The sequence below is a fragment of the Caulobacter sp. DWR2-3-1b2 genome, from assembly GCF_049896345.1.
Lineage (GTDB): Bacteria > Pseudomonadota > Alphaproteobacteria > Caulobacterales > Caulobacteraceae > Caulobacter.
On record NZ_JAFCUC010000002.1, the window covers coordinates 469,146 to 526,816 of the forward strand.

Here is a 57,671-nt window from a genome sequence, read left to right on the forward strand (position 1 = left end):
GCGTCCTGGGCGCTCTGGGTGGCAAAGCCGATGATGCCGTTGCGCTTGCGGATAGTCTTTTCCCAGTCCTTGATCCGCGCCACGAACACATCGTCGTCCAAGGCTTTCCAGCCCTCGTCGATGACGATGATCGACGGGCTGCCGTCCAGACGCTGCTCGACCCGGTGGAACAGGTACATCATGGCCGGAGTGCGGGCGGCTGGATCGTCGAGGATCTGGGTCATGTCGAACCCGATGGTCCGCGCCTCCAGGTCCAGGCCATCCTCGGCATTGTCGAACAGCCAGGCGTAGTCGCCCGACCCGTGCCAGGGGGCCAGGCGCGAGGCCAGGTCGCTGACCGTCGGCCGGCGCCCGCCGCGGAACAGTTCGGCGAAGTGGCGCAGGCGACGATATTGCGCGGGCTGCTCGAAATTGGCGTCGACCGCCTCGGCGATGCGGGCGACATCCTCGGCGTCGAGAAGCTCGCCGCGCGAGGTCAGCAGCTTGGCGGTCCAGTCGGCCAGGAACTTGCGATTGATCGGGTCGTCGGCCAGCAGCAGCGGGTTCAGCCCCGTCGGCTGGCCCGGACGCAGCACGTCATAGCGGCCGCCGATGGCCCGCAGGAAGATCTCGGCCCCGCGGTCCTTGTCGAAATAGATGGTGCGCGGCGAGACCTTCTGGGCCTGGGCCAGCAGGAAGGCCATGACCACGGTCTTACCCGAGCCCGACGGGCCAATGACAGTGAAATTGCCCAGGTCGCCCTTGTGGAAGTTGAAATAGTAGGGCCCGGCCGAGGTGGTCTCCAAGGCGGTGATCGCCGGACCCCAGTGGTTGCCGTCGGCCTGGCCCACCGGGAAGTTGTGGCAGCTGGCCAGGCCGGCGAAATTGCCACTGGAGATCAGGGCGCGCCGAGCAATGTCCTTGAAGTTGCCGGGGAACTGCGCCCAGAAGGCCGGCTCCAGATTGACGTCTTCGCGGACAGCGATGATCCCTAGCTCGGTGAAGGCCGATTGCACGTCGGCGGCGGCCTCGTTCAACGCCGTCAAGCCGTCTGCCTTGACCATCACGGTCAGGTGATGCTCGCCGAAGGCCGAGCGGCCAGCCGAGACGTCGTCCTTGGCGGTGATCAGGTCGCGGCGCAGGCTGAGGGCTTCGTCGTCGGCGGCCCGCATGCGACGCAGCGCCAGGTTCATGCGGTCCAGGGTCATCTGCCGGTCGACGAAGCCAAAGCTTTCGGTCAGCACCATCTCGTGGGGCAGCCGCAAAAGATCGTCGAGCATGCCCGGCGCGGTCTGGCCGGGATAATCCTTCACGGAGACCATGGCCGCGAAGCTGGCGCCCATAGGGCCGGCAGGCGCCATCTCGATGGCGTCGGCCCCGAAACTGATCCGCCGATAGGGCAGGTAGAGGCCCAGGTCGGCGTTGGGAATTCGCACCGGCCGGGTCTCGCCGTTGAACAGCAGCGACAGGAATTCCAACGGCTCCGAGCACAGGCCCTGTGGCCCGTCATAGGCCGTCAGCAGCCGCGCGCCATAGGGGGACAGGGCCGCCAGCAGCGTGTCGCGCGCCGCGTTCAGGGCGCCCAGGTCGCGGGCCGCCGAGGCGACGGCCTCGGTCTTGTCGCCTGCCCCGCGCAAACCCGAGAACAACTCCTGCAGCCAACCGACCTTGCCTTGCAAGGGCCGGCGCACCAGGGTCAGGAACAGCTCGTTGACATAGAGCTTGCGGCTGTCGAGCTTGGCCCGCCAGGCCTCGTCCAACGACCGCGTGAACGGGTCTTCGAACACCCCGTCGATCTGCGCGTCCACCTGTCGGCGGATGATGTGGTGGTAGAGGGCGAAGCGGGAATTGGCGACGCCGCGCAGCATCGTCTCGCGCACCGTCTTGCGATAGTTCAGCTCGTCAGTGTCGGCGGTCTCGAAGGAAAAGCCTTTCAGGTGCAACACCTGGATCAGCCGCCCGTCTCGGGTCTCGATCGTGGAGTCGTCGACGTGGCGGGCATAGGGCAGGCGCGCCCCCGCCGCCTGTTCGCGTTTGGGGTCAGGCTTGCCGGTCAGGCGATTGAGTGCGACGGTCATCGGCTCAGGCCGAATAGGAATTGCAGCGCCAGAAGGCGTGGTTGCGCACCCGAGGACAGCGGCTGAGCTTGATCAGCCACAAGTCGAAGAAGCGTGGCTCCTTCAGGCAGCCGACATAGCCGATCGCGTGGATGACCAAGGCCGCCAAAAGCACCCAGAACGACTTGGTGATCAGGAACAGCTCCATCGTCACCACGGCGTTGAGCACGAAATAGCTGTAGGTGACGCCGGCGAACATCTGCGGCCGGGTCAGGGCGCCGAACACCGGCTCGCGTTCGAGCTGCGCCATGACCTAGCCGACGCCGCTGGAGACGGACTGGATACCGGCGACGATGGCCGCCGCTCCGAACACGATGAAACAGCCCAGGATCACCGTGGCGCCGCGCTTCCAGTCGATGCGGCCGGTCAGCATCATCAGGCCGGTCGCCCCGACTGCCAAGACCGCCAGGGCCGTGGCGACATTACCGAGCAAGGTGCCTTGCAGCCAATTGACCGCCGACAGGATCGGGCTGGACCCGGCCGGGTCAAGCTGCATCGACTGCGCATGGGCGACGCTGGCCACGCTGGTCGCGACCATCGCCAAGGCCGCCATGGCTGCAGAACGCGCCGCATGTCTGTGGTCACCCGCCATGAATCTCATCTTCCATCGTCGGCTTCAGCCCGTTGGCTGAGCCAGTCCATGATCGCCGCAACATAGGCGCGGGTTTCCTTGAAGGGCGGCAAACCGCCGTAGCGATCGACCGCGCCGGGGCCAGCGTTGTAGGCGGCCAGCGCCCTGACGATGTCGCCGTCGTAACGCTGGAGCATCTGGTTGAGGTACTTCGCGCCGCCGAAATAGTTTTGCGCCGTGTCATAGGGATCCACGCCTAGAGCGCGCGCGGTTCCCGGCATCAGCTGCATCTCGCCCACGGCCCCGGCGCTTGACACGACGCGAGGCCGCAGCCGGGACTCCCGCCAGGCCACCGCCTCCACAAGATCCGCGCTCAGGCCAGCCGCGTCGGCCGCCCCGGTCAGGGCGGTCACCGACGACTTGGCGCCAGAGGTTGTCGCCGTCTGCCGGTTCAGGGGCGTCGCCCCTTCGCTGAGAAATTGCGACGGCCGATCATAGGTGGTCACGGCGCCGTCGGCGCCGATCTCCAGGACCTGGGCCTTGGCGGCTTGAGCTGACATAGTCAGAGCCGTCACGACGATCACGGCGCTCATCCGACGCCATCGCCGCGTCTGGCCGCTCGCCGATGGTCCCGCCATAGATCCCTCACAGCCCCGCTCATTCGAGATACGGCGACGAAGGCCTAGAGTTTCAGCCCTCGAAAAATAAGTCCGTAGCGGGTGTCTAGCGCGGGAAGCCAAAGCTGAGGCTGGAGAAGGTGGTGTCGAAATCGCCGCGCGGATCCTTGATCGGCTTGGTCCAGATCACGTTGAGTAGCCACAGTCCCCTCAGCGGCACGTCGAAGGCGGCGCGGCCGGCGCTGTCGGTCTGCTTGACCGCCAGAGGCCGCATGTCAAAATCGAGATTGGTGAGCTTCACCGTGGCGCCCGCCAACGGTCGGCCCTCGTAAAGGACCCGAACAGGCAGGGGCTCGCCGGGTTTCAGCGCGTAGGGATTGCGCTCGGGCACGATTTCCAGCGTCAGTCCCAGGGGCTTGGTGACCCGGGCGTCGTCGCCGGGCAGAGGCGCGCCGACCAGCACCAGAGCCTTGGCGCGGCGGCTGTAGATCTCGCGGCCTGGCGCGTCGGTCTTGCCTTGAGCCTGTCGCGTTTGAAGAGCCGCGGTCAGTCCCTCGGCCTTGGCGTAGTCGTTGAACCGGATGGCCGGCAGATCGCTGTCGGCGTGGTTGGTCTCCAGGGCGAGAATGTGTAGGCCGGGCGCAGCGAAGGCCAGCGACATGTCTTGCGCGCCGGCTCGGATCAATTCGGGACGTCGATCGGCGATCCCTTTTGGTCCGATGTCGCGCAACGTCACCACCCGGTCGCTGCTGACCCAGCGCTGGCGCGCCTGACCGTGGCCGACCTGGATCGAGACCGGGGTCAATTGCCCCGCCGCCACCCGGAAGTTGGTCGGTTGCAGCCAAAAGTCGTGCGCCAGCGCCACGCCGCCAGAGCCCCACGCCAAGGCCACCACCAAGGCCGCGCCGGAAAAGCGCATGCTTGAACGCGGCTTGGCATCCGATCGCACCCTGCGGCCGTAGTTGGGTGCAGGCGACGAGACCGTCGAATTCGGCATGGGCGTTTCCGAACGTCATTGGGGAACAACAGATGTACGGCGCGCCTCCCATAAAGGTTGCAGTGGCCACGACGATCTTCGTCGGCGCCCTGTTTTTCGCCCAGCCGGCCCTGGCCCATAGCGGCACGGGCCTGGCCGGCGGCTTCCTGTCGGGCTTCTTGCATCCGCTCAGCGGCTTCGATCACATGCTGGCCATGGTGGCCGTCGGCCTCTGGGGCGCGTTTCTGGGGCGACCGCTGATCGTCGCCCTGCCGGTGATCTTCCCGACCGTGATGGCGTTCGGCGCGATGCTGGGGATGGCCAATGTACCGATCCCGCGGGTGGAGTTCGGCATCGCGCTCTCCGTCGTGACCCTGGGCGTACTCATCGCGGGCGGGATCCGTGCGCCGGTTTGGGCCGCCGCGCTCATCGTCGCGGTATTCGCGATCTTCCATGGCTACGCGCACGGCAAGGAGCTGCCTTCGGCCGCCGACCCGATCGGCTACAGCGTGGGCTTCGTGCTGTCCACGGGCTTGCTGCACGTGGTCGGCATCGGCCTGGGCATGCTGCACAAGGTTCGCGGCGGTGTCGTGGTCACCCGGGCCGTGGGCGGGCTGATCGGCCTGGCCGGCCTGGGCTTTCTCTATGCGGCGATCATGTCGTGAGGGGCGGCGCGCTTCCTCCAGCCCTGCTCTGCGCGGCCCTCGCCTTTGCCCTCTCCTTCGCACCGGCGCGCGCGCGGTGGTCGGCCATCGTCGCTCTGATCGTCGTGGCGGCGCTGGCCAGCCTGGCCACCCAGGCGGTCGCGTGGCGAGAGGCGGTGTTTCTGGGCTGCTGGATCAGCGTGGTAATCGCCGCCGCGGCCGTGCATCTGCCCGCAGGCGTCGGACCACGGCTGGCCCTGGCGCTGGGGATCAATAGCGGTTTGTGGGCCGGGTTGGTCATCGCGGTCGCCGGCTCGCGCCTAGACCTGATCAAGGCGCTGCCGGTCGTCCTGCTGTGCGTGCCGGGCGCGTGGTTGGTTCGGAGCGGGCGGCGGATCGTGCTCAAGGTCGTCGCAAGCTGGCTGATCGCCGTGTCGGTTCTCGCCGCCAGCCTACCGCTTGTGCCCACGCCAGGCTACCAGGCCGACCACATGGAATAGCCGCCGCCCCCGTTCCGGAGGCGGCGGTCATCTCAGGCCTAGAAGGCGTATTTCACCGTCATCGCCAGGCCATGTTGCGTCGTCTCTTCGCTGAACCGACCGCTGTAGTCGACGCGCACCGCAAAGCGATCCGAGGACAGCACGCTAAGCCCCGCCCCGACGAGCGCGGCGTCGGCGTCATCCACAGCGGTCGAGCGGAAGGCGAAGGGCGCCAGGCCCGGCTGCTGCACCGTGGCGTAGAGGGTCTCGCCGAAATCGTCATCGTTGAAGTCGTGGACCCAGGCGATGCGGAACTCAGGCTTCAGCGTCGCGCCGCCCGCCTCGAACACGCTTGCAAGCTTGACGCCCAGCTGGCTTTCGAAGGCCTCTCCGGCGAACTCGCCGACCGCCAAGGCGCTGCTGCTGCCCTGTTCATTGAAGTCGTCGACCTTACTGCGCGAATAGTGCAGGCCAACGAAGGGCTCAACCTGGAAACCCATCATGTCGTAGGTTGCGCCGGCCGTCAGGGCGGCCGCTGTCGTCTTCAGCTTGGTGCTCGCCGTATTCACGCCCGCATAGCCGGGTCCGATCAGCACTTGCCGGCGAAGGTCCAGGTCCGCGTCGGTGTAGCTGGCGAAACCGTCGACATAGAAGCGGCTGGCGAAACCGAACGAGCCGTAGACGCCGCCGAATGCGCCTTCGCTGTCGGCGTGACCGCCCTGGGCGTCGAGCTTGGCGGATCCGTCGGTGTAGCCGCCAAACGCGCCGATCACGAGGGCGGGGGTAAGGGCGTAGTCAACGCCCAGCACGAAATTGGCCGAGTTGAGCTTGGCCTGCGACCGCTCGAAGGCGGCGTCATACTCCGTCGTGCTGACGCGCGCGTCAAAGAACATGCCCAGCTTGCCGCCGTCGCTCGTGGTCATGCCACCGGCGCCGAGGTTATCGCCCCCCCGGACATTGCGCAGATGGTTCGAGACGGCGGTGTCCTGGGCCTGGGCCGACACGCGTCCGATTTCGGGAAGATTGACATAGCTGGCCGGAGTGAGGGCGGCCAAACCGGCCGAGGTCCCGGTGGGGCTAGGGTCAAGGGCGTTGAACAGCTCGACCAGACCCGCTGTGGGCGCGGCGGCGAAATTGTCCAGGGTGGCGCCGACGGCGCTCTGGTTGGCCGTCACGCCCAACTGAGCAAACGGCGTCGGGGCGAAGGTCAGGCCGCCATAGGTCGTCGCGCCCGACAAGGCGCCCACGGGCGTGGCGACGCCGGTGGCCAGATTGATGCTGTAGAGGCTGGTGACCCCCGAGGCGGGGTTGGTCAGGGTGGCCAGCGCCTGGCCGGTCGAGGAGATGTCGAAGCCCACTGACGAGTTGGTCGTATAGCCCAAGGCGCCGACCGCGATCAGGGTTCCGCTATTGGGCGACACCGGCGCGCCGCCAGGGCTGCCCTGGGTGGCCAAGAGGCCGTCCGGCGTGATCACATAGAGCGTGGTCGGCGTGCCGCCGGCGATGTTGTTGCTGTAGGCCGCGCCGAGCACGCCGCCGGCCACCGTCGCGTCCGTGGCGGCGATGGCGCCGGTGTCGGGATTGAGCCGCAGGTTCTGACCCAGGTTGGTCACGACCCGGATGCGATCGACCGAGGGGTTGAAGTCGAAGCCGACCGCCGTTCCGGTCAAGGTGATCGGCGCGCCGACGGCGAAAGCCTGGGCGGTGTTGCGATTGATCACATAAAGCTGGCCGCCGCTGCCCAGGCCAAACAACATGCGCGGCGAGGCAGGGCGCGCGTCGATGCCGATCAGGGTTTCGCCGGCGCGCAGGCCCGTCAGGGCGCGGCTGTTGCGAAAGGTCCCAGGCGTGGCGCTGTCGAAGGTGATCAGCGTGCTTCCGGCGCCGATGACATTGAGGTCCGCCGCGCGGGCGGCTCCCGAACAAAGCGACGTGGTGGCGAGAAGCGCCGCGGCGAGGCGGCCGAAGTTGATTTTCATGATGGGCTCCCTGTCCCCGGGCGGAGCTGGACCGCCCATCCTGAACCCCGCCCCAGGGGCCGCGGTCCTTAGGGGCTACGGGGGCGCCTCGCCTGCGGACGACGGACGCAGCCACGAATACTGATCTGTGCCATTCGCGCCACAGCGCGAAAGGCACAGATCAGAAGCGATAACGGAGGCTGGCCCGCACGCTGCGAGGCTGGAACACGTGGTAATGGACGTCCTCGACGCCCTCGGTAGGTTCGCCGGCCAGCCGTGAGGCGTGATAGTAGTCGACATCGTGATCGTTGCTGTCGAGCACATTGAGCACGTCAACATACAGTCCGACGCGCTTGAGATCGCGCCCCACTCGGACATTGACCAAGCCCGAGCCGGTGGACTTGACGCTCTCGTCCTCGATCAGCGGATAGGGGCTGAAATAGCGGACCTGGGCGCTGGCCAGCCAGCCCGTTCCCGACTTTGCCGAGACCCCGGCGCTGACGACCAAGGGAATGGATCCGGGAATCTTGTCCCCGACCGGGTCGCTATCGCGAAACCTGGCTCCCGAATATGAAACTTCAAGATTGGCGTTCACCGCCTTGGCGGGGAAATAGTAGAGACCGAGCTCGACACCGCCGCGACGGCTGGGCCGGCTGACCTCGGTATTGCCAGCGTCCCCGACAAAGAGCAGCTCGGAATCCAGCTGCAGGGTCCAGACCGCCGCGGTGGCTTGCAGGCGGTCGCCCAGATAGACCCGCGCACCGACCTCGCCGCCAACCGAGCGAACCAGCGGTGTGACGGGCTGGGCCGGATCGCCGCTGACGGGATCGACGGTGATGGTGACGCCCCGCGCGTCGTTGGAAGGGAAGCCTTGGCCATAGCTGGCATAAAGCTCCAGCGGCGCGACCGGCTTGTAGACCAGGCTGGCCTTGATTGACGCCTTGCCGTCTTTAGCTTGGCCGGAATTGGCCGCAAGGGGCTCGGACCCGACGTCGAAGTTATAGTGGTCGTAGCGCAGTCCGACATAGCTGCGTAGCTTGTCGTTGAACCGGTGATCGTTGGCTACAAACAGGCCGACGCTGCCTTCCTTGACGCGGTCGTCGCGAACCAGATTGAGACGCTGGCGCGCGCGGGCGTGAAAAAGGCCCACTTGGCGGATGTCGTCGTAGCGCCCATCGACCCCGGCCCGCCAGCGATCGGCGCCAAGCTCCCACTGCTGCGAAACCTCGAACCCGTAGATGCGGCGATCGTCGACCTGTTCAAACTGACTGCCGCCGCGGCCGGCCCCACACCGGGCGGCGCCGGTTCACTGGCGGCCACCCAGGTTGGGGCCGCAGCGAGAACCGCCGTCATCAGCGCGAGGCGCATTAGCATCAGAGGTCCCACCGCGTTCGCATGAACTCCTGGACCTACGTTCACAACGGCGCTGGGACGCGTCGGCGCGGCTTTATTCGTGAACCGTCCTGTCATAGGCTTTGGTGGAGGGAGTGCCCATGGACCAGCGCAAGGCCTTGAAATCTGCGGGCTTGGCTCTGCTCCTCGTGCTCGTCACGCTTCCGCCGGCCGCCGGCCGCCGGCACGAGCGAGGGCGAGGCCAGCGTCTTGGCGCGAAAGGTCCTCGACTCCACGACGATCGAATGGTCTCAACCCTTCAGCGCTAGGGGAAGCGCCTACCGCGCGCCCAAGGTGATGTTCAACCGCCTTCCTCGCCTCCACCCCGCGCGCGCGGGCCGGCTATTCGCCGGGCGAGCTCGTGACCCTGGATCTCGGCGAACTGGAGGAAACTCGCGCGATCTTCCCAAGAGATGGCAACGCCTTGGCAGCCCTGATGATTGCCCATGAAGTTGCCCACCACGTCCAGTTCCTGGAGATGCGCGAGGGTCGCTAGATCCGTCCTGCAGATCCGGCCTACGAACTTTAGGCCGATTGCGCTGCAGGCTGGTGGCTGCGTCGCGCCAATGCACGGCAAGGCGCCGCTCAGGGCGCGCCACTATTCGCGACGCCCAATCTCGACCTACAGCTTCCTCGACTTTTCCAGACGCTCTACACGCTCAAGCATCGCCGGCTGTCGACACCATCGCTTGCGGCCGCGCGACGCCATGGCTCCGACGCCGACCGGATCGTCGCCTTCAAGCGGGGCTTGGCCGCGGTCAACGCGTCCACGTGTTGGCCGAGCGCCAAGACTTGAGGCGATCACTCATATAGCCGCCGTGAGGCGATGATCGCCGGCGGCTCAGACCGCGCCCGGGCGCCGCAAGATCGATCAGTTGCGACTTTGGCCCGCATCGGCGGCAGATCAAAGCGGAGGCGATCGCGCTACGCTCGGCCCACCTCTGGAACAGCCGCTCAACTATCGAGACGAGCAATCGCTCAGCGCAAGACGCAAGAAAAAGCGCCTTGACGGAATGGCTTCTGAACCCCCTCGAAGCCGTGACTTCCCTCGTCAACGAGCAGGTGACTAGCACTCAGGTCGCAACGTCAGGCGAGCGCATCCTTGGCAGTGGCTGTCGTCAGAGCATGGGCGTCACGTGTCGGACGACGGCGCAGGAAGTAGACGCCGGCCAGGCCCGTGCAAACGGCGCCGACGACGCTGGTGGCATAGGCGCTGGCGATGAAGAAGCCGAGCCAGTCCAACCGTACCATGGCGAAGTTGCGCCAGACCAGCAGGGCGACGCTGCCGAGATAACCCGAGGCGTCGGCCACGTAGATCAGAAAGCCCGCCGTGCCGATTTGGCCGCTGAAGGCGATCATCCTGTCGAACAGCATGGCGTTGAACGGCGTGTAGGCCATGTAGAGGCCCGCGCCCGTCAGGATCATCCAGGCCAGGGGCGACAGCAGGTGAGCCTGGAAGGCCAGGGTCGAGACGCCCAGCAGAACAAAGCCCGCGAGGATGACGCCGTGCATCACCAGCAAGGCTCTCAGATTGTCGCGCACCAGGATCACGGCGGCCATGACGCCCAGGGTGATGACCGCGACCGGCAACTCGCTGGCCGTGAACACGTCCGAGGCCTGACCAAAGCCCATCGCGGCCCAGATCTCGGCGGCGAAATTGTCGCGGAAGTCGCGGAACGCAGTCAGCAGCACATAGGCCAGGACCAGCAGCACCAGGCCCGGCGCGTAGGTGGCGAAGAACGCCCGGCGCTGCGCCCCGTCCATCGGCTGGCGGCGGACCCGGGCGGCCTCGTCGGCGGCGTTGGGCGGCGGCAGTTGGGTCAGGGCCCACACCGACACGGCCAGTAACGGCATGAACAGCAGGCCGGTGGCGGCCGGCATCCAGAAGGGGCTGACATGCTCCACGACCAGGAGCCATTTGCCGACCGACTTCACCACACCCGAGGACAGAATGAAGCTGGCGCAGAGGATCGCGCCCAGCACTTCGGAGACCCGCCGACCTTCCATGTAGCCGAACACCAGGCCCCAGATCAGGCCCAGCGGCAGGCCGTTGAGGAACAGGGCCGCAACGTTCCACGGGGCGGGCAGGATCGCGAACAGCACCAGGGCCAGCCAGGAAAAGGCGATCAGGCCCAGGATCGCCACGCCGCGCCGGGCTGGGGCGATCTCGGAGATCAGCTTGACGCCGATCATCTTCGATATGGCGTAGCCGGCGACCTGGGCCAGGACGAGGGCGATCTTGTAGTCGAGGACGAAGGCCCAGCCATCGACCGCGCCGAAGGTCGCCGCCGCGAACGGCTTTCGAAAAGCGTACATCGAGAAATAGGCGCAGAAGCCCGCCAAGCCGGCGAACAGGGTGAACGCCAGCGGGTTGGCTCGCTCCAGCCAGCGTCGAGGACCTGAAATCATGAAACGTCCCTTGATCGAGCGTTTTGGTCTATACCAAATCAGCGACAGCCAGATGACGCAGTCGCGGGCGCGAAACCACCCTTTTCACAGCCTACCGCACGCGGATATCGACGCTGACCTTCAAGGCGTCGTGACGCCAGTATTCGCGGTCGAACTCGACCACGCGACCTTGGGCGTCGTAGCAGGTTCGGATCACGCTGAGGCCCGGCAAACCCGACTTGACCCGCAGGGCCTCGGCCTCGTCGCGGGTCAGGGCGCAGGGCTGCATGTCGACCTTGTTGCGCGCCACGCCTATGCCATAGACCGATTTCAGGACGCTGGTCAGCGAGCCGTCTAAATCGTGTTCCACCAGGCCCGGCGCCAGGGACGCATCGACGATGATGCTCTCGATCAGCACAGCCCGGCCGTCGATCGAGCGCCGCCGGCGGATCCAGTACATCGGCGCACCCACGGGGCGTGAAAAGATCTGGGCCAGCATGTCGTCGCAAGCGATCTCAACCTTGCTCAGCGTCTCCGTCTCAGGCCGCCGCCCCTGCGCCTCGACATAGGACATGAAGCCTTCCCAGCGGGTCGGGTCGTAGACGACCGGTGGCGGCGAGACATACCAGCCGCTGCGGTCCTTGCGGTAGATGACCCCCTCAGCCTCCAGTTGGAACAACGCCTCGCGGATGGTGCCGCGCGCCACACCGCCGCCGATCTGCATCTGGCGCTCGGACGGCAGGCGCTCACCCGGCTTGAACTCGCTACCGGCGATGCGCGCGGCGATGTCGTCACGCACGCCGATATACTGGAGATCGGGCTGTTGCATGGGACGACCTGGCCAGCGGTCGAATCCCGCCACGGCCGATGATGGGAGGGCGCCCCTCCGGGGTCAAGGAACTGGATCAGACCACTGACGAGCCAGCTTGGCGCAAGGTCAAGCTTTCACGAAAGTTTCGTCCCCATCTACATCTGTCTGGTCTATACCAAATCGAATTAGGAGAAGAGCCATGACGACCGACCGCCGCTCTTTCCTGCGTTCTGCGGTGGGCGCCGCCGCCGCAGGAACCGCTGGCCTGCTGCCGGCCACGGTCGCCAGGGCCATGGCTATCCCCGCGCGCCACCGCACCGGCACGATCATGGACGTCGAGCACGTGGTGATCTTCATGCAGGAGAACCGGGCGTTCGATCACTATTTCGGGGCGCTGAACGGCGTGCGCGGCCTGGGCGATCCGCGCCCGCAACGGCTGCCCGGCGGTGCCTCGGTCTGGCGCCAACCTAGCCGCGAACATCCGGACGGCTTCGTCGCTCCATTCCATGGCGACGCCTCGATCACCGACGCCTACACGGTCGACGGCGCGGATCAGGGCCACCAGGCGGCGACCGCCATCGTCAACGGCGGCCGCTACGACCAGTGGGGTCACTCGGGCGAGTTGCACAAGCGGATGGTCTACTACAAGGCCTCGGACCTGCCGTTTTACCACGCTCTGGCCAGCGCCTTTACGATCTGCGACGCCTATCACTGCTCGACCCTGACCCAGACCTATCCCAACCGCCTGCACCTGTGGACGGGCTGCAACGGCGGTGGCAAGGTCGGCGGCGATCCGCAGATGAGCAACTACGGCGAGGACGAGACGCCCAGCGCCGACATGGCCACAGACAAGGTCATGGCCCGGGGACCGCACGACTGGACGACCTATGCAGAGCGCCTGCAAGCGGCCGGGGTCAGTTGGAAGGTCTATCAAGAGTACGACAATTTCGGCGACAACATCCTGTCGGTGTTCAAGCCGTTCCGCCCCTGCGCCAAAAACTCGCCGCTCTATGAACGCGGCCGCTCGTGGGTTAGCGAGGGCAAGACCGGCGCCGATCGCACGCGTTCGGACGGGGAGCAACTGGTCGAGGCGTTTCGCGCCGACGTCGCTGCAGACCGCCTTCCGCAAGTGTCGTGGATCGTCACCGCGGCCGACCTGTCCGAACACCCGCAGGCCGAGCCCTCAAAGGGCGAACATGTCTGCGCCAAGTTGATCAAGGCGCTGGTGGACCATCCGGAGGTGTTCGCCAAGACCGTGTTCATCGTCAATTATGACGAGGCCGGCGGGTTCTACGATCACATGCAGCCGCCCATGCCGCCGCTGACGCCCGAGCAGGGCTGGAGCAGCGTGTCGGTGGCCGGCGAGAGCAAAACCTATAACCCGCAGGACAAGGGCGTCAACAAGGGCGCCCATCCGCTGGGCCTGGGCGTCCGCGTGCCGGCGATCGTGGTCTCGCCGTGGAGCCGGGGCGGTTTCGTCTGCTCCGAAGTCTTCGACCACACCTCGACGCTGCAGTTCCTGGAGAAGCGCTTCGGGGTTCGCGAGGACAACATCAGCGACTGGCGCCGAACGGTGTGCGGCGACCTGACCTCGGCCTTCGACTTCGCCACGCCGAACCAGGATTGGACGGCCCTGACCCTACCGCAGACCGCTGACTACATGGCGCGCGTGGCCCGGTCCAAGACCGCCCCCACCCTGAAGATCCCCGACACGCAAACGGCCTCGACCCAGGGGGGGCCACAGCGCGGCGCGCGTCCCCTGCCCTATGCGCTGTCGGCCGACGCCCGGGTTCGCGACGGCGGCGTCTGGATCGACCTCGTCAATAAGGGACGCACGGGCGCGGTCTTCCAAGTGTTCGACAACACCGATCGGGATGGTCCCTGGCGCTTTACCCTGGCGGCCGGCGAAACCTATGCGGCTGGACATTGGAACAGCACGAGCCGCCCGCCGGGGCCCTACGACCTGACCGTCCATGGCCCTCAGGGCTTCTATCGGCGGTTCGCTGGCGACGCCTCGCGATCGCAGCCGAGCGTATCGGTCGCCGCCGACGCTCGTTCCCGCCTGGTCTTGCGCCTCGCCGGCGGCGGAGGCGGCTCGGCCAGTGTCACGGCGCTCATGAACGATGCCTATCCGCTTGCCGAAGGTGAAGCTAGTCAGAGCTTGGTTCTGCCCCCCAAAGGCGTGGTCCGCTCGGTCTGGGACCTGCGCGGCAGCGACCACTGGTACGACCTGACCCTGACCCTGGCGGACGATCCGGCGTTCATCCAGCGCCTGGCCGGCCATTTCGAGACGGGACGCGCCAGCCGAACCGATCCGGGCATCGGCCGCATGCGCCTGTGAGCCACGCGCCCAAGCCCTGAGCCAGTCCAACACCTAGTACGGATATTCGATGACCTCTCCTATCGCGGCCGATGCTTTCGTGGCCGAACTTGCCGACCTCTTCACCCAACTCGGCGGCCTCCGTTATGGCGAAGACGTCAGCCAGTTGGAACATGCGCTGCAGACAGCCCATCACGCCAAGGCCGACGACGCGCCGCTGGCCCTGGTCGCCGCCGCCCTGCTGCATGACGTCGGCCACATGATGCAAAAGGCCGGCGAGGACGCCGCCGACCGCGGCGTCGATACGCGCCATGAACACATTAGCGCCGGCTATCTGGCGCGGGCGTTCGGCCCCGAAGTGACCGAGCCGATCCGCCTGCACGTGGCGGCTAAGCGCTACCGGGTGGCCGTCGACCCCGCCTATCATGAGCGCCTCAGCACGGCCTCCTTGCAGAGCCTGGCCCTGCAAGGCGGCCCGATGAGCGAAGGCGAGCTCGAGGCGTTCCTGGCCGATCCTGCGGCGCAGACCGCCCTGCGGCTGCGCGGCTACGACGAAGCCGGCAAGGCGCCCGAGGCCGAGGTGGCCGGCTTCGAGACCTATCACGACCTTCTTCGCGATCTGATCGAGCGGGCGAACAGGGTGGGCTAGCGAGGCGCCTCGCCCCGACGGATTCGCGCCTCGATATCCGCCAGCACGGGCCCGAGGTCGGCTACGCTTTCGACCACATAGTGCGCGCCGGCGTCACCCAGCGCCTTCGCGGACTCCGCGATCCGCGCTGTGCGTTCGGGGTCCGGCAGGATCGCCAACGCGCCCTGCTCCAGGCCAACACCATTGCCCGAGGCCGACAGGCCGACCGTCCAGGCGCCGACCTCCAGCCCCTCGCCGATGCCGACGACCGCGTCATCGACCTTGACGCAGGCTCGCCCCGGCCAGGCGCCGAGTTCGACCAGGGCCTTCCACATCATCAACGGCGAGGGCCGACCCTGCGCCGTTTCGCCTGCGCAAACCACCACGTCGGGCGCGTAACCCTGCTCGGCGGCCAGCGGCAGGATGTCGGCCATCATCGGGCGCGTGTAGCCGGTAGTCGAGCCGATCTTCGCACCCCGCGCGCGCAGATCGGCCGCGATCTCGGCCGCGCCAGGGATCAGCCTGGCGCAGTCGCGAGCCGCCGCGCGCATCTTCGGCTCCACCGCGTCATGCAGACGCGTGACGTCGTCCTCGGCGGACGCCGCGCCGTGGCGTTCTGTCCAGAGCGCCGCGATGCGCGGCATGGCGAGCAGCGCCCTCACATGGTCGCGCTTGGCCCGGCCCATGTCGGTCCGCGCCTCGGCCTCGGAAATCTCGACCCCCGCCTGGCCGAATACCTCACGCAAGGCCATGACCGGCGCGCGACACCCAAAGTCGATCATCGTGCCGGCCCAGTCAAAGACGACGGCCTGGATGGGACTGCGTATCATGCCATGACTCCTTGGGGACGTGCGTACAGGTCGGCGATAACCTCCTCGCCCAGCCCGAAGGCGGTCGAAGCGCCCGTGCCGCTGGTCACGGTCACCAGGCGCACGCAAGGCAGCGGCGCTTCGACCAGACTGTGGCCGGCGGCCGAGGCATAGGTGCCGGTCCAGCGCTCCAGGACCGGCGGCGACGCCTGGCCGAACACCTGGGCGAACTCGTCCAGGATCAGGGCGTCGACATCGTCGCGGGCGAAGGGGTCGGGCGTGGCGGCATAGTGGTGGCTGTCGCCGACCACCAGCGAGCCGTCGGCGCTCTGCACCACGATCAGGTGGACGCCGTGCTGCAGGTGCGCGCCTTGCTCGGCTTCCAGTCGCGCACGCAGGGCGTCCGCCTGCGGCAGGGCGGCGTAGCCTAGATAGCGGACGAGGCCGAGGTCGGACATCACCGGCGCGGGCAGGCGCCAGCCGGGATCGGCCAGGCGCAACATCTGTAGCTTGCACCGCGTCACCTCGGCGCGGGAGAAGCGCTCGGGAAACAGGGTGACCAGGTCATCGCCCGGGCAAACAACGATGGCGTCGGCATGGACCACGCCGACCGAGGTTTCCAGACGCCCGGTCTCGACGCCGCGCACGGCGGCGCCGCGCAGGAAAGTCACGGCGTGTGCGGCCTCCAGCCAGGCCGCCAGGCGGGGGATGGCGGTGCGGGACTCGACGCGCAGATCGACCTGGCTGGTCAAGGCGCCCAGCACCTTGCCCTGCCCCGGCAGGCGGTCGCCGAGGTCGGCGGCCTCGCGCCAGCCGCAGCCCTCGGCCATCTCGGTTTCGAGGAAGGCCTCCAGCACGGCCATGGCCTCGGGACGGCGGGCGACCATGGTAAGCCCCCTTTGCAGCACGTCGATTTCGGCGGGGCCGGCGATCTCGCTCCAGACCTCGGCCGACCGACGGGCGCGTCTCCAGACCTCGCCCCGCGCCTGGCCCGTGACCGTCACGAAGCCGAAGTTGCGCACCGAGGCGCCGTTGGCCTGGGCGTCGCGATCGATGACCACAACCCGCTTGCCAAGCCGCACGGCGGCCAGGGCGTGCGCCAGCCCCACCACGCCGGCGCCGACCACCGCGAGATCGAAATGCTGTTCCAAGTTCGTCACCCTTCGTCCGCGACCAGGTGCTGCAGCACGCGCTTTTCTAGCACCAGCAGCGCGCTGGCCTTGTTGGAGCGCATGACCAGCCCGGCGGCGAGCGGCTTGGCGGCCTGATGCAAGGCGCCCGCCAGGCGCAGGAACTCCGCTCGTCCTCGGCCGCCGGCGCCATGCAGCGCGCAGAGCTGGCGCCAGTCGAGCACGAAGCTCTCCAGCAGCAGGCTCAGCCGCGCGGCGCGGGCCTTGGCCTCGACGGTGTCGGTGGCGACCGTCAGCTCCGCGCGCAGGTCGTCGATCAACAGCTGTACCTCGGCGGAGGGCATCACCGGCGAGCGATGGTCGCCCTCGGTGAGCAGGTTTGAACTGTTCGCGGGGTCCCAGGTCACCGTCCGCCATTGCGCGCGCGGCGGCGCCTGGCCGCAGGCGAATTGCCAAAAGGCCGCCGTGCCGGTGGTGTCCGCAACGAGATGGATTCGCTCGACGCTGGCCCTGTTCTCGACATGGTGCGGACGCCAGTTGTCGAAGATCCACGCTTCGCCGGCAGCCATGTGTACGTCTTGCCCGTCGCAGTGAAAGCGCACAAGCGGCGAGGTGATGATGGGGATGTGCACCCGCACCCGCGTATGCCAGTGGTAGTTGATATCGGCATGCTCGGGCACGCCCGAACCCGGCGCGAGGCGCATCAACCGCGAGCGGCTCCAGACCACGCCAAAGCCCGCGAGGACCTGGCGCAGATAGGGCATGCCCGCCAGCCAGGGCGTCGACAACATCTGTCCGTACACGGAATCGGTCTCCCCGCCGCCGGCGCTGATCAGCAGCGCCGCGCTGTTGCCGGGCAGGCGGTCGGGGTGCGGGGCCCACGCCTGGTCCGGCAAGGCCGCGACCTCGGCCTGCAGGCGCGCCACGTCAAAGAGCACCGGGAGCTGAAAGAAGGGTTGGGACAGCCGCATGCGTCAGTCCCTGTAGCGGGTCAAGGCGTCGCCCAGCGCGTCTCGCAGCGGGGAGAGCCAGGGGGCATAATGCCGCCATTGGTCCAGCCCCTCCCGGCCGATGGGCTGGCGCACCTGCTCGGAACTGGGCGTGCGCACGCTGCGCCGAGTCTTGTGGAACGCCAGGCAGGCCGGCTCGAACGGCAGCCCGCAATGGTCGAGCATACGCCGCACGCCGCCTTCAAGATCCTCGACCAGGTCCTCGTATCGCACCCTCAGCACGCGCCCGGGCAGCACGTCGTCCCAATGCCGCATGAGGTCGAGATAGGCGCGGTAGTGGCGGGCGATGTCCTCGACGCCATAGCTGAACTCTTGATTGGTGGTCCCGAACAGCTGCTTGAGGTTGCTGAAGCCGCAGGCCATCGGTTCACGCCGCACATCGATGATCGTGGCGCGTGGAAACATCAGATGGATCAGGCCGATGTGCCAGAAATTGTTCGGCATCTTGTCGATGAAGAACGGCCGGCCCAGCCCGCGATAGGTGCGGGTCTCGGCCAGGAAGCGCTCTCCGAACAAGCGGACATCCCCGGCGGTCAGGCTTAGCAACGCCTCGGGGCGTAGCGGCAGGCGGCAATCAGGATCGCGACCGCAAAGTTCGCCGACATAGCGGTCGATCTCTGTCAGTTCGTGCGTACCCTCCACACAGGAATGGGAGGCCAGGATCTGTTCAATCAGGGTCGAGCCAGAACGGGGCAGACCCAGGATGAAGATAGGCGTGGCATCGTCCACGCCCCAGCCAGCGCGCGCGGCGAAGACATCGGCTGTGAACACCTGCTTCAAGCGGAGGGCGCAGGCTTCCGCGACGTCGGGGCGATAGCGGCCGGCGGTGCGCCGCATCGCATTGCCGCGCTCGTAGTATCGCCAAGCGGCGGCGTGGTCTCCCCGGTCCTCCAGCGCCTTGCCCAGTGCGAAACACAGATAGATGCGGTCCATGTTCTGGACGGCAGGCTGGGATTCCGCATCGACCATGCGCGCGATGTCGTCGTCGATGAAGCGATAGGTCTTTAGATTGGCGAGGCTGAACCAGGCCACGCCGTTGTCCGGCCGCGCCGCCAGGGAGGCGCGATAGTCCGCGATGGCTTCCTCCCGCCGGCCCGTGATCTTCAGGGCGTTGGCTCGCCACAGGCGCAGGTCGGCGACTTCCGCTCCCGATTGAACCGGCCCGGCCAGCAGCGTCCCATAGAGATCGATCACCGGCTCGTGGTCGCCCAGGCCCACACACGCCGCGCCGTACTGCTTGAGGTAGTCGCGGTTATCCGGGTCGTGCCCGAGCAGGATTTCGGCCTCCTGCCGCGCCCGCAGGTGCTTCTGCCGCTGCAAGAGCACCATGGCGTAGTCGAGACGCGCGGCGTTGTAGTCGGGCGCGCGCTCGAGCGCCGCTTCCAGCATCGCCTCGGCCTCGTCGAGATCGCCACGTTCTTGGCGTATCCGTGCGAGCAGGCGCAGAGCGCCGACGTTGAGATGATCGTCGGACAAGTAACGGCGGATAACTTCCTCGGCCAGTTCGAGATCGCCATCGGCGAACAGGCTGTTGGCGGCGACCACTGCGGAAGGCAGCTGGCGCAGCGCGGCCAGATGCCCCGCCGCCGTAGCCGTCTGGGCGGCGTCGCCGTGCATGCGATAGAGTTGCTCCAGCATGTCCCAGCTGGCCGGCAGCGTCGGGTTGACGCGCACGGCCTCTCGCAACGCCTCGATGGCCGCCGGCGCATTCCCAAGGACGACGTGGCAGTGGCCGCGCTCCTGATACAGGCGGCTAAAGCGAGGGTGCAGCGCCTGCAGGCGTGCGAGCGCGGCCAGCGCTTGCGGGACGCATTGCCGAACGCGCAGGTCCCTGGCCTCCCGCAGCAAGGCGTCGCGGTCACTGGAACTCATCGCGCCGCACCGGCCAGCAGGAACGGCTCCAGCCAGCTCGGTTCCGGCTGGTCGGCGTCATAATACTCGAAGATCAGATGGACGCGGTCGGTCTCGCCGTCGTTGCGCACCCAATGCGGGCCAAGGTTGTTGACCTCCACCGCCTCGCCCGCCGGAAAATGGTGTTCGCCGCCGCCGAAGAACGACACCACCCCAGGGTTGGTCGATAGCGGCACGTGGATCTTGTGCGGCCACTTCGCCGCCGGATTGGCGTCGATGTGCGGGTGGATCACCCCGCCCGGGGGCATGCTGGCCAGCATCACTCGCGGGAACACCCCGCGCGCATAGCCGTAGTCGCGGACGGCCCGCGCCAGCACGGGCTCCAGCAGGCCGCGCCACTCTGGCCAGGCTGCTCGATCGTGGGACCCGCGCCAGTCGCGGGGGCTGTCGATGAAGCGCAAGACGATATGGCGCGTCACGTCCAGCACCTGGAACCTGTTAGGCTTGCCAGCGTCCTCAGCGTCCCAGACCGCCTCGGGGATCTCCAGCACGGCCGCCCGCAGCGCGGTGATGTCGACCGGGCCAAGCTTGCGGACGCCCGTCGTCTTGCGCGGGTTGGCGGCGGGCGCGAGCGGAATGGCGTTCATCGCAGGCCTTCGAACGAGTAGCCGAACAGATCCAGGTCCTGAGCATAGCGCGCGGCGACGCCGTCGATCAGGGTCTGGTCATAATAGGGCCGATAGTCGCCGCGCTGGCTGCCGTTGACGCGGTCGAGGGGCCGGTTGGCGATGCCGAGGCGCGCGCAGATCGCGTCATACGCCCCCTGCATGTTCTCGACGCGACCGACCATGTCGGTCAGCAAGGTCTCGCCGTCCTCGCCCACCAGCAGCGAAGCCTGTGGCTGGAACAGGACATGGCCCTCCGGAGCTTCTTCGAAAAGAAAGTGGCGCATCATGTCGCGCGGTCGACGCTGGAAGTCATCGCCGCCCCGCAGCATGAAGGCGCAGTACGAGACGAAACGATCGAACGGGTTGCGCACGAAGGCGAACTTGAAATAGCCGCTGAAGACCTCCTCGCCGAGATACGGGCGCACCTGCCGCAGCGACAGGTGACCATGCCGGATCGCCGCCAGGTCCTCCCAAGGGAACCGCTTGTCGACGAACAGCCCCACCTGCTCGACGTCCTCGTCGCCCAGTTGCTCGCGCAAGGCTTGCCGCACGGAGTGGGTGCCGGTCTTGGGTACGGCGGCGAAGATGAAACGGTGGCGGTGAGAAATGATCATGTTTCTGGACACACGGAAAAACGCCCCCTCCCTGGAGAGGGGGCGCTGGGTCTAGGTCGTCTTAGAACTTGTAGCTGAGCCCCATCATGTAGGTCCGACCGCTCTGGTTCTGGTTATAGAGATAGCGGTTCTGCCCCCAGAACTGGGTGTCCTTCTCATTGGTCAGATTGACGGCGTCCAACGACACCTGGAGCTTGTCGTTGATGTTGAAGAAGGCCGAGGCGTCCACATAGGTAGACCCCTCGAAGCCTCGCGTGTCGGCGCTCATGACATCGCTGTTATAGCCGGTGTACCAGCGGGTGCGGTGGCTCAATGAACCGCGGGCGCCCCAACGATCGGTTTCATAATAGAGGGTAATATTGTAGTTGGACTTGGAAATACCGGTGAGATCCGTGTTGGAATTCACATAGGTATAGTTCGCCACACCGCCTAGTTTATCGAAGGGCTCAGGCAGGAACGAGAACTGACCTTGCGCCACGAATTCGACGCCGGTCAGCTTCACTTTGTCCGAACTGTTGGTTGGAACGTCGAAATCGGTGACGATGGTGCTGCCCGTTGCACCCGGGATCGTGCTGTAGGGTACCCCCGTCTCGCTAAAGGGGACGTTGTGCAGGGTATTGGACGTGATGAAGTTCGTGATGTCCTTGCGGAACACACCCGCTGAAAGCAGGCCTGACTTGCCGAAATAGTATTCCACCGACAGGTCCAGCGTGGTGTCTTTGAAGGGCTTGAGGTCGGGATTGCCGCGCGACGCGGTGATCTCGCCGTTATCCTCATCCTGGAACGCGCTGCCCTTGGCCGCCATCGAGCCCAGGCTCGGACGGTTCAGATTCTGGGTGGCCGAGAAGCGCACCAGCACTTCGGGCGTCAGGTCCAGCACCGTGTTCAGGGCCGGCAGAACGCCTTCATAGCTGCCTTTCACGTCCGTCGTGCCGAGATAGGCGTAGCTGTCGCCCTGGATCCAGCCGGTGCTGTGGGTGTCGGTGCTGTAGCCGCGCAGGCCGATATTGCCGCGGAAGCGCTTGCCGAACAGTTCGCTGTCCCAGTCGGCCTGCACGTATTCGGAGATGGTTTCCTCGCTGGTTTCGTAGACATTCTCGATGTCCTGCAACGCGCCGCCTGTCCCATCGGTATTGGGTCCGAAGCGGTGGTATTCCTTGTACTTGGCGAAGGCCTTGGCGTAGTCGCCCACCAGCCACGACCCGGCGTTGTTGGTGAACACCGAGCTGATATCGGCCACGGACGTGCCGCGCGTCTTGGACCGCGTTCCGTTGACGTTGTCGTCATAGAAGAGGTCCCGGCCGCCCTGGGTGAACTTGTGGTAGGCGATCCCCGCGCGCACCGTCAGCGCGTCGGTCAGTTCATAGCGTGCGTTCAGCACGCCCTCGCGCAATTCCGAGTGGTTATTGAAACCGCGATAATAGAACGAATCCATCGCGTAATTGGCTGGGTTGGTCGGATCCCAGCCCGGATAGCTGAACGACGCCGATTGGCCGTCGGCGCCATAGTTGGCGATCAGGTTGCCCTTGGCCCGCATGTAGAGTTTGTCGTCATAGGGGGTCTTGTAGGTGGACTTCTCGTAGCCGACATGGCCGTCGATCGACAGGCGATCGGACGCATCCCACTTGCCGGTCAAGGCCAGCTGGTTGAAGCGGTTCTCGTTCAGCGACCGGCGGTGCTCGCTGCCGAAGGTCGTGCCGGTGACGTCGGTCTTGGTGACGTAGCCATTGCTGTCGACATCAAAGTCGTTGAGCACCGACCCCTTCTGGAAGGCGGCGGGCCAGACCGTGCCGCCGGCCGGGGTGTCCAGGGTGGTTGAGCTGAACCCTTTGATCGGCCGGGTGGCCAGGTGGTACTCGTCGCGGTGGGTGGTGAACTCGCCGTGCAGCGCATCTAGGGTGAACAGCAGATTGTCCATCGGGCGCCATTGCACGGCGGCGGTCAGGCCGAGACGTTCCTGCTTGGCGTCCCAGGAGGAGATGCGGTTGCCGTTGGCGAAATAGAGGTCGCCGGCCATGAACCGGGCCTGTTTGGCGGCGCTCAGATGCGAGATGTCCAGGCCGCCCTTCACCAGGTCCACCGCGTCGCCCTCCGCGACGCCCTTGACGATTTCCGTCTTGCCCAGGTGAGCGGGAGTATAGGTGTTGTGGCCCTGTTCCGAGGTTTCGCGCTTGGAATAGGCGACCGAGACCGCCACGCCGAACTTGTTGTCCCAGTTACGGCTGAACAGCGCGGCGACGCGGGGTTGCGTATCCTTGGTATATTCGTTGGTGCCCAGCTTCAGCGACACCGCGCCCTTGGTCCCCGACGCGTAGTCGAAGGGCTTGCCGGTGAACAGGCCCACCGTGCCGGCCATGCCGCCCTCGTTCTGGGCCGCCTCGAAGGTCTTCTCGACCTCCACCTTCGAGAACAGTTCCGAGGCGAAGATGTTGAAGTCGAAGGCCCGGTCGCGCGAGCGCTGGCCACGGCTGTCCTGGGCGGAGTCGACATTGCCCAGCACTTCCATGCCGTTAAGCTGCACGCGGCTGAAATCGGGGCCGAGACCGCGCAGTGAAATGCGCCGGCCCTCGCCCGCCTCACGGGTGATCTGCACGCCCGGCAGGCGCTGCAACGACTCGGCCAGGTTCAGGTCGGGGAACTTCGCCATGTCCTCGGCGACGATCGCGTCCTTCTGGATGACCGAGTCCCGCTTGAAGGCCCGCGCATCGCTCAGCGACTTGCGAAAGCCCGTGACGACCACCTCATCGACCAGATCACTGGCGGCCAACGCGCCGGAGGCCTGCTGCGCGAGCGCGAGCGACGAACTGGCGCTGACGACCAGCGCCGAAACGGTGGCCAGCCAAAAGTTCTTGCGGTTCGGGCACATGGCCCGAACAGGATATTGCTTCGACATGAGTGTTCCCCGCCCCAACTGGTATGGACCAGGAAACTTAAGCAGCTTGCGGCGACATCTGCGTGACAGTTCCCTGTCCGGAGCGCAGGAAATTTGCGCGGCCCGTATAAACATCAGCAGTGACAAGAGTAATGGCCGAGCAATTAAAGACCGGCGACAGCATGGCGCGCCGTGCCGCAGGTTAAAACTTGGCGGCGAGGCGCGTCTGGGCGTCCGAAAAGACTGGGATCCCCGAGTGGCTTATACCGCATACCAGCGATAGTGCCCATTTGGACTATACCAATACGAACTCACGCAACGTCGACAGCGGGCGAGCCAGGTGATCTCGACGTCCGAGTCTGAGCGGAGCATCCGGGCGATTTCTTGCCGCCATATGCCGGAGCGAAACTTGGCGGCGGGATAGAATTCAGCCATCGCCTGACCGCGGGTCACCATGCGGCCCCTAAAGCGCAGAATCGCCTTCGACCGTCTCGTTCTGTCGCCTCAACGACATCAGGCGTGGCTAGACACTGAGAACCACACACCTTCCGGAATTTTCCATGCCCCCAGTTGATCGTCGCGCCTTCCTGCTCTCGGCGACCGCCGCCTTGGCCTTGCCGCCCGCTGTCGCCAAAGCTCTGGCCATCGACGCGGACGTGCGCGCTGGCTCCCTGAAAGACGTGGAGCACGTGGTGATCCTGATGCAGGAGAACCGCGCGTTCGATCACTATTTCGGCGTGATGAATGGTGTCCGAGGCTTTGGAGATCGCTTCCCGATTCCCTTGCCCGACAGTTCGGGTTTGCACCACAAGACGGTCTGGACCCAGGTCAACGACACGGCGCAGGGCGGACCGCCGCTAGTCTCGCCCTTCCCGTTGGACACCCTCGCAACCTTCGCCCACATGCGGGTTGAGGGTACGCCCCACAGTTGGTGCGACGCCCAGGCGGCCTGGAACGAAGGTCGCATGAACCGCTGGCCGGCCGCCAAGACCGAGCGCGCCATGGGCTATTACCGCCGCGAGGACATTCCGTTCCAGTACGCGATGGCCGACGCCTTCACGCTCTGCGACGCCTATCACTGTTCGACCCAGACCGGCACCAACACCAACCGTCTGTTCCTGTGGACAGCCACCAACGATCCGTCCGGTCAGCTCGGCGGCCCCTCGATCTCCAACAGCCACGACAGCTTCGTCGCCGACGGCGGGGCGGCCGATCCCTATCGCTGGACGACCTATGCCGAGCGGCTGCTGGCGGCCGGCGTGACCTGGCGCATCTACCAGGACATGGCTGACAATTTCACCGACAACCCGACGGCCGGATTCAAGGCCTATCGTGACAGCCATGACGCCCTTCCCGGGTCAGACCCAAGGCTGAAGGCCCTGGCGTTGTCGACCCGCAAGCTGGACGGCCTGCGGGAAGACGTCCTGGCCGGAACCTTGCCGCAGGTGTCGTATATCGTGGCGCCGGCGGCAGATTCCGAGCATCCCAGTCCCTCCAGCCCGGCCCAGGGCGCTGACTACACCGCCCGGGTGATCGACGCCCTGACCGCCGATCCCAAGGTCTGGGCGCGGACCGTGCTGCTGGTGATGTTCGACGAGAACGACGGCTTCTTCGACCACGTCCCGCCGCCCGCCCCGCCCTCGAAGGCGGCGGACGGAACGGTTCTGGGCGACTCGACGGTCGACACCGCCGGTGAATATCATCTGGTGCGCAACCCAACCGAGGCCAAGGCCGAGCGCGACGCGTTGATGGGACGTCCCTACGGGCTTGGCCCCCGGGTTCCGCTGTATGTGCTGTCGCCGTGGAGCCGGGGCGGCTGGGTAAATTCTCAGGTCTTCGACCACACCTCGGTGATCCGCTTCCTGGAAACGCGGTTCGGAGTGACAGAACCCAACATCTCGCCTTGGCGACGGGCGGTTTGCGGCGACCTGACCACCGCCTTCGACTTCAAGACTCCGAATAACGCCCCCTTCGTCAAGGCCTTGCCGACCACAAGGGCTTTGGCCGACCGCGCCGCGGCGCTCAAGGACACCACCGTTCCGCCGACACCGGTCGCGCCGGCGGTCCCGACCCAGGCCACAGGCCCTCGCCCCTCGCGCGCCCTGCCCTATGCCCCGCGGATAGACGAGGGCGCGCGGGACGGTCGCATGGGACTGATCCTGGCCAATGACGGCTCACAGGCAACGGTGCTCCATGTCTATGACCGCCTGCGGCTGGACCAGCCACCGCGCCGCTACACAGTCGAGCCGGGCAAACGCGTCAGCGACGTCTGGCCCACCGGGGCCTACGATCTCTGGGTGTTGGGTCCCAACGGCTTTCACCGCCATTTCATCGGCGCGACGCCGGAGACCGACCCCATCCTGCGAGTCGAAGCCAGGAGAACCGCTGGCCTGGTCGGCCTGATCCTGCGCAACCCCAGCGAGACCAGCCTGACCCTGACCGCCACGCCCAACGCCTACAAGACTGCCTTCCGCCCCTGGAAGACGACGCTGGCCCCGGGTCGCGAAATCCGCAAGGACCTACGGGTCAAGGCCAGCGGCGGCTGGTACGACCTGTCGATCGAAGCCGACGGCTACCTGCGCCGCGTGGCGGAACGGCTGGAGATGGGCGTCGACTCCATCAGCGATCCGGCCATGGGCGGCATGGCGATCATGGATCAGCCGTTTCGCGGCTGAACAGCCTGACTTGCTCGAACCGGACCGCGGGCTCGCGGCCCGGCGCGCGACACATGGTTCGAATTGGTCACGAGGGGAGCCAGCCCTGGCCCTGGAGCGAAATCCGGCCTCACGGCGGGATTTTTCGTATCGCGCTTGGCGCTCGCTCCCGCTAATCAATCAAGCTCAACTTCCGGCCGAACCGGCCACAGCACGGCTGCGAATGGGTCGATCCGATAAACTTGCCAAGGCTCGCGCGCTTGAGCTTATGGGGGCGCGCAAGTATCTGAAGAGCATCACGCCCATGACGTCGGACGAGCCGAACGACACACCGATCGCGCGGTCGGCTCGAGGCTCTGGGCGTCGCCTTCGCGGCGCTGTAGCCCACTATCGCGGCACGGCGATTGTCTCCGGCCAAATCGCGCCGGGCGACAAGTTGACCGGAGAGATCGCCAACGCCGAAGCGCTCGACGTGTCGCGCAGCGCCTATCGTGAAGCGGTGCAGGTGTTGACAGCCAAAGGCCTCTTGGAAAGCCGCCCAAAGGCCGGCACGCGGGTGCTGCCGCGCAGCCGCTGGAATATCCTCGACCCGGCGGTGCTGGCTTGGGCGTTTTCCGCCGAACCCGACGTGGCGTTCGTCCGCGATCTCTTCGAACTGCGGGCCGTGGTCGAGCCAGCCGCCGCGCGGTTCGCCGCTGAGCGTCGCGACAATAACGATATCAAGGCGTTGAGGGACGCCCTGGCCAAGATGCGTCGCCACACCTTGGCCACCGAAGCTGGCAGGGCCGCCGACCGAGCCTTCCACGACGCTTTGCTGGGCGCCACCCACAACAACGCAATGATGGCGCTGAGCGCCAGCATCGGGGCCTCCGTTAGTTGGACCACCGAATTCAAGCAACGCACCCGGGGCCTCCCCCGCGATCCGATCCCAGACCACGCTAGGGTCTGTGACGCGATCGTCGCCGGAAATCCTGACGCTGCGGGCGCGGCCATGCTCGCGCTTGTCGAGCTTGCGTTGGAGGACACACGCTCGGCGATGTAGCGGCGGCGTCATCGGTTCGAGGATTCAGGCCGAGCGAGCGTGAAGCTGTCGATATCCATCCGCCCCTCGCCGCCGCTTGGATTGAAGCAGAAGAGGCTAAACTGTTCACCCTGAAAGGTGCCAGTGCGCCAGGCGAAGGCCAACGGGAAATCGCCGGGCATCTCCGTCCAGGCGCGACCGTCGAGGCTGTAGGCCAAGGCTGCCTTGTCCGTGGTGAAGTCCATGTCGACCGAGAGCCACAGATCACGCAGCGGGATCGGCCGCGCCTCGCTCAGCGGCGTGGTCTTGGCCCCAGCCTCCGTGCTTTCGACCACCCGCGCGCTCAAGGCGCCTTGGCCATTTCCCGCGCCCGTCACCACCAGTTGGTTCGAGAACTTCCCAAAGGCGCCGAAGCCGCAAACATCACCCGGCGCCAGGGCGCGAACATCGAGTTTGACGACGCCTCGGCTTCGAGGCCCCTGCCCTTTCTGGACCAGGGTGTTTCTCGCCGCCCAGAAATCCGGGCTGGTTGTGGTCTTCAGACGGAGAAAGCCGGGCCGCTCGCCGAGCGACCAGCGGCTGTCCTGTGGATTATGGTTCCACTGCCATTGGCGCCCCAGTGAGCGCCCCGTGAAGTCATCCGAGCTGGGCGGCTCGACGAACGGCCTCCCCGGAATAGGCTTGGGGGCGCGGTCGGGAACCCGTCCGGGCGCGGCGGGCGTGCCCCAGACCGGCCAGTCGTCTTGCCAGAACACCGGGCTGATATTGGTGACGCGGCCAATTGCGCCGGCGTCGCGCATGACAAAGCCGTACCAACCGCCGTCGGGAAGATCGACTAGCGCGCCCTGATGGCCTCCGGTGGTGTCGTCGATCTGGTCACGGGTCTCCCACGGACCTGCCAGGCTCCTGGCCCGCGACACCGTCAAGGCTAGACGCCGGGGGATGGCGTTGAACAGATAGTACCATGCGCCGCGCCGGATCAGCTTGGAGCCTTCGGCCCCCTGGATGTAATGAACGGTTTGCTCGGCGGTCACGGCGGTAAGGCCGGCGTTCAGGCTCAGAAGCCGCACCGTGCCATCCGAGCCGACCGAGGTCACGATGAAGGCCTTGCCATCGGTATCGAAGAACAGGCCTGGGTCGAAGGCTTCGCGGTCAAGTTCATGCACGCGCCAAGGCCCGCGAATGTCAGTGGCCGAATAGACGCGTGTGTTGTGTCCTACCGGCGTGACAGCGATGTAGAAGCGGCCGTTATGGTGGCGCAGGCTAGGCGCGAACACCCCATGCCGGTAGTCGCCGCCGCCGCTGAGGTCGTATTTCGGATTCCCCTCGAGGCGCGGCATGACGTGGCCGATGATGTCCCAATTCACGAGATCCTTGGAATGGAGGATCGTCAAGCCCGGGGCGTTCACGAAGGTGGTGGAGGCGAAATAGAAATCCTCACCCACCCGGATGATGTCGGGATCGGGATAGTCGGCATTGAGCGGGGGGTTCTGATAGGTTCCTGAATCGCCGTCGGCGCGCCAAACCTGGGCTTGCACGTTTCCGGCGCAGGCAAGCAACAGCAAGCCGGCGATCGCCGAGATCAACGTGCTGATGGTTCTGGCCACGGCCTTTCCTGCTCAGCGCGCATCGGAGCCGGTCAAGGCCGCGTCGCCCCAGGTCACCGGATCGGGGAAGCGCGCGGCCTGGGGCGTGCGCGCCACCAGCTCGATCAGCTTGACCCCACCGACATCGGCGCTAAGCGGCGTGGCTGCGGCTCCAAAGCGTAACGGGGCCGAGCGCGCCAGGAGCTTGCCGTCGCCATAGACCTCGAACGTGACGGGCTGGCTGCGATCGCGCGCCGAATCGTCCAGCCCGACAGTTGCGTTGAAGCGCTTGAAGCCGGGGTTGCGGACCTCCAGCCGCGAATTGCCCAGCACGCCGATCCCGGCGACGAACTTTCGGCCAGCGACGGCCAGTTCCTGGCCATAGGGCGTGCTGTCAGCCTGGGCTCCGCCCCAGCCGCCATAGCGCGGCGGCTCCCCGGTCCCTCGGGTGCCGCGCCACGGGAGAAGCCCGCGATGGATCAAGGGCTCGGCCTCGGGAATGACGACGCCATCCACGGCCGGATTCACCAGCCCAGGGCTTTCGGAAAGATAGACGCCGTCGGCGAGGATCCGCGCACCATGGGCGGTGAAAACTCGCGTCTCGCGCGGCTGCAGCTGGAATTTTCGCTCGCCACGAAAGGCGAGCGCCTCGCCGGACCAGAGATCGGTGAGATCGACATCGGCGTCGGCCAGGAACTTCAGGTGAGCTGCGGTCAGCGTCGCCTCGATGGGCGCGGAAGTCCGGTTGAGGATCGCCACGGCCTTGTCGCCGCTGACCAATGTCTTGACGAAGATGCTGACGTCGTCGGAGTCGAAGGCCAGCACGGCCTGGTTGCCGGCGACATCTTGGTTGATGGCGATAAGCCGGGGCGCGCCAAGGATGTCGAGCAAAGCCTTGGACGCCTTGCGCAGATCATAGCCGATGATCAGCGGCGCATTGACCATCGCCCACAGCGCGAAGTGCGACCGCGCTTCGGTGAGATGGTTCTCGTCGAAGTCGCCGCTCCCGACATAGAGCATATCCGGATCGTTCCACGATCCTGGATGAGCGTAGAGCGGGCGCCGCGCCACGCTGTCAATGTTGTGCAGCATGCGGCTCCAATTGGGCGAAATGTCCTCGCTGGTGCGCGACATCGCCCCGACGTCCTTGGCCCAGGCGCGGACGTCGGCCGCGCCCCAGATGCAGATCGAATAGACAAAGTCGCCATCCGGGTTGTGACGATCCAGCGCCGCGCCGACCTCGCCATAGAGGGCGCGCACCGCCCCGACATTGGTTCTGCCCAGCGAGTCCGCATCGACTAGCGGCTCCAGGGCGCGGTAGAGGCCGGCCTTCACCTGCGGATGGCTGGCGGGCAGGCCGCGAATGCCACAGCCATCGACCTTGATCAGGTCAAAGCCCCATTCTTCGAAGTACAGTGCGATATCCTGATCGACGTGACCGTAGAGCCCGACCTCCCGCTCGGCCACCGTCCCCTCGGGTTGGTTGGGAAAGGTCGAGGTGAAGACCTGACCGCAGCTGTTGCGGCCGATATCGGAATAGATACCCGCCTTCAGCCCCATGGCGTGCAGACGGTTCGTCAGGGGGCGAAAGGTGGTGTCGCCGTTCAGCGTCGCCGCCGAAGGAAAGCGGTCGGCGCGGATCAGCATCCGGCCATCGGCGGCCCGGCGCTTGAGCCACCAGCCGTCGTCAATATCGACATAGCGATAGCCCTTGGCCACCAGACCCGCATCGACGAGGATCTGAGCCGAGCCCATGATCTTTTCCTCGTCGATGTCGCTGGTAAAGGCGTTCCAGCTGTTCCAACCCATTGGCGGGGTGCGCGCCGCGCCACGCTGATAGGCGCTCCAGCGTCCGGAGGCGGCGAGCGGATCGGCGGCGGCGGTCGCGGCGTGCGTGGCGAACAGCGCGATCAGGGCCGCAGCGACGAGACGAACAAACATCATGACCAATCCTGGAAACGGGTTTGGGCTGGCTTAACGGCCCTTGAACACCAGATTTTTGCTGAAGAACGGCAGAACGTGCTCCTGGAACCGCACTGCCACGTCGCTGGTATGGTCGCCAGGATAGATCTCGAAGCTGTTGGCGATGCCGTAGCGGTCCATCGCCGCGTGAAGCTTGGCCGCGTCCAGCTTCAGGCCGTCGCGGTCGGTGGCGCACTAGTCGCCATCTGAGCGTCGGCCATCCCTGGCAGGGCCAGCAGCAGGGCCATGATCATCGGACGCAGGGCGCGGGTCGGACCTCGGTGACGGCGCGGGTCACGCGTCTCGCTAACCCTCATTCAAACCTCCCACATCGCGCGATGTCGCTCTTGCACATCCCAGCTTGTTAGCGTTACCATTTGTCCGGCAAATAAAGGCCTGTCAATCGCTCGACGCTACGGTCTGCTCCGTACGCCGCCCATGGGCGTCGAGCGGTGACTGACCGGCAGCGTACTGCTCGTGAGACAGCCATAACAAACGGCGTGTCGCCTCAAGGCGATCTAGCCGGATAAGTGATATTAGGGCGGCCTAGATGCGAAACAGAGTGCCGGAGGCCACGCGCCGACGATGGACCATGGCCGCTGCCGGGACGTTCGTCGCATCGGTCTTGGTCGTTGCGTCTAGCGCTGACGCAGGCCCCGTCGAGCAGACCCTCTCCCCGACCTCCGCCGTGAGCACCCAGGCTGATCGCGCGGCGACCGCGTTGGTCAGCGAGATGACGCGCGATGAAAAGCTCGAACAACTGCTCAACACCGCGCCGGCCATCCCGCGGCTGGAAATTCCGGCCTACAACTGGTGGACCGAGTCGCTGCACGGGGCCTTGGGGCCCCTGCCCACCACCAACTTTCCCGAACCCATCGGCTTGGCGGCGACCTTTGATCCCGCCATGATCCAGGATGTCGCCAGCGCGATTGGAACCGAGGTTCAAGGCCTGCACGCCCTGGCGCGCGAGACCGGCCGCATGGGGCGCATCGGCACGGGCCTGGACACATGGTCGCCCAACATCAACATCTTCCGCGATCCGCGCTGGGGCCGGGGCCAGGAGACCTATGGCGAGGATCCGTTCCTGACGGCGCGGATGGGCGTGGCGTTCGTAGAGGGTATTCAGGGTCCGGACCCTGAGCGCCCACGTGTTATCGCCACGCCCAAGCACTTCGCGGTTCATAGCGGCCCGGAGTCGACCCGACACAGCGCCAATGTCTTCGTCTCCCGCCACGATCTCGAAGATACCTACCTGCCCGCTTTCCGCGCCGCGATCGTCGAGGCGCGCGCCGGGTCGGTGATGTGCGCTTACAACCGGATCGACGGGCAGCCGGCCTGCGCGAGCGATCTTCTGCTCAAGGAGCATCTGCGCGGAGCCTGGGGCTTTAGCGGTTATGTCGTGTCCGACTGCGACGCGGTCAAGGACATCAGCGACCATCACAAATACGCGCCCGACGCGGCCACCGCCGTCGCCGCGGCCATGCGAGCCGGCGTCGATAACGAGTGCAACGGCGCGACCTTGACCGACACGGACGGTCTGGCGGGCCGGTATCGCGAGGCTTTGGATCGTGGCCTGATCACCGTGGCCGACATCGACAGGTCGCTGGTGCGTCTGTTCTCGGCTCGGTTCCGGATTGGCGATCTCCCGGCCGCCCCGGCCAGCGCTTCGCGTACATCCGCGAGCACGACCGTCTTGACGTCCGAACACGAGGCGCTGGCCTTGGCGGCGAGCGAGAAGAGCCTCGTCCTGCTGAAGAACGACGGTGTCCTTCCGCTCAAGCCTGGCCTGCGCATCGCGGTGATCGGCCCCTTGGGCGACGCCACGCGGGTGCTGCGCGGCAACTATTCCTCGTCCTTATCAGCCCCGCCGATTTCGGTCGTCGAGGGTTTGCGACGCGCCATGCCTTCGGCGCAGGTCAGCTACGCGCCGTTCGGGGCCTCGTTCACCGACGGCGACCGCGTTCCGGCCACGGCCTTGCGTACGCCCGACGGCAAGCCGGGCCTGTTGGCGCGCTATTTCAACACCGTCGAGCCGCCACCCATGCGCTTCGCGCCGGGCGCATTCGGCGAGGCCGTCGCAAAGATGCGCTATGCCGAGCAGCCCGTGGTCACGCGCGTGGAGGCGGACGTCGCGGCGCGCAGCCTGGATCTGGCGACGGTGTCGGACCACCACCGCGTAATCTGGACGGGCTATTTGGTCCCGCCCGAGAGTGGGACCTACCGCCTCGGCCTGAGCGGTTTCAACGGAGAAATGACTCTAGACGGCAAGCCGTTCGCCGATCTTCGCAAGGCCGGTTGGGGCAGCTTGCCGACGATGAAGACCCTGAGCCTGGAAAAGGGCCGTCGCTATCCGATCGAGGTGGTTTCCGAATCCCACGTCCTGTCCGGTGTCAGTCTGGTGTGGAAGCGTATCTCCACCAATCCATCCGCCGAACTCGACGCCGCCGCGGCCAAGGCCGACGTGCTGGTGGCGGTCGTGGGGCTGACCTCCGATCTGGAGGCCGAGGAATCGCCGGTCGAAATCCCCGGCTTCAAGGGCGGCGACAAGACGACGCTCGACCTGCCCGCCGACCAGCAGGCCTTGTTGGAGCAGGCCAAGACCCTAGGCAAGCCGCTGATCGTCGTGGCCCTGAACGGCAGCCCTCTGAACTTCGCCTGGGCCAAGGACAACGCCTCGGCTCTGTTGGAGGCCTGGTACCCTGGCCAGTCCGGCGGTTTGGCGATCGCCAATGTCCTGTCCGGCAAGATCAATCCGGCCGGGCGCCTGCCGCTGACCTTCTATCGTTCGGTCAGCGATCTGCCATCCTTCGATGACTATGCGATGGCTGGGCGAACCTACCGCTATTTCGCCGGCGCGCCCGTGTATCCGTTCGGCTACGGGCTCAGCTACACGGCGTTCGCCTATAGTCCTCTCAAACTGGAGCCGGCGGCCGGGGGCGCGGGCCAGGGCCTGCGGGTGACGACAACCCTTCGAAACACGGGGGGCCACCCCGGCGACGAGGTGGCGCAACTCTATCTGAGTTTCCCCCAGACGCCCGGCACGCCTCGCCTGGCCCTGCGAGGCTTCCAACGCGTGGCGCTCAAGCCGGGCGAGACTCGCGAACTCATCTTCACGCTCTCGCCACGTGACCTCAGCTCGGTCGATCTCGACGGCAGGAGGCGGGTCGCTGTGGGACGCTACCGCATCAGCGTCGGCTCGGGACAGCCCGACACCGGCCTCCCAGGCGAGTCGGCCGACGTTTCGGTCGATGAAGCCGTTGCGGTGCCAAAATAGCCTCCCGTCAACGCCTTGGCCGCCGAGTTGTGGCGCGGCCTGAAGCCAACCCAACTGCCCCAACCGAGACCGACTGGATGACGATGCGGATTTTCCTGAGCAGCCTGATTATTGGCCTGAGCCTATCGACAGCGAGCCTGGCCGCGCCGAGGTTGGATGGGGCGATCGGCGAGCACGCCGTGCTGCAGCGCGACCAGCCGCTCGTTGTGACGGGCCAGGCGCGCGCGGGCGAAACCGTCAGCGTTGTCCTGGCCGGCCGATCGGCCCGCGCCACAGCCGATAGCCAAGGGCGGTTTCGCTTGATCCTGCCGCCCCTGCCCGCTGGTGGCCCGTATCAGATGCTGGTCTCCGCGCAGAGCGGCCAGTTGTTCGTCGATGACCTGATGATCGGCGACGTCTTTCTCTGTTCGGGCCAAAGCAATATGGAACTCGCGGCAGAGCAGGCCCAGAACAGTTTTCAGATCGCGGGGGCGGCCGACGCCGATTTGCGGCTTCTGACCGTAGCCAAGCAGACGGCCACGGCGCCGCGGGCCCGCTTCGAGACGCCGCCGGTCTGGACGGCGGCGACGCCGCAGTCGATCGCCAGGTTCTCCGCCGTCTGCTTCTACACCGGCCAGGCTCTACGCAAGACCGTCAAGGCCCCGATCGGATTGATCCACGCCAGTTGGGGCGGATCGCGCATTTCAGCCTGGATGGCGCCCGAAGGGCTTGCCGCCGCCGGCATGAAGCCCGAAGCCCAGACGCTGGCCCTCTACAACCGCGACGCGGCCGCCGGCGACGCCCAGGCCGGCGCGGCGTGGGAAAGCTGGTGGCGAACCCAGGCGCGGGTTCAATCCACCGATGAGCCCTGGCGTGCGGACGGCCGCCTGGACTGGCGCGCGGCGCCCGGCGTCGGCTATTTCACCCGCTGGGGCGTGGTGGCGCTGTCCGACTATGTCGGCATGGTCTGGTTCAAGAAGGAGATTGACCTGACCGCCGCCCAGGCCCGTCAAGGCGCTGTCCTGGCTTTGGGCGCGATCGACGACGCGGATCGGACTTGGGTCAACGGCGCTCCGATCGGGGGCGGCAGCATCGCCAGCGCGCAGCGCCGCTACCGGGTGGCCCCAGGCGTGTTGGTCGAAGGCCGCAATGTCATCACTGTCAATGTCGACAACGTCTATGCCGAAGGCGGCATGACGGGTCCCGCCAGTGAGATGCGCCTGCGCTTCGACGATGGCTCCATACTCCCGTTGGACGCCGGGTGGCGATACGCGCTGGGCGGCCGGCCCAAGTCCAACGCGCCCCGCGCGCCCTGGGACGACATCAACGGCGCGGGCACGCTCTACAACGCCATGATTGCACCCCTGGGCGAGACCGCGCTCCGCGGCGTGGCCTGGTACCAGGGCGAGTCCGACACCGACCTGCCAGGCTATGATCGCCGGCTCGCGGCGATGATGGCCGATTGGCGAGCGCAGTTCGGCGCGCCCGACCTGCCCTTCGCGATCATCCAGCTGTCGGCCTATGGGGCGACCGCTTCGGCCCCCACCGAAAGCGGCTGGGCGCATTTGCGCGATATCCAGCGTCGCGTCGCCGAAACCGATAGGCGCGCTGCGGTCGTGGTGACCCTCGATCTGGGCGATCGCCTCGACATCCATCCGGGAGAAAAGCAAGAGGTGGGCCGACGGACCGCCCGAGCCCTGCGCGCCCTGGCCTATCAGGAGGCTGTCTCGCCGTCGGGTCCTCGGATTCGCTCGGCGCTCCGCGACGCCGGCGGCGGGGCGACGCTCTCCTTCGCGGACGTCTCGGACAGCCTGACCATGCTCGGCGCCGATGCCGCCATCGGTTTTGAGCTGTGTGCAGCGACTGGCTCCTGTCGCTACGCCAACGCCAAGGCTTCCGGCGATCAGGTCGTGATCATCGGCGACGGCAAGCCCGTGACGCGCGTCCGCTACGCCTGGGCCGACAGCCCGACCGTCAACCTCTTCGACCGCGCCGGCCAACCGGTTGGACCCTTTGAAATCACCGTGCCCTAAGCGCCTCAGGCGCGGCCGAGCCCAGCACGACAACACGCCATGACAGGGAGAAACAGCATGCAATCCATCCGCTCAACAGCATCCGGACGCCCGTCCCAACCCTTGCGCGCGCGCCTGGCCGCGATCGGCGTGGCGCTCGCCTGCAGTCTTGCCACCGGCGCTCAGGCGCAGGACGACCGGATGACGCCCACCGCCATCCCCGCCCAGCCGAAAGCCATCGTTTTGGACACCGGCCCCCTGCCTGGAGCGACCGCGCCGGAGGCCTGGCACAGCCAGTACAAAAGCCTCTTCGCCCGCAACGTCACGGTCGCCACCCTCACCCCGTTCCTCCCCGATCCCACCAAGGCGACCGGCGCGGCCGTGATCGTCGCGCCCGGCGGCGGCTTTCGCACGCTGTCGATGGAGAACGAGGGCTGGGATGTCGCGCGCGCACTCGCCGACAAGGGCGTGGCGGCCTTCGTGCTGAAATACCGGCTCAACCCAACGCCCGCGGACATGCCCGGGTTCGAGCGCTCCATGAGCGAGATGTTTTCGGCGACCGCGAAGGGGCCGCGACCGAGCCCCGAGGCGGCGATGGCGGGCCTGGCCCCGCAGATCGCCGATTCCCGCTCGGCCTTCGCACTGGTCCGTGGCCGCGCGGCCGAGTGGCGGATCGATCCCGACCGGGTCGGCATGATCGGCTTTTCGGCCGGCGCCATGCTGACCTTGGCGACCACCTTGGCGGGCGATGACGCCAAGCCGGCCTTCATCGGGATCATCTACGGCCCGCTGTCTCCAGTCGCGGTTCCGGCCGATGCGCCGCCGATGTTCGTCGCCTTGGCCGCCGACGATCCGTTCTTCGCCAACAGCGGTTTTGGCCTGATCGACAGTTGGAAGGCGGCCAAGCGGCCGGTCGAATTCCACCTTTATGAGCAGGGCGGGCACGGCTTTGGCATGTACCCGAAAACCACGACCAGCACCGGCTGGTTCGACGCCTATGTCCGCTGGATCGGCATGCATGGGCTGCTGGATCGCAAGCGCTGACGGCACACGCCTGAACAAGACTGCGGACGGGGCCGTTTCCAGTCAGACCCGGGCCGCCGCTCAATGGTCGGCAGGGTGCGGCGAAGGCCGAAGATTCTGTCGATCTCAGCCTCTGAAACGGAGCCTTCCGCCATGACACATAATTTGTTCAGGCCTAGCCTCGACCGTCGACGCCTTCTCATCGCCAGCGCCGGCATGGTCGCGGCGCCCTACCTTCTGGGCGCCGCGACCATGCCCGAGGCGGTGATCATCGAGACGGCGGAGGGCCGGTTGCGAGGCTCACGGTCCGACGGAGTCGACGTGTTCCGCGGCGTGCCCTACGGCGCCAGTGTTTCTGGCGCGGCGCGTTTCCTGCCCGCCACCGCCGCCAAGCCCTGGGCCGGCGTGCACGATGCGACCCGGCTTGGCCCGCCCTCCTTGCAACACCCCGATACCGTCTATGGACTGAACGAGCCTGCGCCCGACGAAAACTGCCTGGTGCTCAATATCTGGAAACCCGCCGGCGGCGGGCGGCGCCGTCCCGTGATGTTCTACAGCCACGGCGGCGGCTACACGACCGGTTCGGCTGGCAGCGCGGCGCAGGACGGCGGCCAACTGGCGCGCGACCACGACGTCATCGTCGTCGCGACCAATCACCGTCTGGGCCTGTTGGGCTATCTCTATCTCGGTGGATTGGGCGGAGAGCCCTATGCCGGCTCGGGCAATCAGGGCCTGTCAGACATCGTCCTGGCGCTGAAATGGGTCGCCCGCAACATCACCGCCTTCGGCGGCGATCCGGACAATGTCATGATCTTTGGCGAGTCCGGAGGCGGGGCCAAGACCGCATGCCTCTACGCCATGCCTTCGGTCGCGCCGCTGTTCGCCAAGGCCGCGATCCAGAGTGGTCCAGCGGTGCGGATCGGCACGACCGAGGCCGCCGACCAGACCACCCGCATGCTGCTGGACGAACTGGGCTTGGCCTCGACCGATTGGCGGCGCCTGCTCGAGGTTCCTGCCCCTCGGCTGCTGCAAGCTCAGGACGCTTTGGCCAAGCGTGCGACTCGAACGAACCCTGAAGGTTGGCGGGGCATCCAGGCGGTAGGCCCCGGCTGCTACGGCCCCCTGGTGGACGGAGCCCTCCTCCCGCACCATCCTTTTGATCCAAGCGCCCCGGTTAGCGCGCGCGACAAGCCGCTGATCGTCGGTTGGCTCGACAACGAGGCGGCGTTTTTCGCCTGGAAAGGCAATGACACCGCGGCCTTCTCTCTCGACGCGGCCGGGCTCAAATCGCGGATGACCGCAGGCTTCGGTGAACGGGCCGACCAGATCATCGACACCTACCGCGCCAGCCGCCCCGGCGCGTCAGACACCGACCTTTATCTGGCCATCGGAAGCGAACGCAACATGGGCGCGGGCTCGATCGTCACGGCCGAACGCAAGGCCGCTCAGGGCGGAGCGCCGGTTTATTATTACAACCTGGCCTATCGTTCGAACATCAAGGCGCCGGGCACCGACTATGAACTCGGCGCGATGCACGCCAGTGACATACCGCTGGTGTTCAACACGGTCGGCCCGCCCGACACCCTGGCTGGGAGCCGTCCCGACCGCGTCCAAGCTGCCCGCAACACCAGCGCCTTTTGGGCGTCGTTCGCGCGCGACGGCCGGCCATCGGCCCCAGATCAGCCAGCTTGGCCGCCCTACGAGCTGCAGCGTCGCGAAACCATGGTGATTGACGCGACCTGTAGCGTCGTCGCCGATCGATACGGAGCTGAACGGCGCCTATGGGATGCGATTGAACGCCTCGATGGCCGAAAACCACCCTTAGCGTGACCTTACGGGCGACCGCAGCGTCTCAAAAAATACTCCTACAAATAGACTTTGGCGGTTCGCAACTCTTGACCGCATCGAATTTTCAATCTTACCGCTACCTCTGCGGAACGCCGGTAGGCGAAAAGATGTCGGTAAGCCGCTGCAAATCGGACGGTGCACGGCCAGGTGAACCTGGCGCCGCATTGGCTGGCCGATAGCCGTGGCCGGACGTTCGACCAGGCGGTCTGCCCTCAAGGCGCGCTCTGCGACGAGGGCCTGGCGCCCAAGACTATCACCACGCCCGAATACCAGGGCATGGCCAACTACGCCTACCACCTGGACGCCGGCAAATTCGCGCCGTTCCTGCAGAAGCACTGCACGGAAAAGCTTGGCGTGCGTCATGTGTTGGCCGATGTCGAACGGGTTAATCTGAGCGAAACGGGCGACATCGCCAGCATCACGACTTCGCAGGCGGGCGACGTCGTTGGGGCCGGATCATCGACTTCCTCAAGCTGCACTATGTGCTGACGAAGCGGACCGACAGCGCGTTCTGGCGCGACAATGTCGATCCGGCGAGCATCCCTGAGCGTCTGCAGAAATTGCTGCGCCTCTGGAAGTACCAGTCGCCGGGATTTCTCGACGAGTTTGACCGGCTGGACGAGGTGTTTCCTGCCTCGAGCTACCAGTACATCCTTTATGGCATGGGTTTCCGCACCGAGGTCGAACCCTTCAACACTGTCGCGGCGCAGGCGCTGGCGTCTCGGTTCCTGGGCGAGGCGGAGGTTCTTACCCAGCGTATCGAGCCCTGTCGCCCGGTGGTGCTGCGCGGCCTCGTCGCCGACTGGCCGGTCGTTGAGGCCGGCGCGCGATCGCCGGCGGCTTTCCGCGACCATGTTTCCAGATTCGACACCGGCGCCCCGATGGAGGCCTTTGTCGGGGCGCCTCAGATCGCTGGAAAGTATTACTACAGCGACGACTTGGCGGGCTTCAATTTCGAGCATCGGCGCATGAGCCTGTCCCAGGCTTCTCAAGCCAGAACCCCATGCCGTTGCTGGGCCGGACGACCGGCCAGCGGATTTGGCTGGGCCATGCCTCCAACGTCTCCTCCCACTACGACACCTTGGACAATCTGGCCTGCGTGGTGGCCGGGGCAAGGCGTTTCACCCTCTATCCGCCGGAGTTGATCGGCGAGCTCTATGTCGGTCCCATCGACAACACCATGGCCGGCCAGCCAGTCAGTCTGGCCGCTTCGTCGCCGCCGGACAACGCGCGGTTCCGCCGGTTCGCCGGGGGTGCGCGACCAGGCGCTGATCACGGAGTTGCACGCCGGCGACGCGCTCTATCTGCCCAAACTGTGGTGGCATCAGGTCGAGGCGACGGCGCCGTTCAACGGCTCGGTAAACTACTGGTGGGACGCCTTCGCCGCGGGGCCGGACTCGCCTTACACCAGCCTCCTCCTGTCGATGATCGCCGTGAGCGAAAGACCGCTGGAAGAACGTCGAGCATTGAAGGCGCTCTTCGAGCACTACGTCTTCCGCGAAAACGGTCATCCCGTCAGCCACTTGCCGCCAGAGCGCCGGGGTCTTATCGGTCCGCTCGCGCCCGCCAACTACGGCCGAATTCGCGCGAGAGTGGTGCAGCTTCTCCGCGGCAACTAAGCGGGATCAGGTGGCTTGCGAAGCAACGCTAGAGCATTTTTCGAGCGAAGTGGTGCCGATTCGCGTGAAGAAAAATGCGTCAAAACAAAAGATTAGAGCTCACGGCCTGACGCAGTCAGGTCGGGAAATGCCCTAGACAGATGGCCGGCGCCGCCTTGCGTCGCCGGCCATGACGTCAATGAGCACCAAGAAGCGGCCTCGTCAGGTTTCCCTTTGCGGCTCGCCTAGGTCCGATAAGCCCGCTCAACATATTCGAAGCTGTCGAAATCGGCTGACCGCGCCGTGCCCGCAAGATCTTGACAGGCCATGCCGACGAAGGCGCCGGTGAAGTTGGGCGCGCCCGGGGCGGTGGCTTCGTCCGACAGGGTCGAGGCGTCGAACACCTCCTGCAGCCAGGTCCATGCCTCGCCGTCCAGGCTGAAGGCGAAGCGCAGGTGCTCGAAATCGACCTCGACCCGCAGGTGGACAAGGCTCGCCTCGGGCAGTGGAATAGGCATGGTGAAGGCGTCGGCTTGGGGGCTGTCGGGCAGAGCCGACATCACCTGGATGTGGCGCCCGTGCTCGTCGTCGCGTGACACGTAAAGATAATGGAACTTGTTGGCGCCGTAATAGCAGATCAGCCCCGCCGCCTGCTGGAAATGCTCGGGAACGAAGTCCAACACCGTCTGGGCGGAGTAACAGTGGGCCTGCTGGCGGCGGGCGACCAAGGCCTGGCGATACTGGCTGCCGATCGTCTCGCGACCGAACAGGCGTAGCCAACCGGCGCGCGCGGTCAGGCTGAACAGCTCATCTGGGAACGGCGAACGCAGCCACTGGAAGTCGATCGGCAATGTCGGAGCGTCGAAGACCGTCCGGGTGGGGTCCAGCGGGAACGGCGCGGGCGGCAGGCCCGGTCCGGGCGGAGCTAGTTCGGGTTCGCTCGACCCGTCGCGCGTGCGCAGCCAGCCGTCGGCGCCCCAGACCATCGGCTGGATTGCAGTCTCTCGTCCGAGCGTGCAGCGCCCACGATTGGGCAAGGGGCGGCCGCAGAGGTAAACCATCCAGGTCTGACCATCGGACGCCTCGACCAGGTCGGCGTGCCCTGCCCTCTGCAGCGCCGCGTGCGGCCGATCCCGAGCGGTCAGGACTGGTCCGTCGGGATGCAGCGCATAGGGCCCTTGAAGCGCGCGTGACCGAGCCATGGTCACCGCGTGACCAAAGCCCGTGCCCCCCTCGGCCGTGACCAGATGATACCATCCGCCCCGTTTGTAGAGATGCGGCGCCTCGGTCAGGCCTAGCGCCGTGCCGGGAAAGATTAGCTTGCGCGCGCCGACGAGCACCTGCGCCGTCGGGTCATATTCCTGGGCCACGATGCCCGCGAAGTGGTTGCGGTTCGGCCGATGGTCCCACAGCATGTTGAGCAGCCACTTTCGGCCATCGTCGTCATGAAACAGCGACGGGTCGAAGCCGCTGCTGTTTAGGAACACCGGGTCGGACCACGGCCCTTCGATGTTGTCGGCGGTGACAAGATAGTTGTGGAAATCGCGTAGGCTGGCGCCCGAGGCTCCCGACACCGTGGTGCGGCCATAGCGCTTGACGTCGGTATAGATCAGCCAGAACCGACCATCGGCATGGGTCAGGCACGGCGCCCAGACCCCGCAGCTGTCGGGCGCGCCCAGCATGTTCAGCTGGCTTGGCCGGGTCAGAGGTCGGGTCAGCAGCCGCCAGTTCACGAGGTCTCGCGAATGATGGATCTGAACGCCGGGGAACCACTCGAAGGTCGAGGTGGCGATGTAGTAGTCCTCGCCCACCCGCACGATCGAGGGGTCGGGATTGAAACCCCGAAGGATTGGGTTCGAGATCGCGGCTTGCGGCATGGGACGCTCTATAGGGCGGAAACGGTAACGGGCTTGGAGGTTGGCGACGCGCCCGGGTCGCGAACCAGGATCCACAGCAGCGTCGCGCCTGCCAGGTCCAGAACGCCCAGGGCGACGAAGAACGGATCATAGCCGACCGTGGCGACCAGGCTTCCAATCAGCAATGAGAAGATCAGCACCCCCAGATTGGCGAAGAACCCGGCCATGCCGGCGACGGTCGCCACCGCGTTGCGGCGGAACAGGTCCGACGACAGGGTGATCACCGTCACCGACAGGGTCTGATGCGCAAAGCCGCCCAGGCACAGCAGGGCGATGGCGACATAGGGGCTTTCAACTCGCCCGACGAACATCATGCTGGTCATCAGCAACGCGCCCAGCGTGAAGGCCCCACGCCGGGCGTTGATCAGGCTGACCCCGCGCCTCTGCAGGAACAGCACCGCCATGGGGCCAAACAGGCAGCCCAGGTCGGCCGCCACGAAGGGCAGCCAGGCGAACAGGGCGATCTGCTTCAACTCGAAATGCCGGACCGTGACCAGGTACAGCGGGATCCAGAACGACAGGGTGCCCCAGGTCGGGTCGGCCAGGAACCTCGGCAGGGCGATGCCCCAGAAATTGCGCTGGCCAAGGAGACTGAGCATCGAGGGCCGCGTCCCGGTGTCCTCAAGATGGCTCTCCTGGCCGGCGGTGATCAAATCGTGCTCGGCGTCGGACAGCGCCTTGTGCTTGTCAGGCGCCTGATAGGTGAAGAGCCAAAGCACCACCCAGGCCAACCCCAGGCCGCCGGCCACCACGAAGGCCGCGCGCCAGTCCCAGACCAGGATCGACCAGGCCACCAAGGGCGGCGCCAGCACCGAGCCCATCGAGGCGCCGATGTTGTAGACCCCGCCGGCCAAGCCGCGCTCCCGAGCCGGAAACCAGGTCGAGACCGCCTTCATGCCCGCCGGATGCGCGCAGCCCTCGGCGACGCCCAACGCCCCGCGGAGTCCCAAAAGCGCCTGCCAACTGCCGGCCAGGCCATGGGCCATGGTGATGACCGACCAGGCAGTGGCGAACAGCGCGAAGCCGAGCTTCAGGCCGATGGAGTCGAGCACATAGCCGCAGAGAGGCTGCAGCATGACGCCCAGTTGGAAGGCGCCCGTGATCCAGGAATATTCCTTTGGGCCGATCTGCAGCTCGGCCAGCACCGAGGGCGCGGCCACGCCGAGGGTGCTGCGCGCGAGATAGTTGATCACCGCCCCCAGCATCACGAGCCCAATCATCCACCAGCGAAGGTTTCGGATCTTTCGGCTCATGGCGTGGGTCCACGTCGTGTCGATCGATCGACCGGCCTTCGCGCCTCGCGACCGGACGACGGACTAAGCGTTAGGCGGGTCACGCGGCCCTCGCCCGCGCCTTGTCCAGCCGCGCCATGGCGTAGAAGACCAGCACGCTGGTCACCACCAGCACGGCGGCAAGGGCCAGCATCGGCGCGAGGATGCTGCCCGTCGCATCTCGCACCATCGGCACGAGGTTCTGGGCGATGAAGCCGCCAAGATTACCGATCGCATTGATCGCCGCGATACCGGCCGCCGCCCGCGGCCCGCTGAGAAAGCTTGGCGGCAGGCTCCAGAACACCGGTTGGGCCGCGAAGATCGCCGGCGCGGCGAGGCATAGCATCGCGAACTTCAGCGTCGCGCCGGGCACGATCACGCTCAGGACCAAGGCCAATGCGCCCAGCAGGCAGGGTCCGGCGATGTGCCAGGCGCTGGCGCCATGTCGGGCGGCGTGGCGCGGCACCAGCCAGAGGGCCACGGCGACCAGCAGCCAGGGGACGACATTGATCAACCCATTGACGCTGTTGGAAACGCCGAACGACTTGACGATGGTCGGCAGCCAGTAGCTCAGGCCATAGGCCCCCAGCGGCATGCCGATATAGAGTCCTGCCAGCATTAGAACGCGAGGGTCGAAGATTGCCTTCCAGGCGCCGCGATGGTCGTCAACCGCCCCGCCCCGCTCGGCGTCCAGCACCTTGGCCAGCCAGACCCTCTCGCCTTCCGGCAGCCAACGGGCCTGGGTCGGACCATCGGGCAGGCGCCACAGCACATAGGGCGCCAGCAGCACGGCCGGAACGCCGGTGACCAGGAACACCCACTGCCAGCCCGCCAATCCCAAGGTCCCGTCCAGGTCCAGCAAAAGGCCGCCCAGGACCGCCCCGACCGCGTTGGCTACGGCGCTGGCGATCATGAACAAACCCACCATCCGGGCGCGATGAGCCTGCGGATACCAAAGGGTCAGGACGTAGAGCACACCTGGGAAGAACCCTGCCTCGGTGACTCCGAGCAGGAACCGCAGGACATAAAACATCGTCGCGTTTTGGGTGAACCCGAGGGCCAGGGTGACCAGGCCCCAGGTAAACATGATCCGCGCGAACCAGACGCGGGCGCCTATCCGGGCGAGGATCAGGTTCGACGGCGCCTCGAACAGGAAGTAGCCAATGAAAAACAGCGACGCGCCAAAGCCGTAGACCGCCTCGGTGAGGCCCAGTGCGTGGACCATGTCGAGCTTGGCGTAGGATACGTTCTGCCGGTCGATATAGGCGATCAGGTACATCAGGCAAAACAGCGGCATCAGCCGCTTGGTCACCCGCCCCACGGTGGCGCGCTCGATGTCGAGAGCCGGATCAGGCATGCGATGACCTCTCATGGGTTTTCGCGCCCGCGACCTGGGTGCGTTGTGGCGGAGCTGTGGACTGACGCTCGATCAGCGTGTGGTCCAGAACGTAATCCGCAGAGGCTTCGGCCGAAGGCTCGGCCGATCGCAAGGCGCGCATCAGCCGCTCTAGGGCCACCGCCGCCATCTGCCGCACGGGCTGGCGCACTGTGGTGAGCGGCGGCCAGAGCGTGGTGGCCACGGTCGTGTCATCGAACCCGACCACGGTCAGGTCGCGTGGCACGTCGAGATGGCGGCGGTGGGCCACCGACACGGCCGCAGCGGCCATGTCGTCGTTGCTGGCGAAGATCGCGGTGGGCGGTGGGTTGTTGTCCAGCAGCTCCTCCGCGGCGCGCAGACCCGAAACGTAGGTGAACGCCCCTTGGGCGAGGAGGAGTTCGCCCCCCTCGACTGCGGCGATCGCCGCGCGAGCGCCTTCGAGGCGCTCGGCGCTGGCGGTCTGGTCAGGGTTTCCGGTGATGAAGCCGATCCTCCGATGGCCAAGATCCAGCAGAAGCTGGGCCATGGCCTGGCTGGCGCGGCGGTCGTCGATTCGGACGCTGATCGCGTCGCTCGGCGGGCGTCCCGCGGCGACCACCGCGACCGGGAGATGGGCGGCGCGGAGGATATCGCGCAAGACGGCGGATTCTCCTAGGGGCGGCGTCAGGACCACGCCGTGGAGGCCTGACCCCAGCAGTCTTTGCAACTCGTGGGTCGACAAGGCTTGGCCGCTTTCACCTCGCACCAGGATCAGCCGCGCTCCGGCGTTGGTGGCCTCCTCGAACACGCCGATCAGGAAGTCGCTCATAAACGCGGCGCTGGGATTGGCATAGATCACCCCGATCCGCAGTTCGCCGGCCATGACGAGATTGCGGGCGGCGAGGTTCGGTTCGTAGTTGAGTTCCTGGAGCGCGGCCAGGACCGCCAGGCGCGTCTCTTCACGCACGCTGGTGACGTCATTGATGACTCGCGACACGGTCATGCGCGAGACGCCGGCCAGTCGCGCCACATCGACGATGGTGGCGCCTCGGGCGCGGTCTGGCCTGTTCAATGGACAACCTTCACGTCTGCCAACACTGCGATCCTTGATCCGGCGTACTTGCCGCGACCCGGTTTTTGAACCGAACCGCGGCAAGGCGCCAGGCGTGGGCTAGAAGCTGTAGCGCAGGCCCACGTGATAGAACCGCCCCAGCAGGTCATAGAGCGCCGGATTGGCGTCGAGACCCGTGTTGGTCTGAGGGGAAGGCGTCGGATCCCGGTTCAGGAGATTGGCGACCTTGAAATAGGCCTGCAGATCCTTCGTCACCTTGTAGGAGCCGCTCACGTCGACATAGGTGGCGCCCTTCATCTGGTTGTAGTCGATGGTCGGATAGTTGTTGTTCACCGCCACGGTTCTACCCACCGGACAGCTGCCGGCGGCGCACTCGATGTACTGGCCGCCGATGACGCCGTCGCTGAACCAGCGCTCCTGCAGGCTGAGCATGAACCGGTCCGAGCTCCAACTCTGGACGGCGAGCACCTTCCAGTCTGGCGTGGCCCCGGAGTTTTGGCCCGCGGTATTGACGACGGAGCCGTTGGGGATGCCTTGATTGGTGACGAACTTGTGGGTGTTGGTCGCCAGGGCGCGTAGGTCGAAACGGCCCGGCACGCTTGGCAGTTCGAACCGGTAGCTGGCCTCGATGTCGAAGCCGCTGGTCTTGATCGAGGCCAGGTTGAACGTCTGTGAGTTAACGTAGGCAGTCGTCCCGGCCGGCGGGGCGAAGTTGAAGCTGCTGCAATACTGCGTCACACCCGCATAGCAGAAATTGACCACCTGCTGAGCGCTCAGGCTGGAAATGCCGCCGTTCAGCACGATGTTGTACCAGTCAACCGAGACGCTGAAGCCCGGCAGCCATTGGGGGTTCGACAGCACCACACCGAGGCTGGTGTTCTTGGCGATCTCGGGCTTCAAGTTTGCATTGCCGACCACGTTCTGGAGAACCAGCAGCGCGCCGGGGCCCGAGGGCTGGCCTGGTGGCGGCGTCGTCGACGTGGGAATGGTGAAGTTGGGTATCGTGGTGGTGACCGGGGCCGCGAAGAGCTCCGAAAGGTTGGGCGCGCGCACGTCACGCGAGGTGACGGCCCGCAGGCGGACGCCGTCGACGGGGGTGTCCCAGGTTCCGCCTACCTTCCAGGTATAGACAGTGCCCGAGGTGCTGTAGTCGGTCCAGCGGCCGGCAGCGTTCAGGTTGGCCTTGCCCGCTGCGTCCGAGTTCACCAGAGGAAGGTTTACTTCCAGATAGGCTTCCTTGACGCTGTATTTGCCGGCGCCAGAGTGATAGTTCCCCGCGTACCAGTTGTTGCCCGCCTTATTGAGCAACGGATCCGCCGGATATTCAGTGCTATAGGGCGAGGCCGCCGAGCCGTCGCCATATGGGTCGCCCTGGACGTGGTAGGCCTCGCGGCGATATTCGCCGCCCAAGGCCACAGCCACCGGTCCCGCCCAGCCTTGAATGGGCTCACCGCTGAAGTTGATGCTGGCGACGTCCTGCTTCTGGACCGAATGCTGGTGCGGGCCGTTCTCGGGCTCGATGTACTTGAGCGCCGCGTCGCTGGGCCGCTGGCCGCCGAAGACGTTGATCGGCGCGCAGCCATTGGCGCGGGCGACGGGGTCGGAACACACGATCTGGCCGTTGACCAGGGTGGCCTGGATGGCCGCCCTGTAGCGCGGGGTCAACATGATGTTGTTGACGTGGATGTTGGTGGTGTTCTCGCCGTGCGTGTAATAGGCGTCGTAGTGCCAATCCGAACCGAAGGCGGCGAACTTGCCGTCGGCGCCGATCACGCCGCGATATTGCGTCCGCGTGGGATGAACCGCGATATTATTGGGCAGCAGGGCGTTGCTGGTGCCGAAGGTGAAGCTGGTGATGTTGTTGGCCGCGCAGGCGGCCACGACCGAAGCCGGCAGATAGGGGTTGGAGCACTGCATCGTAAGGCCGGTAGTGGCCCCGCCCGGATTGGGCTGATTGCTGCTCTCGACGCGGGCGATGTTCAGCGTTCCGTAGATCTCGTTATTGTCGTCGATGTCGTAGGCGACGCGGCCATAGCTGTTCATCCGCTTGATTTCGGACTGCAGCGACGTGCCGATGCCGACATTGCCCGACAGGTCACCGCCGACGCAGAAGCCGCCGGACGAATAGCAGCCGACGACCGCGCCGTTCGCGGCCTTGGACGGCACGCCGTTGGAGCCGTACTGGAACTGGAACGGGTTGCCGGCCTGGTCGAAGGCGGTGCCCTGCAACGGCCCGGCGCTGATCAGGCCATACTTGGTGTACTGATAGGCTTGGGCGTGCTCGCGATAGAGGTACTGTGGCGAGCCGTCATTGGTGACCCCGCGATTGACCAGGGTCGCGGTGGTGTACCAGTCGCGACTGCCCGGCGCGTCTTCACCGAAGCCGCCGGCCGGCACGCCGTCCTCGTCGTCATATTCGCCGCTGACCTGGACGTGCAGGCGATCGTTCAGGAACGCCTTGCCCGCCGCCAGTTGCAGCACGACCTGCTTGTCGTCGCCATAGGTGGTCTGCCCGGCCGAGACATTGGCCTTGAAGCCTTCGAAGTGCTTGTCGGTGATGAAGTTGACCACCCCGCCGACCGCGTCGGAGCCGTATGAGGCCGAGGCGCCGCCGGTCACCACATCGACGCGCTGAACCAGCAGTTGCGGGAAGAGGCTGATGTCGGGCACGCCCGTGATGTTAGCCGGCACCACGCGCTGGCCGTCCAGCAGGGTCAGGGTCCGGATGGTGCCCAGGCCGCGCAGCGAGAACGAGCTCAGGCCCTGCGCGCCGCTCGATGTGCTGAACGTGCCCGTGGTCGCGCCGGTCGAGCCCTGCAGGGAGGGCAGTTGAGCGATGGTCGTGAAGACGTTCGGTTCGGCATTGCGCTCGAGGTCCGCTTGGCCCAGCGCCTGGGTCGGCGTCGGGGCGGTGAAGCCGGTGGATCGAATCCGCGAGCCGGTGACGACAATCTCGGTCAAGGCCGTGGCCTCTGGTTCGGGCGATGCGGGGCCAGCTGACGCCTGCGCGCTGGCCGTTCCAGCCGATACGACCATCGCGATCGCGCTCGTCGCGAGCAACACGTTCAGGAAGGGTGACGCCCCTCGTTTCCGACCTAAAGCACTCATCCCTGCAGCCTCCCGTTTTTCGTTGAGTCCATCTGCGATGGCCTAGGCAGGAAGCTGTCAGACAAGCGGGGCGCTCACCATTACGACCATGGTCGTAGGTCGGCCGATCCGGCGCGCCAGCCGCCAGCCTCGAGGGCGCGCCAAAGGCCTGCCCCCGGACTCCAGGCGGCCGCAAACCCTGGATCTATGGACGCCGGATCGCGTAGAGCGCGTGGTGGGTCAGAACAAACAGCGTCTGCTTGTCGGGGCCTCCGAACAGCAGTTGCAGTGGTCGTTCAGGGATGTCCACGCGCCCCAGCTCCCGACCGTCCGGGGCATGGACGAACACCTGGCCGTTGGCGACATAGACGCGCCCCTCCCCGTCCGTCGCGACACTCTCGCCGCCGCGGTTGGCGAAGGGCTTCAGATCGGTGATCGCGCCGTGTGTTCCAACCAAGCCACTGTAGGTCTTGTTCTCGGAACTGTTGGTCAGGAACACCCGCTGGCCAGGCTTGGCCGTCGTGAACCCGTAGGTGTCGAGCGCATCGGAGAAGCGCAGCCCCCGGAAGTCTGGTGGGCCCATCTGGAAGACGCGATAGACCGGCAAGGCCAGGCTGCCGTCGGGCGAAACATATTCCTTGGACTTCGGCAGCGCCATGTCACGGGCGAACATCTCCGCCAGGGTGGTGAACTGGTCGGTCTTGACGTCGAACTGGTCCTGAAACTCGCCGTTGTTCCACCAGTTGACTGGCAGCATGGTCGCCGCGCCCGGATGGTCAACCACCGAGGTCGGCGCGATGACCGTGACCTCCGTGTCGGGGCTGCCAGGCTTGAAGCTGTAGACGTTCCCGTCGCGGCCGTCCGACGACAGCACCAGCAGGTTTCCAGTCCCGTCGATCGCCAGGCTGACGGGATCCAGGGCGTTGTCTCGCACGATCGACAGCTTGCGCGCATCCGACCAACTGTAGATGCGTTGGTGACGGCGGTCGGTGAAATAGAGGGTCCCGGCCGCATCAACCGCCCCGCCGCCCGCCGAATAGAAGCCGTCGGCCAGCTTCTCCAGGCGGGCGCCCGCGGGGAAGACAGAGGGCGCGACGGGCGGCGGGACGACCGGCAGGTCAAGCACCGCGAACTGGCGCTCGCGCACCTCCAGGCCGCTGGTGACGTCTTGGATTGCGTTCTCGTAGGGATACTTGCTCAGGCGTAGGAAGGTGGCGCAGCCGTTCTCGTCACACAGTCCCACTCCGCTTTCGGCGTTGACCGCGACATTGCGGAAGCGAATGTCATGGGAATTGTAGATACGAGCCGCCGCCGAAGCGGGTCGGCGGGTCCGGGTGACGCGGTAGGCGTGGTAATTGGCGACGAGAATGTCGTGGGAGTCGCGGATTTCCAACGAGACGGTGTCCTCGCCCTCGCCTGCCTCCTCCTCGGTTTGCGGCGCGAGCAACTCCCAGTGGGCGACGCGGTTCAAGCTGATCTCCGTGCGCACGTGATGTTCGACCGAGGCCTGGTAGACATGGCCGGGCGTCTGGGTGTCGGACACGTAGATGCCCGAAGAGGCATAGGTGCTGGGGCTCCAGAGATTGGCGAACGTGCCGCCGCCGCCATCTGTCACCCACAGGCTGGGATACTGGCCCGCCCAGCGCCTGGCGGGGTCGGCGTCGGCCGTGGCGTTGGCGTTGTAGGGGTTGAGCCGCGTCCCGTCATACAGGTTGGTGCCGTGCCCGCCCTGGAACTTGACGTCATTGACCATCGAACGTTCGCCCGAGGTCCAGAGCAGGGCCGTGGCGCGTGGATTCACTCCGCCAGTGTTGAGCCCCAACCCCGAGACGATGTTGTCGCCCCCCGCCGCCGACAGAATCAGGGCCTTGGGCGCGCCGACACCCTGATAGCCCGGCGTGTGATCGGGCAGGACGATCTGGGTGAGACTTGGGTGCAGGCCGATCAGCACCGAGTCCGGTCGCAGCCGCAGGGTGTCGGTGACGACGTAGAAGCCCGTCGGGAAATACAGGACCCTATGGCTGTTGATGGCATGCTGGAGGACGGCGGTGTCGTCGGTCGCATTGTCGCCCTTGGCGCCCAACGCGCGGACATCGGTCCATTCCGACACGGGCGGAAGAGCACGGATCGCCGGCGCGCGCGATTCAGGCGAGGTCGCGACAGCCTCCGCCTTCATCAGCGTCTTGGTGACGCCCATTTGGCCTAGGCCAGGCAGGGTCAGGCCATGGCTGAAGGACGTCACCCTATAGGCGGCTCCCAGGCCGGGCGCCGTCTTGCCACTGTCGCGGAAGCGAACAAACATTGGGGTGTTGACGGCTGTCGCGTTCTCGAAGCCGACCTGGGTGTAGACGCTGGTTTCATTGGAAATGACGATCGCGGCCTTCGAGACGTTCTCGAACCGGACGTCCTTGCCCCAGAGCCAGTCGCCATAGCCGCGATCGATCTCGATCCCCACGGGCGTGTCGCGGAGGGCAACATTGACCAAGGTCAGGCCAGCCTCATGCTCGCGGATCGCCGCGTCGCGTTGGCCCTCGAAGGTGGAATCGAGCAGCACGAAGCCCCAGGCCGGCGAGGTCTTCTCCGTCAGAATGCCGTAACGCCCGCCCTTAAAGTGCAGGTCCTCGGCTTCATTGCCGACCTGGTACAGGCCCGCCAGGCCAGACCCGATGTCGAACATCATGTGGCTGAGATAGGCGTGCTGGGCAGCGTGGAAGCGGATCGCCGTCGCCGCTGGATTGCCCCGGCCGATCTTGAAATCAATATTGCTCATCGCTGAATAGAAGGTGCCCGAATTGGCGTCGGCGATGTCCTTGTTGAAAGGCACGCTCCCGGGCGGCGGGAACGGGACGCGACGCGACGGGTCCGGCTTGGCGCCGGCGAAAATCACCATGTTGGCCAACCCCCGCTGGAACCCGGGCGCCTTGTCCGCGAGCAGGATCAGCGGGCGGGTGGCGCCGACCCCGAACACCCGCACGCCCGGCCACAGGAAGATCGTCTTGCTGATCCGGTAACGGCCCGAGGGGAGGAAAACGAGCCCGCCGCCCTCCTTGGCCGCAGCGGCGTCGATCGCGCCCTGGATCGCGGCGCTGTCGTCGGCGCGGCCATCGCCCACGGCGCGGACCACCACGGCGCGGGGATCTTCTGGTGCGGTCGCGAAGACCGACACCGAGGTCGCCGCCAGCGCCACCGGAGCGCTGGCCGCTATGATCAGAGCCATCGCCGCCATTCCTGTCGTCACCCAACCTCGCATTGCGGACCTCGAAAAAAACGTCCCGGCGCGAGGGCCGGGACAGTTGGGGGTGGACGTTTATCGGCGCGCGGCCTCTCGGCTGCGACTGCGCGAATTGGGTGTGCGCTGGGCGCGTTTCACGGCGTCACCGCGTAGAGCGCGTTGTGGGTCAGGACGAACAAGGTGCGCCGGTCTGGTCCGCCAAAGATCAGTTGCAGCGGTCGCTCGGGCAGATCGATGCGTCCCGTGGACTGGCCGTCGGCCGCGTATTTGAAGATCTGGCCGTTGGCGACAAACACCTGTCCCTGACCGTCGACCGCGACGCTTTCCCCGCCCCGGTTGGCGAAAACCTTCAGCTCGGTCAGGGCGCCGCCGGGGCCGATCTTGCCGCTGTAGGTCTTGCCCTCGGACTCATTGGTGACGAACACGCGCTCACCCGGGGCGGCCCCTATGAGACCGTGGGTCTGCAGGATGTCGGACCAGCGCCAGCCCACATGGTCCGACGGACCTTGCTCCCACACGCGGAAGGCCGGCAGGACAAGGCTGCCATCGGGCGAGACATATTCCTTGGGCTTCGGCGCGCCAGCGTCGCGGGCGAACATTTCGGCCAGAGTGGTGAATTTGTCAGTCGACGAATCGTACTGGTCCTTGAACTCCCCGTTGTTCCACCAGCTGACCGGCAACAGCGTTGTGGCGGTCGGACGCGCCGCCGCCGGGGTCGCCGCTATGGTCGTCAACGCGTCCTTGGGACCATCCGGATCTATCGAATAGACCGTGCCCTCCGGACCGAACGAGGACAGCACTAGCAGCTTGCCCGAACGATCGATCGCCAGGTTCACGGGGTCGAGCGAATGGTCGCGGACCACCTCGAGCCCCCGCGCCGTAGTCCAGCGGTAGATCCGCTGGAAACGTTTCTCGACGAAGTAGAGCGTGCCGTCCGCGCCCACGGTGGCGCCCGAGATCGACCAGAAACCGCTCGCCAAGGTCTTGATCTTCATGGGCGGAGAAGCCGCTGCGGTGGGCTGCGGCTTGGCCGGAATGTTGAGTACGGCGAACTCGCGCTCACGCGTCTCGACCTGCTGGGTCTCGTCGATCAAGGCGTTCTCGAACGGATACTTGCTGGCCCGCAGATACGTGCCGCAGCCACTGGCTCCGCACAGGGCGATGCCGCTCTCGGCATTGATATGAACATTCCGAAAACGGATATCGGACGAGTTGAACAGCTTCACCGCCGTCTTGGCGGGGTGGTAAGACCGAGTCACCCGGTAGCCGTGATAGTTGGCGAACAGGATATTGCGCGAGTTGCGGATTTCCAGCGACACCGTGTCCGGCCCGTCGCCGACCTCCTGCTCCGTCTGTGGAGCCAGGAATTCCCAGTTCTGGACATTGTCGAGCACGAACTCGTTGCGCACATGGTGCTCGACCGACACCTCGTAGATGTGGCCGGGCGTGTCGGTGTCCGAGATGTAGAAGCCGGCCGAGGCGAAGGTGTTGGGGCTCCAGACATTGGCGAAGGTCCCGCCGCCGCCGTCGGTCACCCAGATGCTGGGATATTGCGCGTCCCAGCGGCCGTCGGCCACCGGATCGCCGCTGCGGGCCTGGGCCGCGCCAAGCGGCTTGCCGTCCATGGTCGGCGTGCCGCCGCCACCCATGATCTTGACGTCCGTGACCTGCGAGGTCGCGCCCGACCGCCAGAGCAGCGCCGAGGCGCGGGGGTTGATGCGGCCGGTGAACAGACCGATCCCTGCGAGGATGTTGTCGCCGCTACGCGGTGTCGCGATCATCGGACCCACCGCGCCGACCCCAGCATGGCGGGGATTATTGTCGGGCAAGACCAGTTGGGTCACGGCCGGATGCAGGCCAAGCATCACCGTGTCGGGACGAAGCCGCAGCGTGTCGGTGATCTTGTAGAAGCCGATCGGCAGATAGAGCACGCGGTGGCTGTCGATCGCCGCCTGCAGTGCGGCGGTGTCGTCGGTCTCGCCGTCTCCCTTGACGCCCAGCGTCTTGACGTTCGTCCACGCGCTGACCGGCGGCAGCGGGCGAATGGCCGGCGCCATGACCGCCGGCGACGCCGGCAGCGCGTTGATCTCCGCCTGGGTCTTGTATTCGCCCATCTGGCCCTGACCAGGCAGTGTCAGCCCGTAGGTGAAGGACGCCACCCGATAATGGCGCCCTTTGCCGACCACCGTTTTCCCACTGTCGCGGAAGCGGGCGAAGACCGGCGTATTCGAGGCCACGGCGTTTTCGAAACCCACTTGGGTGAAGACAGTGTCCTCGTTGGAGATGACCACAGCGGCCTTCGAGACGTTCTCGAAGCGCACGTTCTTGCCCCACAGAGAGTCGCTGTAGCCCCGATCGACCTCGATCCCGACGGGCGTGTCGCTGATGGTCACATTGACCAGGGTCAGGTCCACCTCGTGCTCGCGGATCGCCGCGTCGCTCTGCCCGTCGAAGGTCGAGTCGAGGAGAGTGAACTGCCAGGCCGGCGAGGTCTTTTCGGTGACGATCCCGTAGCGGCCGCCATGAAAGTGGACGTCTTCCATGATGTTGCCGGCTTGGTAGACTCCCGCGAAGCCCGCGCCCAGACGGAAGTCCATGTGGCTGAGAAAGGCGTGCTGGGCCATGCGAAACCGCACCCCGGCCGCAGCTGGATTGCCGGCCCCGATCTCGATGTCGACATTGCTCAACGCCGAATAGAAGGTGCCGGAATTGGCGTCGCGCACCGCTTCCTTGGCGCCGACCACCGTTGGAACCGGCACGGGAACCTCGCCGACGCTATATTGGTCACCGCCCGTGAACACGATCATCGTGCCCACGCCCTTCTGAAAGCCGGGGGTGCTTGGCCCGAGCACGAAGACAGGCCGAGTAGCGCCGACACCGAAGACGCGCACGCCCGGCGGAACCAGGATGCTGCGGCTCAGGCGGTAGCGGCCAGACGGAAGGAACACCACGCCGTGACCGGTCTTGTCGCGGGCGGCGTCGATGGCGTGCTGCACGGCGTCTGTATCATCGGCCCGGCCATCGCCCACGCCCTTCACGCTGATCGCGCGCGGATCATCGGGAGCGGTCAGAAAAACGGACTGACTGGCGGCCAGCGCGGGGGACGCGGACGCCAGGAACACCGCCGCCAGTATGATAACTCTCATGCCGCTTCCCTGGTTACTTCAACTACGGATAAGGGGTTGGAAGCGGGTCGCCATCCACGACCATGGTCGTAGTTCTCGCCTGCTCGTCTTGCCCCTAAAACTGCATCTTCACTCCTCGGCGGGCCCGCCGACCTATCGACGGGCCCCATCGCCGGTCAGCCCAAGGACGCCGTGTGCAGCCGCCCTCCCGTCAGACTGGACCAGCGCCTGTCGCCCTCATCATCATGGGGGTGAGCGGCAGCGGAAAATCCACGCTCGGCGCCGTTCTCGCCGATGCCTTGGGCTGTACGTTTCTTGACGGCGACGACTTCCATGACGCGACCGCGATTAGCAAGATGAGCACCGGCCAGCCGCTTGTCGACGACGACCGCTGGCCCTGGATTGATCGGTTGGGCGGCGCCATCGGCCAAGCCTTGACGCCAAGTGGAACAGCCGTGGCGGCCTGTTCAGCTCTAAGGCGCAGCTATCGCGACCGCCTCCGCGCCGCCATTCCGGCGCTCACGCGTTTCGTGCTGCTCGACCCAAATCCTGACGAGCTTCAGCGTCGCCTTGACCAACGCACCGGTCACTACATGCCCGCCAGCCTGCTAGGCAGCCAACTGGCTACGCTCGAGCGCCCGGGGGCGGACGAAGCGGCCACGGCGCTCGCCGCCGAAGCCTCGCCCCTGCAATTGCGCGACGCCACGCTGGCTTGGCTGGAAGCGAACGACCGTCAAACCGGCCGGGTTTGGCGTCTATCAGGGCATGAGCCGTTTTCGCCCCTGTGACAGATGCCATCTCATGGCGAGAGCCGCGCCGTCGCCGTCCTGGACCCGGATCGCTTCCACGATCATCTCATGCTCGCGCATCATTTCGCCGATGGCCTCTGGAGGCCGCGAGCGTGAAATGCCGACACCCGCGCGCATGATCCGATCGACGTCGGGCTGCAGCGCCTCGAACGCGTGCAGGAAGGCCGGGTTGGCGGTGGCCAGTACGATTCGACGGTGCAGCTCCATGTCCTCGACGTGGGCTGGTGCGTTCGACAGCAGCGCCGCGCGCAACGCCATGAGGCCCTCTTCGATACTTGCCATTTCCTCTGCGGACCGCCGGGCCGCCGCAAGGCGCGCCGCTTCCGCCTCGAGCACGAAACGCACCTCGTAGCTGCCGAGCGTAGACGGCAATTCCGAGAGCGGCATATAGGCGCTCAGCTTGTCGGACGGCCGGTTCTTGACGAACGACCCCGCCCCACGTCGCGCCTCGGTGATGCTGTCGGCCGCCAAGCGAACCAACGCTTCACGCACAATGGTGCGCGACATGCCGAAAATCTCCGACAGGCGAGCCTCGGACGGCAAACGATCCCCCACGGCCAAGCCGTCAGCGTTGATCATTTCCACGATGCCCGTGTACGCCCGGTCGGCCAAGCGGCCTTCGCTCATTCATCGATCTCCCATTCGACAGGCGCACCATTGCGCCATCCGCGTCTCGTAGAAAGCCGCGTTGACCGAGGCGGCAGCTCAGCGCGTCACCGAACTCTGTCGAGCCAGCCCATCACACTAAAACCTGTATGACAGGTTTTAGTGTCTCTCTAGCTATTACAGAATGTGCACGCTCCCAAAGCCAAAACAGCTTGAACTTGTCCAACAGATAGCGTTACCATCAGCAACGTGAACCTGCATCGACCGACCGAGTCGACGGACAAGACAGGCAGGCGCCGCGTCATTGCAAGATGAATGCGCAGGGATGAAGCAGAGGGGATCAAGCATGACCACGACGGAAGTCCGCGTTCTCGACCGGAGCCCGCAGGCGGCGTTTGGCGACCT

At 66.1% G+C, this 57,671-nt stretch carries 43 protein-coding genes and 1 pseudogene (2 of these 44 cut by a window edge); 16 read left to right on the plus strand and 28 right to left on the minus strand.

Features of this window, described 5'->3' with window-relative positions; translation table 11 throughout:
• The 5 genes from ACP694_RS08480 to ACP694_RS08500 all read right to left on the minus strand — a co-directional run.
• Positions 1–2,057: the 5' portion of a VirB4 family type IV secretion/conjugal transfer ATPase gene (locus ACP694_RS08480; protein ID WP_426011687.1), read on the minus strand. 334 nt of this gene lie to the left of the window's left edge; only the first 2,057 of its 2,391 coding nucleotides appear in the window; its start codon is at positions 2,055–2,057; its stop codon lies off the left edge, out of view.
• A gap of 4 nt (positions 2,058–2,061) precedes the next feature.
• Positions 2,062–2,346, minus strand: a complete 285-nt coding sequence (locus ACP694_RS08485; RefSeq protein ID WP_426011688.1) for a type IV secretion system protein VirB3 — start codon at positions 2,344–2,346, stop codon at positions 2,062–2,064.
• Positions 2,347–2,349: 3 nt separating this feature from the next.
• Positions 2,350–2,688 carry a TrbC/VirB2 family protein gene (locus tag ACP694_RS08490; protein ID WP_426011689.1) on the minus strand — a complete coding sequence of 113 codons (339 nt, stop codon included), beginning with the start codon at positions 2,686–2,688 and terminating at the stop codon, positions 2,350–2,352.
• 5 nt (positions 2,689–2,693) lie between these two features.
• Positions 2,694–3,260 (minus strand): lytic transglycosylase domain-containing protein, encoded by a 567-nt coding sequence (locus tag ACP694_RS08495; protein ID WP_426011690.1) that lies wholly within the window; start codon positions 3,258–3,260, stop codon positions 2,694–2,696.
• A 130-nt stretch (positions 3,261–3,390) separates the two neighbouring features.
• Positions 3,391–4,281 (minus strand): DUF4198 domain-containing protein, encoded by an 891-nt coding sequence (locus ACP694_RS08500; protein ID WP_426011691.1) that lies wholly within the window; start codon positions 4,279–4,281, stop codon positions 3,391–3,393.
• 62 nt (positions 4,282–4,343) lie between these two features.
• Here ACP694_RS08500 and ACP694_RS08505 point away from each other — a divergent pair, with 62 nt between their 5' ends.
• Together ACP694_RS08505 and ACP694_RS08510 are read left to right on the plus strand one after the other, a co-directional pair.
• Positions 4,344–4,925 (plus strand): HupE/UreJ family protein, encoded by a 582-nt coding sequence (locus tag ACP694_RS08505; RefSeq protein WP_426011692.1) that lies wholly within the window; start codon positions 4,344–4,346, stop codon positions 4,923–4,925.
• The gene (locus ACP694_RS08510) at positions 4,922–5,404 is read left to right on the plus strand and encodes a hypothetical protein (RefSeq protein ID WP_426011693.1); all 483 of its coding nucleotides are present in this window, start codon (positions 4,922–4,924) and stop codon (positions 5,402–5,404) included. The genes ACP694_RS08505 and ACP694_RS08510 overlap by 4 nt, the downstream gene beginning before the upstream one ends.
• Before the next feature lie 38 nt (positions 5,405–5,442).
• On the opposite strand, the gene ACP694_RS08515 is transcribed toward ACP694_RS08510, so the two are convergent.
• Together ACP694_RS08515 and ACP694_RS08520 are read right to left on the minus strand one after the other, a co-directional pair.
• On the minus strand, positions 5,443–7,362 hold the full coding sequence (locus tag ACP694_RS08515; RefSeq protein WP_426011694.1) for a DUF4394 domain-containing protein: 1,920 nt from the start codon (positions 7,360–7,362) through the stop codon (positions 5,443–5,445).
• Between the two features lie 160 nt (positions 7,363–7,522).
• Entirely contained in the window at positions 7,523–8,581 is a 1,059-nt protein-coding gene (locus ACP694_RS08520; protein WP_426011839.1) for a TonB-dependent receptor, read from the minus strand.
• A gap of 513 nt (positions 8,582–9,094) precedes the next feature.
• Here ACP694_RS08520 and ACP694_RS08525 point away from each other — a divergent pair.
• On the plus strand, positions 9,095–9,229 hold the full coding sequence (locus ACP694_RS08525) for a hypothetical protein (RefSeq protein ID WP_426011695.1): 135 nt from the start codon (positions 9,095–9,097) through the stop codon (positions 9,227–9,229).
• 590 nt (positions 9,230–9,819) lie between these two features.
• Here the strand turns inward: ACP694_RS08525 and ACP694_RS08530 are convergent.
• Together ACP694_RS08530 and ACP694_RS08535 are read right to left on the minus strand one after the other, a co-directional pair.
• Complete coding sequence (locus ACP694_RS08530) at positions 9,820–11,142, minus strand: DUF5690 family protein (protein ID WP_426011696.1); 1,323 nt, start codon at positions 11,140–11,142, stop codon at positions 9,820–9,822.
• Positions 11,143–11,233: 91 nt separating this feature from the next.
• A complete protein-coding gene (locus ACP694_RS08535) occupies positions 11,234–11,950 on the minus strand; it encodes a UTRA domain-containing protein (protein WP_426011697.1) in 717 nt (238 codons plus the stop codon).
• 181 nt (positions 11,951–12,131) lie between these two features.
• Between ACP694_RS08535 and ACP694_RS08540 the strand changes: the two genes are divergently transcribed.
• Together ACP694_RS08540 and ACP694_RS08545 are read left to right on the plus strand one after the other, a co-directional pair.
• Entirely contained in the window at positions 12,132–14,273 is a 2,142-nt protein-coding gene (locus tag ACP694_RS08540; protein WP_426011698.1) for a phosphocholine-specific phospholipase C, read from the plus strand.
• Positions 14,274–14,322: 49 nt separating this feature from the next.
• Entirely contained in the window at positions 14,323–14,901 is a 579-nt protein-coding gene (locus tag ACP694_RS08545) for an HD domain-containing protein (RefSeq protein WP_426011699.1), read from the plus strand.
• Here ACP694_RS08545 and phnX read toward each other — a convergent pair.
• The 7 genes from phnX to ACP694_RS08580 form a co-directional block, all read right to left on the minus strand.
• On the minus strand, positions 14,898–15,710 hold the full coding sequence (gene phnX, locus ACP694_RS08550; RefSeq protein WP_426011700.1) for a phosphonoacetaldehyde hydrolase: 813 nt from the start codon (positions 15,708–15,710) through the stop codon (positions 14,898–14,900). The two genes, ACP694_RS08545 and phnX, sit on opposite strands and share 4 nt — an antisense overlap.
• Entirely contained in the window at positions 15,707–16,840 is a 1,134-nt protein-coding gene (locus tag ACP694_RS08555; RefSeq protein ID WP_426011701.1) for a TIGR03364 family FAD-dependent oxidoreductase, read from the minus strand. The genes phnX and ACP694_RS08555 overlap by 4 nt, the downstream gene beginning before the upstream one ends.
• 5 nt (positions 16,841–16,845) lie before the next feature.
• A complete protein-coding gene (locus tag ACP694_RS08560; RefSeq protein WP_426011702.1) occupies positions 16,846–17,790 on the minus strand; it encodes an aspartyl/asparaginyl beta-hydroxylase domain-containing protein in 945 nt (314 codons plus the stop codon).
• Between the two features lie 3 nt (positions 17,791–17,793).
• A complete protein-coding gene (locus ACP694_RS08565; protein WP_426011703.1) occupies positions 17,794–19,701 on the minus strand; it encodes a sulfotransferase in 1,908 nt (635 codons plus the stop codon).
• Positions 19,698–20,327, minus strand: coding sequence for an aspartyl/asparaginyl beta-hydroxylase domain-containing protein (locus ACP694_RS08570; protein ID WP_426011704.1), 630 nt, complete (start codon positions 20,325–20,327; stop codon positions 19,698–19,700). Before ACP694_RS08570 ends, ACP694_RS08565 begins: the two co-directional genes overlap by 4 nt.
• Entirely contained in the window at positions 20,324–20,962 is a 639-nt protein-coding gene (locus ACP694_RS08575) for a sulfotransferase family 2 domain-containing protein (protein ID WP_426011705.1), read from the minus strand. Before ACP694_RS08575 ends, ACP694_RS08570 begins: the two co-directional genes overlap by 4 nt.
• 61 nt (positions 20,963–21,023) lie before the next feature.
• Positions 21,024–23,855, minus strand: coding sequence for a TonB-dependent receptor (locus tag ACP694_RS08580; RefSeq protein WP_426011706.1), 2,832 nt, complete (start codon positions 23,853–23,855; stop codon positions 21,024–21,026).
• 539 nt (positions 23,856–24,394) lie between these two features.
• Between ACP694_RS08580 and ACP694_RS08585 the strand changes: the two genes are divergently transcribed.
• Both ACP694_RS08585 and ACP694_RS08590 read left to right on the plus strand, forming a co-directional pair.
• The gene (locus tag ACP694_RS08585) at positions 24,395–26,509 is read left to right on the plus strand and encodes a phosphocholine-specific phospholipase C (RefSeq protein ID WP_426011707.1); all 2,115 of its coding nucleotides are present in this window, start codon (positions 24,395–24,397) and stop codon (positions 26,507–26,509) included.
• Between the two features lie 283 nt (positions 26,510–26,792).
• A complete protein-coding gene (locus ACP694_RS08590; protein WP_426011708.1) occupies positions 26,793–27,530 on the plus strand; it encodes a FadR/GntR family transcriptional regulator in 738 nt (245 codons plus the stop codon).
• A gap of 8 nt (positions 27,531–27,538) precedes the next feature.
• Here the strand turns inward: ACP694_RS08590 and ACP694_RS08595 are convergent, their stop codons facing one another.
• From ACP694_RS08595 to ACP694_RS08610, 4 genes are read right to left on the minus strand one after another with little or no spacing between them, the layout of a single operon-like run.
• Complete coding sequence (locus ACP694_RS08595; RefSeq protein ID WP_426011709.1) at positions 27,539–29,116, minus strand: glycoside hydrolase family 43 protein; 1,578 nt, start codon at positions 29,114–29,116, stop codon at positions 27,539–27,541.
• Between the two features lie 12 nt (positions 29,117–29,128).
• The gene (locus ACP694_RS08600) at positions 29,129–31,039 is read right to left on the minus strand and encodes an NPCBM/NEW2 domain-containing protein (RefSeq protein WP_426011710.1); all 1,911 of its coding nucleotides are present in this window, start codon (positions 31,037–31,039) and stop codon (positions 29,129–29,131) included.
• Between the two features lie 30 nt (positions 31,040–31,069).
• Positions 31,070–31,198, minus strand: coding sequence for a hypothetical protein (locus tag ACP694_RS08605; protein ID WP_426011711.1), 129 nt, complete (start codon positions 31,196–31,198; stop codon positions 31,070–31,072).
• A gap of 29 nt (positions 31,199–31,227) precedes the next feature.
• Complete coding sequence (locus ACP694_RS08610; protein ID WP_426011712.1) at positions 31,228–31,374, minus strand: hypothetical protein; 147 nt, start codon at positions 31,372–31,374, stop codon at positions 31,228–31,230.
• Positions 31,375–31,745: 371 nt separating this feature from the next.
• On the opposite strand from ACP694_RS08610, the gene ACP694_RS08615 reads away from it, so the two are divergent.
• The 7 genes and pseudogenes from ACP694_RS08615 to ACP694_RS08645 all read left to right on the plus strand — a co-directional run bounded on the left by ACP694_RS08615 (position 31,746) and on the right by ACP694_RS08645 (position 40,812).
• A complete protein-coding gene (locus ACP694_RS08615) occupies positions 31,746–34,331 on the plus strand; it encodes a glycoside hydrolase family 3 C-terminal domain-containing protein (protein WP_426011713.1) in 2,586 nt (861 codons plus the stop codon).
• Positions 34,332–34,408: 77 nt separating this feature from the next.
• Positions 34,409–36,343 carry a sialate O-acetylesterase gene (locus ACP694_RS08620; RefSeq protein WP_426011714.1) on the plus strand — a complete coding sequence of 645 codons (1,935 nt, stop codon included), beginning with the start codon at positions 34,409–34,411 and terminating at the stop codon, positions 36,341–36,343.
• Between the two features lie 57 nt (positions 36,344–36,400).
• A complete protein-coding gene (locus tag ACP694_RS08625) occupies positions 36,401–37,366 on the plus strand; it encodes an alpha/beta hydrolase (protein WP_426011715.1) in 966 nt (321 codons plus the stop codon).
• 132 nt (positions 37,367–37,498) lie between these two features.
• A complete protein-coding gene (locus ACP694_RS08630) occupies positions 37,499–39,175 on the plus strand; it encodes a carboxylesterase/lipase family protein (RefSeq protein ID WP_426011716.1) in 1,677 nt (558 codons plus the stop codon).
• Positions 39,176–39,328: 153 nt separating this feature from the next.
• Entirely contained in the window at positions 39,329–39,682 is a 354-nt protein-coding gene (locus tag ACP694_RS08635; protein WP_426011717.1) for a tryptophan 7-halogenase, read from the plus strand.
• Positions 39,676–40,382, plus strand: a pseudogene (locus ACP694_RS08640) (cupin-like domain-containing protein); the annotation flags it as partial. The gene ACP694_RS08635 and the pseudogene ACP694_RS08640, both read left to right, overlap by 7 nt.
• A 64-nt stretch (positions 40,383–40,446) precedes the next feature.
• On the plus strand, positions 40,447–40,812 hold the full coding sequence (locus ACP694_RS08645) for a cupin-like domain-containing protein (RefSeq protein ID WP_426011840.1): 366 nt from the start codon (positions 40,447–40,449) through the stop codon (positions 40,810–40,812).
• Between the two features lie 224 nt (positions 40,813–41,036).
• On the opposite strand, the gene ACP694_RS08650 is transcribed toward ACP694_RS08645, so the two are convergent.
• The 7 genes from ACP694_RS08650 to ACP694_RS08680 form a co-directional block, all read right to left on the minus strand.
• Entirely contained in the window at positions 41,037–42,668 is a 1,632-nt protein-coding gene (locus ACP694_RS08650; RefSeq protein ID WP_426011718.1) for a glycoside hydrolase family 43 protein, read from the minus strand.
• Between the two features lie 8 nt (positions 42,669–42,676).
• Positions 42,677–43,960, minus strand: a complete 1,284-nt coding sequence (locus ACP694_RS08655) for an MFS transporter (protein WP_426011719.1) — start codon at positions 43,958–43,960, stop codon at positions 42,677–42,679.
• Positions 43,961–44,039: 79 nt separating this feature from the next.
• A complete protein-coding gene (locus tag ACP694_RS08660; protein ID WP_426011720.1) occupies positions 44,040–45,335 on the minus strand; it encodes an MFS transporter in 1,296 nt (431 codons plus the stop codon).
• On the minus strand, positions 45,328–46,407 hold the full coding sequence (locus tag ACP694_RS08665; protein ID WP_426011721.1) for a LacI family DNA-binding transcriptional regulator: 1,080 nt from the start codon (positions 46,405–46,407) through the stop codon (positions 45,328–45,330). Before ACP694_RS08665 ends, ACP694_RS08660 begins: the two co-directional genes overlap by 8 nt.
• A 99-nt stretch (positions 46,408–46,506) precedes the next feature.
• Positions 46,507–49,515 (minus strand): TonB-dependent receptor plug domain-containing protein, encoded by a 3,009-nt coding sequence (locus ACP694_RS08670; RefSeq protein ID WP_426011722.1) that lies wholly within the window; start codon positions 49,513–49,515, stop codon positions 46,507–46,509.
• Between the two features lie 184 nt (positions 49,516–49,699).
• Positions 49,700–52,711 carry a glycosyl hydrolase family 28-related protein gene (locus ACP694_RS08675; protein WP_426011723.1) on the minus strand — a complete coding sequence of 1,004 codons (3,012 nt, stop codon included), beginning with the start codon at positions 52,709–52,711 and terminating at the stop codon, positions 49,700–49,702.
• Positions 52,712–52,860: 149 nt separating this feature from the next.
• Entirely contained in the window at positions 52,861–55,872 is a 3,012-nt protein-coding gene (locus ACP694_RS08680; RefSeq protein ID WP_426011724.1) for a glycosyl hydrolase family 28-related protein, read from the minus strand.
• 224 nt (positions 55,873–56,096) lie between these two features.
• Here ACP694_RS08680 and ACP694_RS08685 point away from each other — a divergent pair, with 224 nt between their 5' ends.
• Complete coding sequence (locus ACP694_RS08685; protein WP_426011841.1) at positions 56,097–56,639, plus strand: gluconokinase; 543 nt, start codon at positions 56,097–56,099, stop codon at positions 56,637–56,639.
• On the opposite strand, the gene ACP694_RS08690 is transcribed toward ACP694_RS08685, so the two are convergent.
• A complete protein-coding gene (locus tag ACP694_RS08690) occupies positions 56,610–57,287 on the minus strand; it encodes a FadR/GntR family transcriptional regulator (protein ID WP_426011725.1) in 678 nt (225 codons plus the stop codon). The genes ACP694_RS08685 and ACP694_RS08690 overlap by 30 nt on opposite strands.
• A 325-nt stretch (positions 57,288–57,612) precedes the next feature.
• Here ACP694_RS08690 and ACP694_RS08695 point away from each other — a divergent pair, with 325 nt between their 5' ends.
• Positions 57,613–57,671, plus strand: partial view of a helix-turn-helix domain-containing protein gene (locus tag ACP694_RS08695; protein ID WP_426011726.1) — the 5' portion only. It continues 202 nt past the right edge of the window; 59 of the gene's 261 nt are visible here — the first part of the coding sequence; its start codon is at positions 57,613–57,615; its stop codon lies off the right edge, out of view.

Bases quoted from the DNA above. Each gene is read 5' to 3' on its own strand.
- ACP694_RS08485 (WP_426011688.1), bottom strand. From the start codon at position 2,346: ATGGCGCAGCTCGAACGCGAGCCGGTGTTCGGCGCCCTGACCCGGCCG.
- ACP694_RS08490 (WP_426011689.1), bottom strand. From the start codon at position 2,688: ATGGCGGGTGACCACAGACATGCGGCGCGTTCTGCAGCCATGGCGGCC.
- ACP694_RS08495 (WP_426011690.1), bottom strand. From the start codon at position 3,260: ATGAGCGCCGTGATCGTCGTGACGGCTCTGACTATGTCAGCTCAAGCC.
- ACP694_RS08500 (WP_426011691.1), bottom strand. From the start codon at position 4,281: ATGCCGAATTCGACGGTCTCGTCGCCTGCACCCAACTACGGCCGCAGG.
- ACP694_RS08515 (WP_426011694.1), bottom strand. From the start codon at position 7,362: ATGAAAATCAACTTCGGCCGCCTCGCCGCGGCGCTTCTCGCCACCACG.
- ACP694_RS08530 (WP_426011696.1), bottom strand. From the start codon at position 11,142: ATGATTTCAGGTCCTCGACGCTGGCTGGAGCGAGCCAACCCGCTGGCG.
- ACP694_RS08535 (WP_426011697.1), bottom strand. From the start codon at position 11,950: ATGCAACAGCCCGATCTCCAGTATATCGGCGTGCGTGACGACATCGCC.
- ACP694_RS08540 (WP_426011698.1), top strand. From the start codon at position 12,132: ATGACGACCGACCGCCGCTCTTTCCTGCGTTCTGCGGTGGGCGCCGCC.
- ACP694_RS08545 (WP_426011699.1), top strand. From the start codon at position 14,323: ATGACCTCTCCTATCGCGGCCGATGCTTTCGTGGCCGAACTTGCCGAC.
- phnX (WP_426011700.1), bottom strand. From the start codon at position 15,710: ATGATACGCAGTCCCATCCAGGCCGTCGTCTTTGACTGGGCCGGCACG.
- ACP694_RS08560 (WP_426011702.1), bottom strand. From the start codon at position 17,790: ATGCGGCTGTCCCAACCCTTCTTTCAGCTCCCGGTGCTCTTTGACGTG.
- ACP694_RS08565 (WP_426011703.1), bottom strand. From the start codon at position 19,701: ATGAGTTCCAGTGACCGCGACGCCTTGCTGCGGGAGGCCAGGGACCTG.
- ACP694_RS08570 (WP_426011704.1), bottom strand. From the start codon at position 20,327: ATGAACGCCATTCCGCTCGCGCCCGCCGCCAACCCGCGCAAGACGACG.
- ACP694_RS08575 (WP_426011705.1), bottom strand. From the start codon at position 20,962: ATGATCATTTCTCACCGCCACCGTTTCATCTTCGCCGCCGTACCCAAG.
- ACP694_RS08580 (WP_426011706.1), bottom strand. From the start codon at position 23,855: ATGTCGAAGCAATATCCTGTTCGGGCCATGTGCCCGAACCGCAAGAAC.
- ACP694_RS08585 (WP_426011707.1), top strand. From the start codon at position 24,395: ATGCCCCCAGTTGATCGTCGCGCCTTCCTGCTCTCGGCGACCGCCGCC.
- ACP694_RS08590 (WP_426011708.1), top strand. From the start codon at position 26,793: ATGACGTCGGACGAGCCGAACGACACACCGATCGCGCGGTCGGCTCGA.
- ACP694_RS08600 (WP_426011710.1), bottom strand. From the start codon at position 31,039: ATGATGTTTGTTCGTCTCGTCGCTGCGGCCCTGATCGCGCTGTTCGCC.
- ACP694_RS08605 (WP_426011711.1), bottom strand. From the start codon at position 31,198: ATGGACCGCTACGGCATCGCCAACAGCTTCGAGATCTATCCTGGCGAC.
- ACP694_RS08610 (WP_426011712.1), bottom strand. From the start codon at position 31,374: ATGAGGGTTAGCGAGACGCGTGACCCGCGCCGTCACCGAGGTCCGACC.
- ACP694_RS08620 (WP_426011714.1), top strand. From the start codon at position 34,409: ATGACGATGCGGATTTTCCTGAGCAGCCTGATTATTGGCCTGAGCCTA.
- ACP694_RS08625 (WP_426011715.1), top strand. From the start codon at position 36,401: ATGCAATCCATCCGCTCAACAGCATCCGGACGCCCGTCCCAACCCTTG.
- ACP694_RS08630 (WP_426011716.1), top strand. From the start codon at position 37,499: ATGACACATAATTTGTTCAGGCCTAGCCTCGACCGTCGACGCCTTCTC.
- ACP694_RS08650 (WP_426011718.1), bottom strand. From the start codon at position 42,668: ATGCCGCAAGCCGCGATCTCGAACCCAATCCTTCGGGGTTTCAATCCC.
- ACP694_RS08655 (WP_426011719.1), bottom strand. From the start codon at position 43,960: ATGAGCCGAAAGATCCGAAACCTTCGCTGGTGGATGATTGGGCTCGTG.
- ACP694_RS08660 (WP_426011720.1), bottom strand. From the start codon at position 45,335: ATGCCTGATCCGGCTCTCGACATCGAGCGCGCCACCGTGGGGCGGGTG.
- ACP694_RS08670 (WP_426011722.1), bottom strand. From the start codon at position 49,515: ATGAGTGCTTTAGGTCGGAAACGAGGGGCGTCACCCTTCCTGAACGTG.
- ACP694_RS08675 (WP_426011723.1), bottom strand. From the start codon at position 52,711: ATGGCTCTGATCATAGCGGCCAGCGCTCCGGTGGCGCTGGCGGCGACC.
- ACP694_RS08680 (WP_426011724.1), bottom strand. From the start codon at position 55,872: ATGAGAGTTATCATACTGGCGGCGGTGTTCCTGGCGTCCGCGTCCCCC.
- ACP694_RS08685 (WP_426011841.1), top strand. From the start codon at position 56,097: ATGGGGGTGAGCGGCAGCGGAAAATCCACGCTCGGCGCCGTTCTCGCC.
- ACP694_RS08690 (WP_426011725.1), bottom strand. From the start codon at position 57,287: ATGAGCGAAGGCCGCTTGGCCGACCGGGCGTACACGGGCATCGTGGAA.